General features: G+C 38.7%; 38 protein-coding genes and 1 tRNA gene. 9 read left to right on the top strand and 30 right to left on the bottom strand.

Annotated features, from left to right (window positions below; translation table 11 throughout):
• Positions 1-259: 259 nt before the first annotated feature.
• Complete coding sequence (locus H5087_RS18455) at positions 260-925, bottom strand: TetR/AcrR family transcriptional regulator (RefSeq protein WP_165744837.1); 666 nt, start codon at positions 923-925, stop codon at positions 260-262.
• A 198-nt stretch (positions 926-1,123) separates the two neighbouring features.
• Here H5087_RS18455 and coaD point away from each other — a divergent pair, with 198 nt between their 5' ends.
• Positions 1,124-1,615: a pantetheine-phosphate adenylyltransferase gene (gene coaD, locus H5087_RS18450; protein WP_024595945.1), complete on the top strand. Its 492-nt coding sequence runs from the start codon at positions 1,124-1,126 to the stop codon at positions 1,613-1,615.
• A gap of 35 nt (positions 1,616-1,650) precedes the next feature.
• Here the strand turns inward: coaD and H5087_RS18445 are convergent, their stop codons facing one another.
• From H5087_RS18445 to argC, 9 genes are all read right to left on the bottom strand, one after another.
• Positions 1,651-2,157 (bottom strand): hypothetical protein, encoded by a 507-nt coding sequence (locus H5087_RS18445; protein ID WP_002958759.1) that lies wholly within the window; start codon positions 2,155-2,157, stop codon positions 1,651-1,653.
• Positions 2,158-2,259: 102 nt separating this feature from the next.
• Positions 2,260-2,775, bottom strand: a complete 516-nt coding sequence (locus H5087_RS18440; RefSeq protein WP_182672979.1) for a hypothetical protein — start codon at positions 2,773-2,775, stop codon at positions 2,260-2,262.
• 961 nt (positions 2,776-3,736) lie between these two features.
• On the bottom strand, positions 3,737-4,270 hold the full coding sequence (locus tag H5087_RS18435) for a hypothetical protein (RefSeq protein WP_024596069.1): 534 nt from the start codon (positions 4,268-4,270) through the stop codon (positions 3,737-3,739).
• Positions 4,271-4,286: 16 nt separating this feature from the next.
• On the bottom strand, positions 4,287-4,487 hold the full coding sequence (locus H5087_RS18430; protein ID WP_024596070.1) for a hypothetical protein: 201 nt from the start codon (positions 4,485-4,487) through the stop codon (positions 4,287-4,289).
• Between the two features lie 260 nt (positions 4,488-4,747).
• Positions 4,748-6,613, bottom strand: coding sequence for an argininosuccinate lyase (argH, locus tag H5087_RS18425; protein WP_182672978.1), 1,866 nt, complete (start codon positions 6,611-6,613; stop codon positions 4,748-4,750).
• 51 nt (positions 6,614-6,664) lie between these two features.
• Positions 6,665-7,867: an argininosuccinate synthase gene (locus tag H5087_RS18420; RefSeq protein ID WP_007377844.1), complete on the bottom strand. Its 1,203-nt coding sequence runs from the start codon at positions 7,865-7,867 to the stop codon at positions 6,665-6,667.
• Positions 7,864-8,796, bottom strand: coding sequence for an ornithine carbamoyltransferase (locus tag H5087_RS18415; protein WP_002958764.1), 933 nt, complete (start codon positions 8,794-8,796; stop codon positions 7,864-7,866). Before H5087_RS18415 ends, H5087_RS18420 begins: the two co-directional genes overlap by 4 nt.
• A 7-nt stretch (positions 8,797-8,803) precedes the next feature.
• On the bottom strand, positions 8,804-9,571 hold the full coding sequence (gene argB / locus H5087_RS18410) for an acetylglutamate kinase (protein WP_002958765.1): 768 nt from the start codon (positions 9,569-9,571) through the stop codon (positions 8,804-8,806).
• Positions 9,572-10,582, bottom strand: coding sequence for an N-acetyl-gamma-glutamyl-phosphate reductase (gene argC, locus H5087_RS18405; protein ID WP_024596072.1), 1,011 nt, complete (start codon positions 10,580-10,582; stop codon positions 9,572-9,574).
• A gap of 224 nt (positions 10,583-10,806) precedes the next feature.
• Between argC and argE the strand changes: the two genes are divergently transcribed.
• Positions 10,807-11,955 (top strand): acetylornithine deacetylase, encoded by a 1,149-nt coding sequence (argE, locus tag H5087_RS18400; RefSeq protein ID WP_039484904.1) that lies wholly within the window; start codon positions 10,807-10,809, stop codon positions 11,953-11,955.
• A gap of 53 nt (positions 11,956-12,008) precedes the next feature.
• Here argE and H5087_RS18395 read toward each other — a convergent pair whose 3' ends face one another.
• Entirely contained in the window at positions 12,009-12,941 is a 933-nt protein-coding gene (locus tag H5087_RS18395) for a hypothetical protein (protein ID WP_182672977.1), read from the bottom strand.
• 75 nt (positions 12,942-13,016) lie between these two features.
• Entirely contained in the window at positions 13,017-14,402 is a 1,386-nt protein-coding gene (gene radA / locus H5087_RS18390) for a DNA repair protein RadA (RefSeq protein WP_182672976.1), read from the bottom strand.
• 363 nt (positions 14,403-14,765) lie between these two features.
• On the opposite strand from radA, the gene H5087_RS18385 reads away from it, so the two are divergent.
• Positions 14,766-17,243 carry a PilZ domain-containing protein gene (locus H5087_RS18385; RefSeq protein ID WP_182672975.1) on the top strand — a complete coding sequence of 826 codons (2,478 nt, stop codon included), beginning with the start codon at positions 14,766-14,768 and terminating at the stop codon, positions 17,241-17,243.
• A gap of 20 nt (positions 17,244-17,263) precedes the next feature.
• Here the strand turns inward: H5087_RS18385 and serB are convergent, their stop codons facing one another.
• Complete coding sequence (gene serB, locus H5087_RS18380) at positions 17,264-18,292, bottom strand: phosphoserine phosphatase SerB (protein WP_182672974.1); 1,029 nt, start codon at positions 18,290-18,292, stop codon at positions 17,264-17,266.
• A gap of 152 nt (positions 18,293-18,444) precedes the next feature.
• Here serB and H5087_RS18375 point away from each other — a divergent pair, with 152 nt between their 5' ends.
• Positions 18,445-19,065 (top strand): AhpA/YtjB family protein, encoded by a 621-nt coding sequence (locus H5087_RS18375; RefSeq protein ID WP_182672973.1) that lies wholly within the window; start codon positions 18,445-18,447, stop codon positions 19,063-19,065.
• Here H5087_RS18375 and H5087_RS18370 read toward each other — a convergent pair.
• The 5 genes from H5087_RS18370 to H5087_RS18350 all read right to left on the bottom strand — a co-directional run bounded on the left by H5087_RS18370 (position 19,032) and on the right by H5087_RS18350 (position 24,900).
• On the bottom strand, positions 19,032-19,799 hold the full coding sequence (locus H5087_RS18370) for a TatD family hydrolase (protein WP_182672972.1): 768 nt from the start codon (positions 19,797-19,799) through the stop codon (positions 19,032-19,034). The genes H5087_RS18375 and H5087_RS18370 overlap by 34 nt on opposite strands.
• Positions 19,800-19,820: 21 nt before the next feature.
• Complete coding sequence (gene pdxH, locus H5087_RS18365) at positions 19,821-20,459, bottom strand: pyridoxamine 5'-phosphate oxidase (RefSeq protein WP_182672971.1); 639 nt, start codon at positions 20,457-20,459, stop codon at positions 19,821-19,823.
• A gap of 552 nt (positions 20,460-21,011) precedes the next feature.
• Positions 21,012-22,754 carry an arginine--tRNA ligase gene (gene argS, locus H5087_RS18360; RefSeq protein ID WP_002958775.1) on the bottom strand — a complete coding sequence of 581 codons (1,743 nt, stop codon included), beginning with the start codon at positions 22,752-22,754 and terminating at the stop codon, positions 21,012-21,014.
• Positions 22,755-22,814: 60 nt separating this feature from the next.
• Positions 22,815-24,404 carry a peptide chain release factor 3 gene (gene prfC / locus H5087_RS18355; RefSeq protein WP_002958776.1) on the bottom strand — a complete coding sequence of 530 codons (1,590 nt, stop codon included), beginning with the start codon at positions 24,402-24,404 and terminating at the stop codon, positions 22,815-22,817.
• A 292-nt stretch (positions 24,405-24,696) separates the two neighbouring features.
• On the bottom strand, positions 24,697-24,900 hold the full coding sequence (locus H5087_RS18350; protein ID WP_310736473.1) for a multidrug transporter: 204 nt from the start codon (positions 24,898-24,900) through the stop codon (positions 24,697-24,699).
• 245 nt (positions 24,901-25,145) lie between these two features.
• On the opposite strand from H5087_RS18350, the gene H5087_RS18345 reads away from it, so the two are divergent.
• On the top strand, positions 25,146-27,812 hold the full coding sequence (locus tag H5087_RS18345; RefSeq protein ID WP_182672969.1) for an ATP-binding protein: 2,667 nt from the start codon (positions 25,146-25,148) through the stop codon (positions 27,810-27,812).
• Between the two features lie 73 nt (positions 27,813-27,885).
• Here the strand turns inward: H5087_RS18345 and rimI are convergent, their stop codons facing one another.
• The 5 genes from rimI to guaB all read right to left on the bottom strand — a co-directional run bounded on the left by rimI (position 27,886) and on the right by guaB (position 32,253).
• Complete coding sequence (gene rimI, locus H5087_RS18340) at positions 27,886-28,353, bottom strand: ribosomal protein S18-alanine N-acetyltransferase (RefSeq protein WP_002958780.1); 468 nt, start codon at positions 28,351-28,353, stop codon at positions 27,886-27,888.
• On the bottom strand, positions 28,340-28,645 hold the full coding sequence (locus H5087_RS18335; protein WP_182672968.1) for a hypothetical protein: 306 nt from the start codon (positions 28,643-28,645) through the stop codon (positions 28,340-28,342). The genes rimI and H5087_RS18335 overlap by 14 nt, the downstream gene beginning before the upstream one ends.
• Positions 28,646-28,709: 64 nt before the next feature.
• Positions 28,710-28,786, bottom strand: a tRNA-Trp gene (locus H5087_RS18330).
• 155 nt (positions 28,787-28,941) lie between these two features.
• Positions 28,942-30,519: a glutamine-hydrolyzing GMP synthase gene (gene guaA / locus H5087_RS18325; RefSeq protein ID WP_002958782.1), complete on the bottom strand. Its 1,578-nt coding sequence runs from the start codon at positions 30,517-30,519 to the stop codon at positions 28,942-28,944.
• Positions 30,520-30,783: 264 nt separating this feature from the next.
• A complete protein-coding gene (gene guaB, locus H5087_RS18320; protein WP_002958783.1) occupies positions 30,784-32,253 on the bottom strand; it encodes an IMP dehydrogenase in 1,470 nt (489 codons plus the stop codon).
• A gap of 401 nt (positions 32,254-32,654) precedes the next feature.
• On the opposite strand from guaB, the gene xseA reads away from it, so the two are divergent.
• Positions 32,655-33,986 carry an exodeoxyribonuclease VII large subunit gene (gene xseA, locus H5087_RS18315; RefSeq protein WP_149602214.1) on the top strand — a complete coding sequence of 444 codons (1,332 nt, stop codon included), beginning with the start codon at positions 32,655-32,657 and terminating at the stop codon, positions 33,984-33,986.
• Here the strand turns inward: xseA and H5087_RS18310 are convergent.
• From H5087_RS18310 to H5087_RS18300, 3 genes are all read right to left on the bottom strand, one after another.
• Positions 33,983-34,663 carry a hypothetical protein gene (locus H5087_RS18310; RefSeq protein WP_182672967.1) on the bottom strand — a complete coding sequence of 227 codons (681 nt, stop codon included), beginning with the start codon at positions 34,661-34,663 and terminating at the stop codon, positions 33,983-33,985. The genes xseA and H5087_RS18310 overlap by 4 nt on opposite strands.
• Before the next feature lie 36 nt (positions 34,664-34,699).
• Complete coding sequence (gene cysE / locus H5087_RS18305; RefSeq protein ID WP_182672966.1) at positions 34,700-35,518, bottom strand: serine O-acetyltransferase; 819 nt, start codon at positions 35,516-35,518, stop codon at positions 34,700-34,702.
• A gap of 197 nt (positions 35,519-35,715) precedes the next feature.
• Positions 35,716-38,598, bottom strand: a complete 2,883-nt coding sequence (locus H5087_RS18300; protein ID WP_182672965.1) for a pitrilysin family protein — start codon at positions 38,596-38,598, stop codon at positions 35,716-35,718.
• A gap of 250 nt (positions 38,599-38,848) precedes the next feature.
• Here H5087_RS18300 and H5087_RS18295 point away from each other — a divergent pair, with 250 nt between their 5' ends.
• Positions 38,849-39,805: a methylenetetrahydrofolate reductase gene (locus H5087_RS18295; RefSeq protein WP_182672964.1), complete on the top strand. Its 957-nt coding sequence runs from the start codon at positions 38,849-38,851 to the stop codon at positions 39,803-39,805.
• 259 nt (positions 39,806-40,064) lie between these two features.
• On the opposite strand, the gene H5087_RS18290 is transcribed toward H5087_RS18295, so the two are convergent.
• The 3 genes from H5087_RS18290 to H5087_RS18280 all read right to left on the bottom strand — a co-directional run bounded on the left by H5087_RS18290 (position 40,065) and on the right by H5087_RS18280 (position 43,230).
• Positions 40,065-41,045: a sensor domain-containing diguanylate cyclase gene (locus H5087_RS18290; protein WP_182672963.1), complete on the bottom strand. Its 981-nt coding sequence runs from the start codon at positions 41,043-41,045 to the stop codon at positions 40,065-40,067.
• A 59-nt stretch (positions 41,046-41,104) separates the two neighbouring features.
• On the bottom strand, positions 41,105-42,352 hold the full coding sequence (locus H5087_RS18285; protein WP_182672962.1) for a DEAD/DEAH box helicase: 1,248 nt from the start codon (positions 42,350-42,352) through the stop codon (positions 41,105-41,107).
• A 176-nt stretch (positions 42,353-42,528) separates the two neighbouring features.
• Positions 42,529-43,230 carry a DUF3581 domain-containing protein gene (locus H5087_RS18280; RefSeq protein ID WP_182672961.1) on the bottom strand — a complete coding sequence of 234 codons (702 nt, stop codon included), beginning with the start codon at positions 43,228-43,230 and terminating at the stop codon, positions 42,529-42,531.
• A 112-nt stretch (positions 43,231-43,342) separates the two neighbouring features.
• On the opposite strand from H5087_RS18280, the gene H5087_RS18275 reads away from it, so the two are divergent.
• Both H5087_RS18275 and H5087_RS18270 read left to right on the top strand, forming a co-directional pair.
• Positions 43,343-44,212: a CPBP family intramembrane glutamic endopeptidase gene (locus H5087_RS18275; protein ID WP_182672960.1), complete on the top strand. Its 870-nt coding sequence runs from the start codon at positions 43,343-43,345 to the stop codon at positions 44,210-44,212.
• 104 nt (positions 44,213-44,316) lie between these two features.
• Complete coding sequence (locus H5087_RS18270; RefSeq protein WP_182672959.1) at positions 44,317-44,709, top strand: hypothetical protein; 393 nt, start codon at positions 44,317-44,319, stop codon at positions 44,707-44,709.
• 4 nt (positions 44,710-44,713) lie between these two features.
• Here the strand turns inward: H5087_RS18270 and H5087_RS18265 are convergent, their stop codons facing one another.
• Positions 44,714-45,013, bottom strand: coding sequence for a hypothetical protein (locus H5087_RS18265; RefSeq protein WP_021032137.1), 300 nt, complete (start codon positions 45,011-45,013; stop codon positions 44,714-44,716).
• Between the last annotated feature and the right edge of the window lie 309 nt (positions 45,014-45,322).

Here is a 45,322-nt window from a genome sequence, read left to right as displayed (position 1 = left end):
AGCCAAGCAAGTCATAAAGCTATGTAAGAGACGTATTACACAAAGCTATATAGAAAAAAGTTTAAAAAACTTTATTTTGAATTACGAAAAAGAGGCCGCTGGATAAAATGGGGATCCCTCAGCCCGAAGGGTTCTGCCTTGGGGCAATTAACTCTTTGTTGCCTACATAGATTTAGTCAGTAAGGTAACGCAGGAGCAGTTACCCTACTGGCTTACAAATCTCGCATCGCGATTTAATCGCCCCTAGATTGAACAAATTTTAATCTTGAAGGGTCACAGCCCCTAAGGCTTGTTGTGCTAACTCGGTGTATTTTTCGCGTAGCAGGTTCATTTTATCAATGCTTTTATCGGTACTGTACGCTCTAAATAATGTAAGTACTTTTAAAATACCATGATATATATCTTGCTCAGCAAGGGTACCGCTTGGCCTACGAGCCTTAATATAAGGCGTCCAAAAACTAACAGTTAACTTTAGTGTATGGGCTAAATCAATGACATCTTGCTCATCAATAGCAATCATTTCACTATCACGAAGACCTAGAATAATTTTACGAACTTGCTCTAATAACTCTAACTGAAAATCAATGTAAGCTTGTTTTAGCTCAGTGTCTCTGGCGAGTATATCGCCAAGATTGTCGTAAAAAAAATGGTAACGCCACATCAATTCAAATAACGAATCTAAATAAGCCGTTAAATGATTAAATGCATCATCATCTTTATTAATAGGTTTAAAGTGAGTATTTAAATGATCGCGATACAACGCAAAAATATGACGGATAATGTCTTCTTTATTTTTAAAATGATAATAAAGATTACCCGGGCTCATCCCTAAGTTTGATGCAATATGATTTGTCGTTATTGCACGCTCACCATTTTCGTTAAACAACAAAATACTGGTGTGTATTATTTTATCCTTGGTATTCATATGCTAATACTCAAATTATCTATAGGCTACATTACACTCAAAAGAGGTAAACAGTATAAACAAATATGAATCATTAAAACACTCAAACCTTGGACTGACCTGTTCAAAGAAAGTAAGTGTTTATATGCTTTATTAGCTAGGCTGCTTTGTGGCATAAACACTGTTAAACTAGCGCTAAAATCATAAATAGTGAACATTATGAAAGTTATTGCAATTTACCCGGGCACCTTTGATCCACTAACCAATGGTCATACAGATCTTATTCAACGTGCAGCTAAAATGTTTGATACTGTATTAGTTGCGGTTGCGAACAACCCAAGTAAAAAACCCTGTTTTAACCTTGAAGAACGTGTTGAACTTGCAAACTCTATTTTAAGTCACTTAGATAATGTTAAGGTCATTGGTTTTTCTGGCTTATTGGCTGACCTTGCGCGCGATCACAATGCTAATGTGCTTATTCGTGGTATTAGAGCGGTATCTGATTTTGACTATGAATTTCAATTAGCTAACATGAACCGCCGCCTGAATCCTGATTTAGAAAGTGTATTTTTAACACCCGCAGAGCGAAATTCATTTATTTCATCAACGCTTGTTAAAGAAGTAGCACGTCACAATGGTGATGTAAGCGAGTTTGTAGACCCTGTAATTGTCAAAGCGCTAAAAACTAAATTGGGCTGTGGTGCCAGTTAATAATAAATAAGGCCTGTTAGCACTGAAATCCATTACTAATAGGCCCTTTTATTAAACACTTTATTTAGCTTTCCTTCTAACCAAGCAAGTTTTAAAACATCTTTACCTATAAAGAAAACTAAAACCATGGTCAAATCTGTAAAATTTATACCTACTATGTACACCCACCAGAACCACCAAAATTCATAATGGTGCATAACATCATTATCTATATACATTGCAAAAAATAATAAAGTGTTTATACCTAAACCAAATAATAAATAAATGTATACACCGCTAATTTTTATAAAAAAACCAGATAAAATAATAACAAATAGAGTAATACTATCGAATAAGAAAAAATCGAAGTAAGTTATCGAGTCCATATCAATAAAAATACTAGAAGAGTAAGAAAGTGCCATGATGAAAGATAGCCAAACAATGCTTTTATCTGCGTTATTTATAGAGCTTACTAAAGAATATAGAAAAGCCATCAAAAAGCCCCACTGTACAAATGCACCTATATAAAAAGAGATATTTGTATTTAAAAGTAGCTCAATCATCTCACCCCAACACTATATAAACCATTATTGTACCGCTTAACATATAACGGCAACATAAAAAATGCACAAAATCACTCTTCTTTTAAGTTGAGCTTTACTGCCTCAGCGATCTAAACTTAACCTTCTAACACACCTTAAAAGCTTGTTTAAGCCTAAAACATCCTTATTGATGATTAATACCAATGCCATTGTAAAGTCGACAAAATACATTCCAAAAATATAAACTGTCCAAAACCACCAATAGTAAAGAGTACCTGCAATTTCAATATCGTAATGCATACCTAAAAATAAGCATGCATTAATAAAAAGCCCTACAATTAAATAGTCAAAAGCAATTGGTACTAATTTTTTATATATAAATCGCCAAAGTATCAGGGCGCTAATAGTAGCAAGATCATAATAGAAGTAATTTAGGTGAGGATTTTCAATCAGTGGATCCATAAAAAGACTAGATATATATGAAACCATCATTATAAATGAAAGATGCGCTCTACTTTTATCATTTTTATTAATACTCGCTGATAGGTTATATAAAAATGCGATTAGGAAGAACCATGTAAATAGTATTGCTACGTTATATCCTAAATCTACCAGTGCCCAAAGTATGTCAGCTACCACTATTATTCCTTTTCATAATACTATTGTGGAACCATGTTTTAATTGCAGCTAAAGCTAAAAAATCTTTGTTTATAAAAAATATAGCTAGCATCATAAAGTCGGCTAAATTAATAACAATTGAATAAAAAAACCAAAACCACCAAGGTTCGTAATTTTTAAAAACTGACACATCTATATACATACCAAGAAACAATGATGAGTTTATAATCAACCCTAACAACAAGTAGATCGATATAAGATTTTCAATAATGAACAACCTTAAAATAATAATGGCGAAAATAGTTGTTATATCAAACAAAAAGAGCTGAAGATACGATATGTGTTGTATATCTATAAACAGGCTTGAGGAATAAGAAATTGACATAACAAATGATAACCATACAGCTTCTTTTCGAGGTTTGTTAATACTTATAACTAATGAGTACAAAAAAGCCATTAAAAAGCCCCACTGTACAAATGCACCTATGTAAAAAGAAATTGCTGGATTAACTAGAATATTATCCATTATTTTTGAGATTTTTGTTGAATACTAGTGACAGAATCATTAAAACATCGAACATATTTACACCAACAGAATAAACACTCCAATACCACCAAGGCTCATAGTTATACAAGACGTATAGATCGTAATGTAATATTAAGGTAAGCACAGCATTTATTATTAACGCAAAGATGATGAAGTGAAAAGCCATAGAGCGGTGAAGTACTTTAAAGTACTCTAAAATTAATAAAGCTAAAATAGTAACAAAATCGTAGAGCATCGAGTTTAAATATAAACCTTCTAATAAGTCTATATAACCACTAAAAACATATGAGCAGAGCATAAGCGCAGATAAATAAACAGGAGACTTATTTTCTTTATTTATCGTAGAGGTCAAACAATACAGAAAGGCCATTAAAAAGCCCCACTGAGTGAAGGCTTGTACATAAACCATTAGGGGTTCAGTAACGTACATTTAAGCTAAGTTACTTTGTGGGTATCGTTTGACTTGAAGTAATTAAGGAGTTTGCTTTTTAATTTATGAAAACCAAGTAAGTCTCTATCTACAATCAAAATAACAATCATTATAAGATCGATTATATTGACTGAAAATGTATACAAATCCCACAAGAACCAAGGTTCCCTGTTATTGTAAACATACATATCTAAGTACATACACAAACTCAATAATGAATTAACTATAAGGCCTATTAATAAATACATAAATGAGGGAGTTGTTTTTTTTAATAGTAAATAAACTGATAATAAGGCACCCACCGTAGCATAATCATAAAGTGCCCAATCAAGATAAAGTGAGCTTTCAACTGATAACCATGAGAAAAAATAGTCTGATGTAGAATAAGAAAACATCATAATGAAAGAACTGAGCAATAAGGTTGTATTTCTTTTTATATCTAATGAAAAAACAAAAATATTAAAAAAAAATGCCATCAAAAAACCCCACGAGGCAAAAGCTGATAGCGAAAAGAAACCAAAAAACTCAGTTAAAAACATTCATTACCTTCATTAATTATTTTGGTTTATTTGGGGGATAAAGTATCACACCACCACGCTGTAAATCAGTACTCGCAGCAGCCATAGCTTCTTGTGAGATGCTTACTGTATCAGATTGCAGGGTTTTAGGGCTAGCAGTTTGTTCCATTGCAGGCTTTAATTGTTGTGTTTTGTTGTATGCTTGCATTTGTAATTGGCTATTAGCTGAAACTTGCATGTGATTGATCCTTGTAAAAGTTTTAATTATATTCGGTGCAACTTTTAACCACATTATTATGTAGATAAATGCATTACCTGTTTTAAGCAGTGATAGCTATTTTGCTATCTATCTTATACTTAGCAACCAATGTGCCAACTTTTTTTGACGCATTAAAACTCACTCAAAAAAATATAATCAAACCAAACAACTCCGACCAGTTTACTGCAAATATAAAAAAACGCACAGGGATAACCGTACGTTTTTTGTATCCAGGGAGTTTAAGCTACGTATTTACACGGGATCTCCGCACGTGTACTTAGCTTCAAAATATATTCCATTGCTACTTCGTCACAATTTTCTTTACGAAGGCAAAGTTCACAATCTTTCATTACTTTTTCAGGCAAAGAGTCTTTGCTACAAAAAGTAAAACGTTGCTGTTCAAAAAAATCGGGGACACGGGTCAATACAATAACTCGGTTAAGTGCCAATTTTTTGGCTTTAGTAAGTAGGTGCTCTACAAGCTGTCTACCCTGCCCCGTCACTTTACTTTTTGGGTCTATACCCAATGAGCGTATTTCAGCAAGGCCGGTATCGTAAATGTATAACGATGCACAACCTGACACTTTTCCATTTATTTCAGTAACTGCAAACTCGTTAATAGAGTGCACCATATCGCTTTTTGCACGAGGTAGGTTTTCGCCTACCGTTGCCCAATGCTGTATAAGTGTTGCAATTGCCTCTACATCATCTAAATTTGCATCACGTACCGTTATTTGCTGTTTTTTTTTGGCTTCTTTAACAGCATTAGTTACTTGCTCAATAGACGTCCCACCAAGCGCTTGACGCGCTTTTATACACGCATCAATTTCAAGTACTGGGTAAACATCATCTTCAAATACAGTGTTTACTGATTTGTACTGCTCAAGTGATAGCTCCTCAAGCGTTTTACCTTCGCTAATCGCAAGCTGTACAAGTACACCCACAATGTGATGCCCTTCTCTAAATGGCACACCTTTAGCAACTAAGTAATCAGCAAGTTCGGTGGCATTAGCGTGGCCGCCTTTTGCCGCTGCTAACGTTTTATCACCATTTACTTTTACGCCTTTAATACACGCTTGCGCCATATGAATACATGCAAGCCATGTTGGCATAGCGTCAAACAGGCCTTCTTTGTCTTCTTGCATATCTTTATTGTATGCAAGTGGCAACGCTTTTAATGTCATCATCATAGCGCTAAATGCACCAAATACACGTCCGGTTTTACCGCGAATAAGCTCAAGTGCATCAGGATTTTTTTTCTGAGGCATGAGCGATGAGCCTGAAGTAACGTTATCAGCAAGCTCTATAAATCCGGCTTCACCCGAATTATAAAAAATCAGATCTTCAGACATACGAGATAAGTGAATCATCGAAATAGACGCACAACTTAAAAGATCTAACACGAAGTCACGATCAGATACGCCATCAAGGCTATTTTTTGTAGCCGCTGTAAAACCTAATCCTTGGGCTAATGCTTGGCGATCAATCGGATAAGCTGTACCTGCTAATGCACCACTGCCTAATGGGCAAAAATTCATGCGTGCTTTAGCATCTTGCAGGCGGCTTTCATCGCGTTCTAGCATTTCTACATACGCCATACACCAGTGGCTAAACAATACTGGTTGTGCGCGCTGTAAATGCGTGTAACCTGGTAATATTGTGCCAAGCTCTCGCTCTGCAAGCGCTACAAACTCGCCCTTTAGCTGTGCAATGGCATCTAGTAAATGATCGGCTGTATCACGGCACCATAGTCTAAAATCGGTGGCAACTTGGTCATTACGGCTTCGGCCTGTATGTAATTTTTTAGCTAAATCACCTACTTTTTCAATTAGAGCTGCTTCAACATGTGAATGAATGTCTTCTGCACCTGAAGTAGCAACTGATTGTGGATCAGCTTTAACTTCTTCAAGTAGCTCATTTAATGCAGCAACTAATTTTGTATGCTCATCACTTGAAAGTACATTTACCTGTTCAAGTGCACCAGCCCATGCCACAGAGCCAATAATATCTTGCTCTGCTAACTGGTAGTCAAAGGGAAGAGAGTCGTTAAATTGCTTAAACGCCTCATCTGGACCCGTAGAAAAACGTCCGCCCCATAATGCCATGAAATCTCTCCAAACCCTGTAGTGCCCCTTTTATAAGGGGCTATAAATAATTTACTTTTTAGCCAATGCTGAAATTCTGCTTGAAAGCGAGAATAAACGAATAAAGCCTTCAGCGTGTGACTGGTCATATACATCATCTTCGCCAAATGTAGCAAATGCTTCGCTGTATAAGCTATTTGGTGATTGCTTTTGAACCGCAGTTACTTGACCTTTATATAGCTTAAGTACCACTTCACCTGTTGCCACTTTAGAAAGTGCTTCTGCACCAGCTAAAATAGAATCTTTAAGTGGTGTAAACCAACGGCCGTCGTATACTAAATGTGAAAACTCACCACCTAGTACTTCTTTCCACTTACGGCTTGCTTTATCAAGCACTAGCTCGTCAATGGCTTGAAGCGCAGCCATAATTACTGTGCCACCTGGTGTTTCATAACAACCGCGTGACTTCATGCCAACTAAACGGTTTTCTACAATATCAACACGTCCAACGCCATGAGGTGATGCAATATCGTTTAATTTAACTAAACAGTCATATGGTTTAAGTTCTTCGCCATTTACAGCAACCACTTCGCCTTCAACAACTTTTAATGTTACTAGTTCTGATTTATCTGGTGCTTGCTCTGGAGAGTTAGTCCAAGTCCATACTTGCTCAGTTGGTTGGCACCATGGATCTTCAAGCTCACCGCCTTCGTGCGAAATATGCCAAGCGTTAGCATCACGGCTATAAATTTTTGTAGCAGATGCTGAACACGGAATGTCACGCTCTGCTAAGTAATCAAGTAATGATTCACGACTCGATAAGTCCCACTCACGCCATGGCGCAATTACTTTTAAATCTGGAGCAAGGGCTGCAAAACATGATTCAAAACGAACTTGGTCATTACCTTTACCAGTACAACCATGAGAAAGTGCATCAGCACCTACTTTACGTGCAATTTCAACTTGTGCTTTAGCAATAATAGGACGCGCCATAGACGTACCTAGTAAATAAGTACCTTCGTAAATCGAGCCCGTTTTAAGTGTTGGATAAATGTAATCACTTACCATTTCATCTTTTAAATCAACTACGTAACATTCTGAAGCACCTGAAGCGATTGCTTTAGCTTCTACGCCTTCAAGTTCTTCTGCGCCTTGACCTACATCCGCTACAAACGCAACAACTTCACAACCGTAGTTTTCTTTTAACCATGGCACGATAGCCGATGTATCAAGACCACCTGAATAGGCTAAAACGACTTTTTTAATTGAACTCATAGGTGTTCCTTAACAAAATTTGGATTTAGTAATGTAACTAGCAAAGCATTTTGCGCGTGCATGCGATTCTCTGCTTGTTGAATAATTTTCGATGCTGGACCATCCATTACCTCAGAGGTAATTTCAAATTCACGGTGTGCCGGTTGGCAATGTAATACCGTAGTTGCACCTGTTTGATCTAGCAATGCCTGATTTAATTGATAAGGCATATATTTTTCTTTAACTTGCTCAAGTGGTGTTGTATCACCCATTGATACCCATGTATCTGCATATACAACGTTTGCACCAACAGCCGCTTCAACACGGTCACTTACCATCACTGATGCGCCATTCATTGCCGCTATTTGCTCTGCCTTTTTAAGAATTTGCGAATCAGGCGAGCTGCCTTTTGGCGTTACAGCAACAAAATCAGTGCCAAGCGTTGCCGCTAAAAGCATTAATGAATGAGTTACATTGTTGCCCTCACCTAAGTAAGCCACTTTAAGCTCGCTCACATCGCCGTGAACTTCTTGAAGCGTTAAAAAATCAGCAAGAGCTTGGCATGGGTGGTATAAATCACACAAACTATTTACTACCGGTACTGATGCGTATTCACCTAATGTAGTTAATGTGCTGTGCTGATTTACGCGCGCAACAATACCATCGGCCCAAGTAGAAATATTAAGTGCGAAATCTTTAATTGATTCACGTGCACCCATAGCGCCATTTTGCTGATCTAAATAAACTGCATGGCCACCAAGGCGGTTAATACCTATATCAAACGATAAGCGAGTACGTAAACTTTGTTTTTCAAACAATGTTACGATTGATTTTCCCGCTAATACATTGCTGTATTTTTCTGGTTTTGCTTTTATATCTTGCGCTAACTTTAATAAATTAAGTGCGCCTTCTTGGTCTAACTCTAAACCCGTTAAAAAATTCTCAAACATAATAAACCTATGGTGTAATCTTTGTTCCGACATGCTCGCCTTGCAGCAGAGCAGTTAAATTTTCTGGCTTTTGCCAGCTGGAAATATACACACCGCGTCGTAAATGTTGGGCAGCGTGAAGGCTGGTCTTAACTTTGACCTCCATCCCGCCCACAATTACTCCATTTGTAATTAAAGTATCAATGTGTTTTGTGTCAAGTTGATGTAACGGCTGTTTATTTTCGTCAAGCACTGCTTCAACATCCGTCATAAAAATAAGCTCAGCATTTAAGTTACTAGCAATAGCCGCTGCTGCTTCATCTGCATTTACGTTGTACCAAAGCCCTTGCTCATCAAAGCCTATAGAGCTAACAATGGGTAGGCGACCGATTTTGAGTAAATCATTAACAATAGAATCGTCGTTGCTTTTACATTTACCCACTAAGCAAAGCGCTTTTAGCTTTTGAGTGGCAGTAACACCTGCCTCAAAAAGACTTAAGCCAACAGGCTTGTGCCCAGCACTAATAGCTTGAGTCATTAATTGTTTATTAGCGCAACCTGCGAGTGCTCCGACTATATAAGGCATTTGCTCTGCTGGGCTAATACGTAATCCTTGGTGTTTAGCACTGGCAAAACCCGCTTGTTTTAACCATGTATCAACTAAAGCGCCACCGCCATGTACAATGACAAATTCATCATTTGTTTGCTCATTTAATACATCAAACAACGCTTTTGCTGCATTTTCTGTATTAAGTACTGCACCACCTAGTTTAATTACCCACGTTTTTTTACTCATTTAAAACGCTCCTTTTAATCCAGTGGTATGATCTAAATTCATAGAAATATTAATACACTGCAAAGCTTGTCCAGCAGCGCCTTTTAATAAGTTATCAATAGCAGACATCACAATTAACTGCGTTCCTTGTTGCTGCCAGCCAATATCAACAAATGGCTGCTTAGCTACACCTTTAATTGAAGGTACTTTATCGCCTAATAAACGAATTAATGGCTCGCTCGAAAGTACTTGATAAGCCGATGCAACGTTTTCCTTGGTAACGCCTGGCTTAAGCTGTACATAAATAGTTTCTAAAATACCGCGCGGAAAATTACCTAAGTGCGGTGTAAACAACACTTTGTGGCCAAGGTGTTGTTCAATTTCAGGGCCGTGGCGATGGTTAAACAAACCATAAGGTGCAAGCGACACTTCACAAAAATGCGTTCCTACACTGGCTTTACGCCCTGCGCCTGTAACGCCCGAAACCGCATTAATAATAATACTTTCGCTGCTCAATAAGCCTGCTTGCTTAAGCGGTTTTAGCGCATTAAGCGCTGCTGTTGGGTAACAACCTGCAACAGCAATTAGCTTTGCATTAGCGATAGCATCATGGTTCCACTCAGCTAGACCGTAAGCCGCTTCATTTAAAAGCTCTGGATGTTGATGCTCAAAACCATAGTAAGTAACGTAGTCGTCATTGCTTGCTAAACGATAGCCACCAGATAAATCAAATACCTTTTTACCCATAGCTAAAAATTGCGGCGCTAGATCAACACTTACTTTGTGATCGGTACATAAGCATACGTAATCAGCATCACTTTGAATGTCATCAAAAGCTGATACGCTAAGAGGAAGTAAAGGGCAGTCTAGTAAGCCAAGGTGCTCCGGGTATAAATCACTTAGCAATTTATTTTTATCTAAGCTACCCTCTGATACATAACAGCCTGTTAAAGTTAAGTTTGGATGCTTAGCAACTAAACTTGCTAACTCTGCGCCGCTGTATCCGCTTGCGCCAATAATCACTACATTCATTTGTTACTCGTTATCTTAAAATTAATTACTACTTATCTATAATGTTCGCTTAAACTAGCTTAGACGCTAATTAAGTCTTTTTTATTAATGAATTTTGATTATCGTCGCATTATTTTCATGGCGTTACTTTTAATATATTTATGCTTAAAAAGTGAATTGATATTCATCATAAATACTTTTATATTGTTATGCAATTAAATTGAATAATAATTTTGGATTTTTTTATGCCTTTGCCTTCGTTTATTTCCATGTACCAACAATTGATTGCAGCCCCTTCTATTAGTGCTATTGAAGACAACCTGTGTATGAGCAATAAAAACGTAATCGAACTCCTAGCCAGTTGGTGCGAAACAATCGGTTTTACGTGTGAAATTATAGAATTAGAAGGAGGTAAAGGGCGCTATAATTTATTAGCAAAACGCGGAGAAGGTGATGGCGGATTAATGCTAGCTGGTCATACCGACACAGTGCCTTTTGATGACAGTCGTTGGAATCATAATCCATTTAAACTTACCGAACTCGATAACAAATTGTATGGGCTAGGAAGTATTGATATGAAAGGCTTTTTTGCTTTTGTATTACAAGCGATTAGTGAACTTGATGAAAAGCAGCAAACTCAGCCTATTTTAATCCTTGCCACCGCCGACGAAGAAACAACGATGGCTGGTGCACAACAAATATGTAAGCACCCGAATTTAAAACCTGCGCGTTGTATAATAGGCGAACCTACTGATATGACGCCAGTATTTATGCACAAAGGCCATATGAGTACAGCAATAAGAGTAGTTGGTCGCTCTGGGCATAGCTCCGATCCCGAACGTGGTCTTAACGCCATTGAAGTAATGCATAAAGTGATTACAAAATTGATGATCTTAAAAGAACAATTAAAGCATAAGTATTCAATAAACCACTTCGAAATCCCTTATCCAACATTAAACTTAGGTAATATTCATGGCGGCGATAACGCGAATAGAATTTGTGGTTGCTGTGAAATGCATATAGATATGCGCCCATTACCAGGTTTAAGTGTACAAGAACTACAAGCATTAGTACTCGATGCAACGAAAGAGATAAATCAGCAATACCCAAATGCGGTGAGCGTTATTGATTTACATGAACCAATACCGGCATTTAGTGGGAGCACCGACAGTGCTTTAGTAAAAATGGCTGAAAAAATAGCGGGGCAAAAAGCGGTCGCGGTAAATTACTGCACTGAAGCGCCGTTTATCCAGCAACTCGGTTGTGAAACGATTGTAATGGGCCCAGGCTCAATTAACCAAGCACACCAGCCTGATGAATTTTTAGCGATGGAAAAAATAAAACCATCACAACAAATAATCACTGATCTTATAAAAGCAAATTGCTTTAACTAATAAGATTACAATAAAGGCGCCAATTGGCGCCTTTATTAATACAGAACTAAGGCCTAATTACCTTTAACTTCTAAGTTAATAAACTTAACTAGTTCTTCAGGTTGCCCTACTAGCATCATAACTTGTTGGTTAATTTCCATCATAGTTTTACCTTCAGGTAGCTTTGCAGACATACTGAATGAATTTAAACCTTTCGCAAAGCTGGTTAAAGCCTCTGCAATATCTTCAGTTACAGGAGCTTGTTGTAACTGTTGCTCTAGCGTCATTTCCATTTGCTCAAGCGTCATACCTTGCTTTTCAAGCTCGCTTGATAGTAAATCTTTTAATTTACCTTGGTTATTTAAGGCAAAGCTAACATTACGCGGCTCTAATTTACTCATTGCTTGCATAACAAGTGTTTGCTGCTGTAATTCTTGTTCATACGTCAGCGGTTGATCACCCGCTTCTTGCTGCGCCTTGCTAATAGCTAATGAAGCATCCATTAACGCTTTTGAATTAGCTAAACCCATATCCATATTAAAACTAACAATGTCTTTTGCATCAAGCTTAACTACTACATCACTATTGCCAGACTCTTCATCGTAATCAAGTGATGAATGTAAATCGTAACTTGCCGACGCTAACATTTCGTTTGTATCAGCTGGTAATTTTGATACGAAGCTTTTATCAAACTGAAAGCTTTTTACATCAAATGATGTATGTGGTGATATTTTATCCGGCTCGTAGCCAGTTATTTCAATGCTTTGAATATTAGCAACATTGTCACCTTCAGGGCTTATTACTTCCATGTTTGTTATTTCTACACTCTTTGAAATAACACTTGCCGATAAACCAGCGTATTTAAATGTAGCGCCAGTTTGCTCGCTTACTAAAGCAAGTTGCTTATCTACTTCTGCACGCACTTCTTGAGTTGCTACGTAGTTTGCGTAACTAACACCACCCACGCCTGCGGCCACAAGAGCTGCAACTATAACTAATTTTTTCATGTCATTTCCTTATTTAATTCTTTCTATAAAGTGTCTCAACTTAAGAGTAACACTGAAGAACATCACCGATAAGTGTTAATTAATCAAACTAAGTAACTCATGTACGGTTTTTACAGGGGTAATTTTAGCGCCTAGCCCTTCCATCGATTTATGGTAATTGCGAAATGGAATATATATTTCTGTAAAACCATGTTGTGCAGCCTCTTTAACACGCGGTACACCACTGTCTATTGGGCGTACATCGCCGTTTAAGCTAAGTTCTCCCATAATACACGTGGTACGAGGTACAACAAATTCGTTTAAACTGCTAAGTAACGCGGTTACTAATGCTAAATCGATGCAGGTTTCTGTCTCATCAATTCTTAAACCACCCACAATATTAAAAAACGTATCGTGAAATATTTTAGTTTTAGTATGCTTACGTAATATACCGGTCAGCATTTTTATACGATTCATATTTAAACCAACACAAACACGCTGCGGAAATTCAGCTTCTGTTTCGGTAGTTAAACATTGAATCTCAAGCAATAAATTACGATTCCCTTTACGAATACAGGTAATAGTAGAGCCAGGTGAGTCGGTGGTTGAACCCGATAAAAATATTTCACTTGGATTATCAACGCTTAACATCCCACGTTCACACATTTTAAAAATGCCAACAGTATCAATATCACCAAAGCGGTTTTTATTTGCCCTAAGGGTTCGTATTTGCCCATCGTTGGTATCTATGTGTAAAAGCGCATCAACAATATGTACAAGTGTTTGAGGGCCTGCTATTTCGTTATTTTTATTTACGTGAGCAATAATGAACATAGTTACATCATTTTGCTTACAGTACTGAGTTAATGCTTGGGCGGCGCTTTTTACTTGCGAAGGCGAACCTGGGCTACCATTTGCCGTATCGGTTACAACAGCTTGAATAGAGTCAATAACAGCAAACTTAATTTTATTTTTCTCGAGCTCTTCGATGATGGTTTCAACGCTCGTTTCTGAAAGTAAATAAAGCTCTTCCGGGTTATAGTTTAACTTTAAACGATTTACCCTGTTTTTAAACTGCGATAAAGATTCTTCTGCCGTACAGTAAAGTGACGGCATCCGTTGTGACATTCTCGCCACTAAGTCAGATAGCAAAGTTGTCTTACCCGCCCCCGGATCGCCCGAAATTATATTAACAGAGCCAGTAGTCACCCCGCCGCTTAGTACGCGATCAAGCTCGCCGATTTCAGTTAGCTGCTTTTCAGCCTCTGATGTAGCAATATCATTGATTTTTTTAGAGCCACCACCAACACCACCAGCATAACCACCAACGTTCGCTCGTATTGATGCTTTTTTACTGTGCCCTGCTGAAGGCTTAAATTCCGCTAATGTGTTCCACGCACCGCAGCGACATTGACCCTGCCAACGTTGATAGTTCATGCCACATTCGGTACAAACAAATTCTACTTTTGCCGCTTTAGCCATTGATAACTTTACCTACTATTCTTTAATTAAAAAAATTCTTACTATGAAGCGCTTATTTTGCCATTTCAGGCATTTACTTAGCAACAAACTCTTGCCTGCTTAAAAATCTAGCGTCACAATCAATAAATACACATGGTGTTTCTTTTTAGCTATAATTTAGGGCATACTTTTTGCTTTGTAATAGTTTAAAGTAACTTGCCAATAAAATGGCAAATAACACATACATAACAAGAGCTAAACAGTAGTAACTCAAATAATCGTACCTATATTAATAACATAGCGCGATTTAACGTTTATTGAACTTCTAATAAATGGACTTAACAGTATACCTACTTTTTCAATTAGACGGTGATGGTTTTATAAATGGCTGATGACATAATGCTCAAACACGAAGACCTCGTGAATGAGTTAAAAACATATTTAGGCAACGCTAAATTTGATCTAATTTTCAAATCAAAAACCGCAGGGTTAACTAAACCTGAGCAATTTTTAATGAAAATGGAAATGTCGCGTTTATCTCAGCCAGTGGCACGTTTTGTTGATCTTCGTGGATTAGTGACAGGCCAAGTAAAACCATATGAGCATAACGGCAAGCAACACTTTATGGATGACACAGCCATTGAAGTGTTTGAAAAAGCGCTTAAACAACATGGTGAATACACCTTAGCTGTTTACGAAGCCGTAATGAATACAGAAAATAACCACCGCGTATTACAAAAACAAGCAGCCGAAAAATCAGAGTTACAAGAGTTAGAAAATAACTTAAACACTGAAGTAATTAAGTTTGCCTCTTACGAGAGCCGCCGTGAAGAACGGATGAATTACTCAATAAAAGTAACGATTGATTACAAAGATAAAAAGAACATTGCTGCTAGCACCTCAGATATATCTTTAAGCGGTTGTAAAGTTAAGCTTGCAACGCGCTACTCTATAAAAAAAGGTGAGCTCATCGCAATGCGCTTAGTAGGCCTTGAGCAAGACTTTGAACTTGGCCTAAAAAACGGTATTCAATACGAAGTTGTTGCAGTAGAAAATATCTCTCGTGAATTTAATCACATCCGCTTAAAGCGCACTTATATAGAAAACAACGATGCCTTTAATGACTTTTTAGAAAGTTTTATTCATGGTAATAAGCGTCGTTATAAAGTAAATCTAGATAATACGCTCGATGCTGTAGTATCAAAGGGGTATGAGCAGTACTACATTCCTCGCGTAACGTCTTTATATGTATTTTTAAGTAAAAAAGATGAGCAATATTACCCAAGCCTTAGCCTTACCACTGAAAATAATATTTTTATTCAGCGCTACTTTACCGATGAAAGAAAAATACCGTGTTTGTACAATATACTTAATCATCAGCGTATTACACAATTACTAACTCAAATTACCGCAGTAAAAGAGGATTACCTCTATACATTTACACATATATCATCAGGTAAAATTTATTACTACTCAGCGACGCGTACAGAGTTAAATAACAACCCTAAATTACGTGATCTATTTTTAGGTTTTGGTAGCCAAAAAGAGAGCTGGCAGTGCTTTAAAATACAAATAATGCCAAGTCATCCAGATGATTCTTTTATACCGCTTTCACTACCTAATAGTGCCGGTGAAAACATAGAAAAATTAAATAAGCCACCTTCACCTCGTGTAAAAGGCCTTATAAAGGATGTTAAGTATATTGTTGTACTTACAAATATTGGCAATAAAACTGAACAAGCAAATTATAAACAACTTACTTTTGATAAAGCATTAGTAAATCAACTTAAGCACTTTGGCCACGCAAAACACAAAACACCACCCCACTTAGATATTGTGCCACTTGAATACGTAAATTTACGCTCGCATAAGCGCTATCTTTATAAAACACCAGTTAGTGTTACTATTAATGATGAGGTATTTAACGGCTATACACGTGACTTTTCGGTAATGGGTTTACAGTTAGAGTGCGAACAAACTGCCACATTTAAAAAAGGCGATATAGTACTTTTAGCATTCCCTGAACTTCAAAAAATAACTAAAAAGCATAAGCTTAGTGAACTAAAGTACGAAGTAATGGCCATCAGTAAGTCATTTACTACTATTAACCTAAAAGCAAATCGTATTGCTGATTTACCCCATGCTGGCGTGACCTTTTTCACTCAGCTAATAGAAGGTAATAAAGACAAACTTAAAGTATCTGAAGAAGCACCTAAAGTAGAAGGCTTATCTACCGCACTTAGAAATATGGTAACAAAAAGCGTTTGCCAATTTCCGCTATATTTACACAAAAAAGCCGCACACTTTAAAACGGGTGCAATTGGATATGGGTTATACGCCAGCCCTATGCACGTAATTTTGCAAAACTTTGGTTTATTAAGTAACAAAACTGACTTTTCGAGCATTCTGACTGAAGAGCAAATTATTAATGTAATAACACCAAATATCAAAGATCGCAGCCGCCAAGATGCACCACTTGCTTTTACACTTGCTATTAACTTCGACCCTCGAAAAGGCAGTATTGAAGAGGCTATTGTTAGCCAATGCGCTTTAGGTGAAGACTACTCAAGCTTTTATAAACAAATTAGTAAAGGTATTACATCGCAACTTATATTCGTAATGCGTTTGTATATATCGCGCACAGGTCGCCCCGATACTGATTACCTTTCTAATGAGCTAAAATACGTAAGTCAGTACGCAATGCACAAAGCTAAAGATTTAGAAGAAGCCTTATGGGCCGTAGCTGGTGTGGGTGATGTAGTAGATATAACTGAAGAAGCGCTAAGCCATTTAGAACTTAAAAAAGAGCAAGTTGCACAAATGAGCCGCCGTAAGCTAATTTGGTTAAACCGCTTACGTTAAGCGGTTTAACTTAATTTATTTTAAAGTGTTGGTTGTTTTTCTAACGGAATAGCCAACATATACAACAATTGCAATAATGACCCTTCACAAATAGCCGCTTGTGCTTGCTCAACCACTTTAGGCTTACCATGGACGGCAACACCTAGGCCAGCTTTAGCCATCATTACTAAATCGTTTGCGCCATCCCCAATAGCTACAGTTTGTGCTTTTTTAAGCCCTAGCTTTTGCTGAAGTACCTCTAAAACGACCGCTTTTTGCTGCGCATCGACAATCGTACCCAGTACTTTACCTGTTAGCTTGTCGTCTTTAAATTCGAGCACATTAGCGTGCACTTCATCTAAATTAATCAGCTCTTGTACACGCTCTGCAAAAGGCACAAAACCACCTGAGGCAATCGCCAAATACCAGTTATGTTGCTTTAAAATTTGGCACAGTATTTTAATACCAGGCATCAATGGTAATGTACTTTTCAGTTCTTCAATTAAGCTTTTTTCAATACCTTCAAGCTTAGCTACACGCTGATATAAACTCTCACTAAAATCAAGTTTACCCGCCATTGCAAGTGCAGTTACAGAGGCAACTTCATCGTATACGTTCGCAAGGCGTGCTATTTCGTCTATGCACTCAATAGTTATTGCAGTTGAGTCCATATCCATAACCAATAAACCTGGCTCATATAAATTAGGCGGCGTAGCAACTTGCACTAATTGACAATCAAGCGTGTTTGAAAATTCTTGTAGTACTAACGGGTTTATAGTTTTATCTGCATTTTGCGCGTAAAAACACAGTGCTGGTGCAAGCCCTAAATCAGGTTGGTATTTGCATATAGCGGTGACGTTTTGGTTATGTGTCGCTAAAAAGTCAACAATACTGGCAATGTGTTTTTCTGCAAAATCACCTGCAAATGCGATGCTAAATAACCCTAATGCTTTGTTTGGAATATAATCGAGAGGTGTAGATACACCACCACTATAGCTAAACCATTTATTTAGAGTTAAGTGTTGTAATGGTTGCTCAGCAGCTTGCTGTGCCATGTTGATTTGCGACATGGGATCTCCGTGTTTATTTTTATTTTCCTGATAGTTGGCATCTCAAAACTGCTATTCTCAACACTAAATTCGCCATCAGGTGGGGTTTAAGGTTATAGTTAGTGTAGTTGTAACATCAAATCAAAATGCTGTCAGTAGCATAAACGGTGACTATGAAAAATAACCATATTAAAAACCCTATAAGCGCATCCCAAAGAAAGCGACTCGTTCGCTTAATTCTTGCGGCTGGCTGTTTTGTATTACTAAGCTGGGTGGGTGTTAATAGTAGTTTTCAGAGTCACCAGTTACTTTACGATAGCGCCGACAGCACCGCAAAAAGCCTCACTCAGTTTATGGCTTTAAATGTTAAAACACCTTTAATCGAAAAAAATAAACCCCAGCTCAATGCAATTTGTAACGATATAAGTAATGATGAGTTCGTACTTTCGGCCACTATTTACGATCAACAGGGTATTTTATTAGCCAGTAGCGACAATTGGCAGTCGCACCATGTTTATGGTCAACTTTCTGATTCTACCCCCGGAATAAGTAAGTTAAAAACACCTTTTATGGAACCTGTTATAAGCGATGATGACCGCCCTATAGGTTTTGTATCTATTACTTATTTAACTCGCGCTGCAATATCCGATAGCCATAATCATTTTCATGACTTAGGCAGGCAGGTTTTACTAATGCTAGTGATTGCTTGTATTTTTACGTGGCAGTTAGGCCGTGGATTAAAGCGCTGGCAGGTAAATCGTTATATGCAAAAAACATCTGAACAAGAATCATAAAGCTGCTTTGCAAACGTCTCTTTTTCGCTGTGTGGCTTTAAATCACATAGTGCGTCAAACACATCAGGTATATGCAATGGCGTGTTAACCTCCCCTTGGTAGCCACTTAACGGCATTGAAGGTGAATCCGTTTCAAGCACTAAGTGTTCGGGCTCAATAGCGGCAATAACAGCACGGGTTTTAGCTGCACGTTCATAGGTAATAACACCGCCTACGCCAAGCTTAAAGCCCTGTTTGATATAATACTTCGCTTGTTGGATTGAACCTGAAAATGCATGAATCACTCCCCCATTTTTTGGCTTACAACGTTTAAACGCTTGCGCAATTAAATCATGGCTTTGCCTGTGATGTACAATGAGCGGTAAGCTTAGCTCGTTAGAAAGCTTTATTTGCTGTTCAAATAAATAAGTTTGTTTAGAGAGGTTTTCAATGCTTCTATCAAGCCCACACTCACCAATGGCCACTAACTGATGCTTATTTGTAGTTGCAAACTCGAATAACGCTTCTATGTGCGATTCTTTATGTTGATCTAAGAAGTAAGGATGTAGCCCTGCCGCTATTTTTATACTTGGATAGGTTGCTTTGAGCTCTATAAGAGTATGCGATTGAGCAAGCGTAATACCCGGTACAACAAACTGATTAACTCCCTTTGCGACGCACTCGCCTATGAGCGATTCACGACTTGAATCAAACTCACTAAAATCGAGGTGGCAATGAGAGTCAATAAATTGCACGGTTACTTACTCATCGATTTATTAAGGGTTTAAGCGTGTAATTTGCCAGCTGTTATCTGCTTGGCGCTGATACATAAAACGGTCATGTAAACGATACGCCCCACCTTGCCAAAACTCAATTTTAGTGGGCACTACACAATAACCGCCCCAAAAATCAGGTAATGGAATTTCACCTTTAGCAAACTTGTTTTTCATATTAGCAAAGGTTTCCATGAGTACTTTACGTGATGACACCGGACGACTTTGCGCTGATGCCCACGCTGCTAATTGGCTTTCTTTAGGACGAGATAAAAAGTACTTTGCCACAGCAGAAGTTGGTAATGGTTTAGCCTCGCCATAAACAATAACTTGGCGTTCCATGTGATGCCACGGAAAGTGCAAGGAAATTTTGTTATTGCCTTTAAGCTCCTGCGCTTTACGCGAACCTGTATTGGTAAAAAATACAAAGCCGTTATGATCCAGATGCTTTAAAAGCACTATACGCTGTGAAGGCTGACCGGTTTCATCAACAGTTGCTACAACCATCGCTGTTGGATCGGGTAATTGGCTTGCTACAGCATGCTCAAGCCATGTTTCAAACTGCTTGAATGGGTCATCTTGCAAGTTATCTTCGCTTAACGCGTCTTGCAGGTATTCACGGCGGATATCTTCGAGTTTCATAACAAATCCTTTAAATAAAGACTTAGAAAAGAGCTTAGAGTAGCGAGCTTAAAACAATAGATGTTGAGTAGTAACAAATATTAAGATTCAGGTATATCAATAGCAATAAGTATAGAGTCTCAGATGTATCGTTGGGTTTCGTTTCTCTCAACCCAACCTACAATGTAAAACATTACATCTGCAAGTGTAGAAGTGCTAGCAAGGCGGTAAAGCTATTTATGCCAAGGAGCATACGGTTTGTATGTGACTTAGGCTAAATAGTTTTACCAACGCAGCTAAAGCGAATTACACAATTCAGATATCTGCAAGTGTAGAAGTGCTGACAAGACGGAGTGGTTCTTTATGCCAAGGAGCATACATTTAGTATGTGACTTAGACTAAAAAAGCACGACAACGCAGTCAAAGCGAATTACACGCAGCAGACGGTTCACCTAAGTAGTTTAGCCTAAGACAAGGCATCCAACCCAACTTATCCCTATGAGCATACGGTTTGTATGTGATTAGGGTAAGTCGGATTGGATAACGCAGTATTAGGTTAAAATACGACGGTGATTACATTTGCTCCATAACTTCAATACCTAGCAAATCTAATCCCGTTTCTAATGTTCTTGAAACCAAATTACACAATACTAAACGGCTATCGCGCACGCTTGGCTCTACGCCTTCTTTAAGTACTGGGCAGGCTTCGTAAAATGTCATGTATAAGCTTGCAAGCTCGTATAAGTAACCACATAGTACGTGCGGTGTTGCTTCGCTGATCATTAAATCAAGTACTTCTTCGAGCTGTAGTAGCTTAAGTGCAAGTGCTTTTTCTTGAGGCTCAACAATTGCAACGTCTGAATTTAATGTAGCAGCATCAACGCCTGACTTACGGAAAATACTGCGTACGCGTGTATAAGCATATTGTAAGTAAGGAGCTGTTGCGCCTTCAAAACTTAGCATGCTGTCCCAGTTAAAAATGTAATCACTGGTACGGTGCTTAGAAAGGTCGGCATATTTAACTGCGCCAATACCTACTTTACGGGCAATTTCGCTGCGATCGCTATCACTTAAATCAGACTCACGTTCAGCTAATTTTGCTGCTGCGCGGTTAATTGACTCTTCTAATAAATCAGCAAGTTTTACTGTGCCACCAGTACGTGTTTTAAATGGTTTATTATCGGCGCCCATCATGGTGCCAAACGGGCAAAACTCGTAGCTTGTTTCGTCTCTTAATAAACCAGCTTTACGCGCTGTTAGCTCTACTTGGTTAAAGTGTAGATTTTGACGTGCATCTACAAAAATTAAGATGCGATCAGCACCTAATTTATTTGAACGGTAGTCACATGCCGCTAAGTCTGTTGTTGCATATAAAAAACCACCGCCAGATTTTTGTACGATAAACGCTGATGGCTCGCCATCTTTATTAGCTAGCTCATCTAAAAACACCACTTGCGCGCCTTGCGACTCTACGGCAATGTTTTTATCTTTAAGTAAGCTAATAATATCGTTAAGCTCTGCATTGTATGCGCTTTCAGCCATAATATCGGCTTGGGTAAGCGTTACATTTAAACGCTTGTATACTTCTTCAGAGTGTTTAACTGAGGTGGCTATAAATAGTTTCCAAAGTTTTTCACAGTGCGCATCGCCGCCTTGTAATTTAACAACGTAGTCACGTGCTTTATCTGCAAAGCCTTCTTCGTCGTCAAAGCGTTTTTTAGCATCGCGGTAAAAAGTTTCTAAATCAGCAAGCGCAACAGTATCTAAGTCAACGCCTTGACTAATTTGATCTTCTAAATGCGCGATTAACATACCAAATTGCGTACCCCAATCACCCATATGATTTTGGCGCACAACCGTATCGCCTCTAAATTCAAGCGCACGTACAATTGAGTCACCAATAATAGTTGAACGTAAATGACCTACGTGCATTTCTTTAGCTAGGTTTGGTGATGAATAATCAACAACAACTTTTTGTGGCTTAGCGTGCTCGTTTACAGCTAGTTTTGCATCATTGTTAGCCGCTTTAACGCTTTGCGCTAAAAACTCAGGCTTTAAATGGATATTAATAAAACCAGGACCCGCAATTTCAGTCTTTTGTGCAATATCGCTTACATCAAGGTTATCAATAATTTTTTGTGCAAGCTCACGCGGGTTGCTTTTCATTTTTTTAGCTGCGCCCATGGCTGCATTAATTTGGTAATCACCAAATTGTGGACGCGTGCTTTGCGTTACTGCCGGGTTTGTGTCTTCAGGTAAGCCTGCACCGACCATAGCTGCAATGGCTTTTTCAATTAAAATAGTACGAATATTCATATTTTTTTACCTTTATAAACCCGCCAAAGCAGGTTTTCTTTTAATTCTTGTAAATGAGCTCTAGTTTTCGCGTGTATGGCTAAACGTTACTTCTGGGTAACGCTCTACCGATAAGTTAAGGTTTACACGGCTCGGTGCAATGTAAGTTAAGTTATCACCGCCATCGAGAGCTAAATTGCTTTCGCATTTACGTTTAAATTCTTCAAACTTTTTAACGTCATCACTGCTTACCCAGCGTGCCGTATTCACGTTTACGCCTTCATAAATAGCATCAACGTTATATTCTGCTTTTAAACGCGCTACAACCACATCAAACTGAAGTACGCCTACCGCGCCTACTATTAAGTCGTTATTAATAAGTGGTCTAAATACCTGTACAGCCCCTTCTTCAGAAAGCTGTACTAAACCTTTTAGCAATTGCTTTTGCTTAAGCGGATCGCGAAGGCGAATACGACGAAATAGTTCAGGGGCGAAGTTAGGAATACCACTAAATTTAAGTTTTTCGCCTTGCGTGAACGTATCACCAATTTGAATTGTACCGTGGTTATGCAAGCCAATAATGTCGCCAGCGAAAGCATCTGCGGCACGTTCACGATCGCCCGCCATAAAGGTTACCGCATCAGAAATGCTCACTTGCTTGCCAATTCGCACGTGATTCATTTTCATGCCTTGGCTGTACTTACCCGATACAATACGCATAAATGCAATACGGTCACGGTGTTTAGGGTCCATGTTGGCCTGAATTTTAAATACAAACCCGGTAAAGTTTTCTTCAGTTGCAACAATTAGTCTGTCTTCGGTTTCACGTGGTAATGGCGTTGGCGCCCACTTAGTTAAACCATCTAACACGTGATCAACACCAAAGTTACCAAGTGCGGTACCGTAATAAACTGGCGAAAGCTCACCGGCTAAAAACAGATCTAAATCAAATTCGTTTGATGCACCAATAACAAGCTCAAGCTCATCACGTAACTGCGCAGCTAAGTCTTCACCAATGGCTATATCTAACTCTGGATTATCAAGGCCTTTAATTGTGCGAACATCTTGAATTTTATGACCTTGGCCCGTTTTATATAAAACAGCTTCATCATTATGAATGTGATAAACACCTTTGAACTCTTTACCACAACCAATTGGCCAAGTAATGGGTGCACAGGCAATATTTAGCTCTGTTTCAACTTCGTCCAGCACTTCCATTGGGTCGCGAATATCACGGTCACATTTGTTCATAAATGTAACAATAGGTGTGGTACGCAGGCGTGTAACTTCCATTAGCTTACGGGTACGGTCTTCTACACCTTTAGCCGCATCAATAACCATTAAGCACGAATCTACTGCTGTTAATGTACGGTACGTATCTTCAGAGAAATCTTCGTGTCCTGGCGTATCAAGTAAATTAACAAGTGCGTCGTTATATGGAAATTGCATTACAGACGTAGTAACTGATATACCACGCTCTTTTTCCATTTCCATCCAGTCAGATTTAGCATGCTGGTTAGAGCCGCGACCTTTTACAGTACCAGCTCTTTGAATAGCTTGTCCGAATAACAATACTTTTTCGGTAATCGTTGTTTTACCAGCATCCGGGTGAGAGATGATAGCAAAGGTCCTTCGCTTGCTGATTTCATTGATAATAGTCTGGTCTGCCATTGATAAATTCTTTTAGTTTATATGCGGGGTTGAATGCATTTTAATAAGCGTCTGCGAGTAAACCCGTTATGTTGATCGTAATTAACTACTATTCTCGCTGATTTTCACGTTGCAAACAGCTGATAATAAAGCGTCAATAGTTGATTTTTTAATAATGGCAATTGTAACAGGAGTCGGTATAAAAGTGTGCTATCTACTTAAAAATATCTTAGCTTTTAAATAAATGTGTACAGCAAGCGATATTTAAACGACCTACAATTTGCTCGTAGATCGTTTAAATAAAAATGAGTAGTTACTTAACAACATCAATAGTAGGTACAACCGACATTCCAACACGTAGTTGACTAAGTAAAAGCTGCTTAGCATCTAAACTAATCTTTACCGGTAGGCGCTGCGCTATTTTAGTAAAGTTGCCTGTTGCATTATGCGCATCAATAGTGGAGTAACTTACACCACTTGCTGGACTTAGACTGTCAACGTGTCCTTTTAATGTCACGCCTGGCAATGCATCAACTTTAATTAGTAACTTTAAAAGATGTAAAACTATGTAAGTTTTTTAAACAGCGAATTAATATTATATCCATGTAACTTGTTAAATTTAAATAACTTAAACATAAAAAAAAGAGCTAAAGATCATGCAACTAATGATTGTAATTTAGCCACCAAGACCGCTATAAGCTTGTGTAATCAGGTCGTAACGCATATTATTGGCAGATTGCATGGAGGATAAGTCGTTTGGTCATGAAAACCAGTAAGTTAAGTATAAGATTATTATGGTATATAACACCTCTTGTTATTCTACCACTGCTATTTTTAGGTGGCTTTACGCTCACCAATGTCACTAATTCAACACAAAAACAAGCTGATTTAATAATGAGCCGTTTTGTTGAGCAACAACAGCAAAAAATATTCAACTATATCGACTCTTTTCACTCTACTGCAAAACTACTTTCAAATTCGCCAGTACTTAGTGACTTTTTAGCAAACGATATTAGTGCCAACGGTAATTACACCCGAAAACTTGGCGCGCTTATGGATGTATTTGCCAGTTACAGTGAAGCTTATCCAGATATAATTAGCATTAATTTAGTTTCAGCAAGTGGGAAAAGTGATGCCTACTACTCTAATAACCTAACAACAGCACCTAAAAGCTATCCATTTTTTAATCAAGTATTGCAAAGTAATTTAAGTACACAGCAATTTATGATTCAAAAGGACGATGGCACCACGAGCTTATATTTCATTCAACGAATTGACAGCGTTGATTACTACTTGAAACGTCCACAGCAGCTTGGTTTTATTGTAATACATATAGAGCCTTCAATACTCAACTCCAGTATTTTAGAAGCGCCATATAACAACACACTTAATTTAATGTTGACCAAAGACGGGAAAATTTTATTTAGCTCCGACTACAACATGCGCGGCCAATACATAAGCGAATATGAACTTAACCAAGTACACGATCTTGCCGATATAGGCATGCTTTCTACCATTGAACTCTCAAGCATAGATAAAATAGAGCGAATGATTTTTGCCGTACAAATGCCCGGTGGATATTATTACGTTTCAACCATTCCCAAAGGTGTGCTTTATCAATCTGGTAAAGCCATAAGCTTAATAACAGGCTTAATTGTTATTATTTCGATAATCACCCTGCCAATATTAATTTTTATAGTGGTACGTAATTTATTACTTAACCCAATTGAATTATTAGGTGCTGCAAGCCACCGTGTTGGTGATGGCGATTTGTCGGTGCACTTACCAGCTCATACAAATGACGAAGTGGGTGTTTTGTTTAACGACTTTAACCACATGGTTAATCAAATTAGACACTACCAGCAGCAGCTTGAAGAATATAAACACCACCTTGAAGATAAAGTAGAAAGTCGTACTAAAGCACTTGAAGCCATGAACAGCCAACTAGAGCTTGCAATTGGCCAAGCCGAGCAAGCTAATCAGCTTAAAAGTCGTTTTTTAGCTAATATGAGTCACGAAATACGAACGCCACTTACGGCTATTATGGGCTTTACAGAGCAATTACTCCACAACGACAAAGTAGCCAACGACAAGCAACATCTAAGCACTATTTTACGTAATTCAAAACACTTACTAGAATTAATAAATAATATACTCGACTTATCTAAAATTGAAGCTGAAAAGCTAGCTGTCGATTTGTCTGCGTTAAACGTAGTGCAGCTTGTGCATGATATTGAATCAATTATTCAACCACTGGCACAAGAAAAACAATTAACCCTTAATATTGATTACCAACTGCCGCTACCTCGCACCATTTATAGTGATGTGACCCGCTTAAAACAAATACTTATAAATATTGCAAATAACGCTGTTAAATTTACCGAAAATGGCAGTGTGTCTATTTGCGTACATTATTTACAAGCAAGTCAAAAGCTGGAATTTGTAATTAAAGATACCGGTATTGGTATGTCTGAGCATCAAATTGAGCGTGTGTTTAAACCGTTTGAGCAAGCCGATGCAACAACCACACGCCGTTTTGGTGGTACAGGCCTTGGGCTATGTATTTCTAAAAATTTAGCTCTGTTACTTGGTGGCGATGTAACGCTTGAAAGTGAAGTTGGTGTTGGTAGCCGCTTTACAATTAGGGTGTCGTGTCAGTTATCTGATGATCAACCAATGCTTGAGTTTTTAACGCAAGAAAGCCAGTTGATACCAGAGAAAGACCCTCTCTTATCGTTTGCGACCAATAACTTTGAGGCCAATATTTTAGTCGCTGAGGATAACCCTGATAACCAACTATTAATTAAATTATTACTGCAAACTTGGGGCCTTGAACCCGATATTGCTAGTAATGGCGCACAAGCTGTAGAAATGGCACTCGTTAACGACTATCAGCTTATTATAATGGATATGCAAATGCCTGTAATGGGCGGATTAGAAGCAACTAAAATGCTTCGTCATGCAGCGTACGATGGCCCTATTATTGCCCTTACTGCTAATGTAATGAACCACGATATAGGCACTTACCTAGAAGCAGGCTGCAACAAAGCACTCGCTAAACCCATTGATAAAGATGCTCTGGAAAATGTACTCGTAAGCTACCTACATCTTGAAAAGGATAATCAAAATAAGTGGGATAGCTTATTAAAAAGCGAAAAGTTTCAGCAAATTACTGATAACTATTTAGCCAACTTACCTACTTATTTAGAAGAAGTTAAAACTCTGCAACATTGCAATGACTGGGAAGCATTAAGAAGTATAGCGCACAGTATTAAGGGTAGTTCTGGGTGCTTTAATTTTGATGAAATTTATCACAGCGCTGCGGCACTTGAAGAAAACTTAAAAAGTAACAATAAAGTGCCAAGAGACGAGCTGGTAAATAAATTAATAGCAGCCATTGAGCAAGCAATTAGCGGCAAAGTAACCTAAAAGAAAACTTACAAAATAGTACAAGTTCGGTGCGTTAGCGCTCTATGCTTAAAACGCTAATCACCGACTTTAATTATGAAAAGTTTAAACCTAATGCCATGCCCATTAAAATAGCGTCTTCAAAGCCATTTTTGGCCGGATTATCACTTGGATAGTAGTTTTTACGCACTGACATCTCTGTAAAGCCAGCGTTCTCGTATAGCGCAATAGCCCGCGTATTAGATTCGCGTACTTCTAAAAAGAGGTTTTCAGCATTTTGCTGTTCACCATATTCAATAAACTGGGCTAACAACTGCCTTGCAATACCCTTACCCTGGTGGCTTGGTGTTACACAAATATCCATAAGCGTAAAATCAGGCCCTGCTTTTTCACCAATATAAAAACCAATCATGCTCACCTCATCAAATGCGGCAACATTAAAATAGCGCCCGCCTATACATGAACTCATTGTATTTAAAGTCCACGGATGGCTATGACATGCTGTTTCGATGGCCATTAATTGAGGTATTGCAGTTTCATCTACTGATTTAAAGTTTATCAAGGTGTTCACTCATTAAAGCCCATAAAGCGCGCTTCTCAGAGGCGTTGAGCTGTGGGGTTGGCAATGTAAGCTGATTGTCGTTTAATTGCATCTCACTACCCTGTACAACGCTATTTATAATAATAGGTTCTGCACTGAGTTTAATGTCTGCAAGTAGTTGCTCATTTATCGTTAAAGAACTAGCTGTCGTGCTTTGCGATAAAGTATTAGCTTGATCATTTGCTTGAGGGCAATAATGCTGATTGAGTTCAAGATTTTCTATATCAAAAATAGCTGCGTAACGTGGATGCATAACAACTCAGTAGATTAGACATTTGAACAATATAAGAAGTAATAAAAACGATGTAAAGAAGAAATGGCAGGGGCGGAGAGATTCGAACTCCCAACCATCGGTTTTGGAGACCGCTGTTCTACCAATTGGAACTACGCCCCTGCAATGACGACGAATTATAGAGAAGTTTCGCCAAAGGTAAAGAGAAAAATCACTCTTTTAGTTTAACTGCTTTTTAAATAAACAAAACGGCGAATTAGCATGCTAATTCGCCGTTTTTTAATCACTTAAAATTAGTTAATTAAAACTAAAATTAATTATTCCCATTCGATAGTTGCAGGTGGTTTACCTGAAATATCGTAAACAACACGAGAAATACCATCAATTTCGTTAATGATACGGTTTGAAACCACACCTAAAAATTCATATGGTAAATGTGACCAGCGTGCTGTCATAAAGTCGATTGTTTCTACACAACGAAGTGATACAACCCAATCGTACTTACGTGCATCGCCCATAACCCCTACCGATTTAACTGGTAAGAATACAGTAAACGCTTGGCTTACTTTATGGTAAAGCTCAGCTTTGTGTAGCTCTTCAATGAAAATCGCATCTGCGCGGCGTAGTAAATCACAGTACTCTTTTTTGATTTCGCCAAGTACACGCACACCTAAACCTGGTCCAGGGAAAGGATGACGGTAAAGCATGTCGTACGGTAAACCAAGCTCTAGGCCAATTTTACGTACTTCATCTTTGAATAATTCACGCAATGGCTCAACAAGGCCCATTTTCATGTCATCTGGTAATCCGCCCACATTGTGGTGAGATTTAATAACATGCGCTTTACCTGTGGCAGATGCCGCAGATTCAATAACGTCAGGGTAAATTGTACCTTGTGCTAACCATTTCGCATTTTTAAGCTTTTTGGCTTGCTCATCAAATACATTAATAAACGTGTGACCAATGGCTTTACGTTTATCTTCTGGGTCTGATTTACCAGCTAAATCATTTAAAAACTGCTCTTCAGCTTCAACTTTAACAATGTTTAAGCCAAATTTATTACCAAACATGTCCATCACTTGCTGACCTTCGTTTAAACGAAGTAAACCATTGTCAACAAATACACATGTTAGCTTTGCGCCAATTGCACGGTGAATAAGCATAGCCACAACTGATGAATCAACACCACCAGATAGACCTAAAATAACTTCGTCATCACCTACAGTTTCTTTAATACGCTCAATAGCATCATCAATGATTTTTGCAGGAGTCCATAATTTTTCACAGCCACAAATATCAATAGCGAAACGCTCAAGCAAACGTAACCCTTGATGAGTATGCGTTACTTCTGGGTGAAATTGTACGCCGTAAAAACGCTTTTCTTCGTTAGACATTGCAGCATGTGGACAAGTAGATGTTTTAGCTGTTGTTGTAAAATCAGCTGGAATGTCCATTACTTTATCGCCATGACTCATCCATACGTCAAGTATGCCGTTGCCGCCATCAGTAATATGGTCTTCAATTGCATCAAATAATGCACAGCTGCCTACTTTTTCAACTTGTGCGTAGCCAAACTCTTTTTTATCAGAGCTGTGTACACTTCCACCAAGTTGAGCTGCCATTGTTTGCATACCGTAGCAAATACCTAGCACAGGCACGCCTGCATTAAATACATACTCAGGAGCGCGCGGGCTGTTTTCAAGTGTTGTTGATTCTGGACCACCAGAAAGAATAATACCTTGTGGGTTGAACTCGCGGATTTGCTCTTCAGTCACATCCCATGCCCAAAGTTCACAGTAAACACCAATTTCACGCACACGACGGGCGATTAATTGAGTGTATTGTGAACCAAAGTCTAAAATGAGAATTCGTGAATCGTGAATATCTTTGCTCATGGAGTATCTCGTAAAGTCTGATGCTAAATGCCGCTTTGAATACCAATTTTATTAAACATTACTAATTCTTGCAGGCTAAATAACTCACTAACCACGTTAAAAATCTCTTATTTAGAAGAACTAAAAATCGAAATTTTTGCCTCGTTATTGAGCCATTTATCTGTCGCAATAATTGACCACTTTATTAATGCAATTGGTATTTATATAAACGACTAAAAAGAGGGCTTGCAAAGCAAGCCCAGTATATTAAATTAATTACGCTGCTTAACCTAAGCGGTAATTTGGTGCTTCTTTAGTGATTTGCACATCATGAACGTGCGACTCACCCATACCCGCTGAAGTAACACGTACAAATTGTGGTTTTGTATTAAGCTCTTCAATTGTTGCACAACCCGTTAAGCCCATAGCACTGCGTAAGCCACCTACTTGCTGATGAATAATCGTTGCAATAGGACCTTTGTAAGCTACGCGACCTTCAATACCTTCAGGTACTAACTTGTCTGCTTCGTTTGATTTTTGGAAGTAACGATCTGATGAACCTTCTTTTTGATCCATCGCGCCCAATGAGCCCATACCACGGTAAGATTTGTAATAACGGCCTTGGTACAATTCAACTTCACCTGGTGCTTCTTCTGTACCAGCAAGAAGAGAACCCACCATTACACACGATGCACCAGCAACAAGTGCTTTAACAATATCACCAGAAAAACGAATGCCACCATCAGCAATAACAGGAATGTCGCGACCTTTTAAGCCTTCAACAGCATCTGAAATAGCGGTAATTTGTGGAACGCCACAACCGGTAACAATACGTGTAGTACAGATAGAACCAGGGCCGATACCTACTTTAACTGCATCGGCACCAGCGTCTGCAAGTGCAATCGCACCTTCAGCCGTTGCAATGTTACCTGCAATAATTTGTAAGTCTGGGTACTCTTTGCGAGTTTTAGTAACACGGTCAATAACGCCTTGAGAGTGACCATGCGATGTATCGATAAGTAAAACATCAATACCCGCTTCTACTAATGCAGCAATACGCTCATCAGTACCTGCGCCAACACTTACAGCAGCACCTACACGTAAACGACCTTGGTCATCTTTACATGCGTCAGGTTTGTCTTGGGCTTTTTGGTAATCTTTTACTGTGATCATGCCTTTGAGTTTAAATTCATCATCAACAACAAGGATTTTTTCAATGCGGTGTTCGTGCATTAAGCCTAAAATTTCTTCGCGTGCTGCGCCCTCTTTAACGGTAACAAGCTTTTCTTTTTTGGTCATAACGGTAGAAACAGGCTGTTCAAGCTTAGTTTCAAAACGCATATCACGACTAGTAACAATGCCTACAAGCACATTATTGCTGTCGGTAACCGGAAAGCCTGAAAAACCTTTTTCGTGCGAAAGCTCAATTGCATCTGCAATTGTTAAATCGGCAGTGACCGTTACAGGGTATGAAACAATACCTGCTTCGTAGGTTTTAACTTTACGTACGTTTTTCGCTTGTTCTTCAATAGTCATGTTTTTATGAATAAAACCAAGACCACCTTCTTGCGCAAGGGCAATAGCTAAACGAGCTTCTGTAACAGTATCCATAGATGCTGAAATAAGCGGCAAGTTAAGTTTGATACCACGCGTTAAGCGAGTTGAAATATTTGCCGTGTGTGGCAAAACAGTAGAATGACCAGGTACTAAAAGTACGTCATCAAAGGTAAGAGCTTCTTTAGCGATTCTAAGCATTTTGGCAACTTCTCACATGTGGATCTAAGATAAGGAATTGCGGCCAAATTTTAACAGCGTTGTTGGCATGAGTAAATAATATTTCGCAAATATTTATGATAATATAGGGTCTCTTAGCCTTTCAAGGTTAAATTTGCAGCAGTTTGTTAGGTATTTAGGCAAGGCAGAGCCTATGCAGTGTGGTTATTCCCCATAAATAGGCGATAGCGTAGCATCAATTCCAAACAAGCGCTGCCCAAAGGGTTCAGCCTAGGGGCGATTAACTCTTTGTTACTCGGTTTTTACTTAGCCCACTAGGTTACAAACCTCGCGCCGCGATTAAACCGCCCCTAGTTTGAACAAATTTTAATCTACAAAGGTCAATAGACCCTTGCTTTATAAATAGTTTTAGGTTGTTTTTTATGTTTTCGAAGCCTTCGCAGGCGGTTTACACCGTTTCACGCCTTAATAGAGAAATTCGCACAATCCTTGAGCAAGGTTTTGCATCTTTAGTGCTCACGGGCGAAATTTCTAATTTTATTACCCCAGCATCCGGCCATTGGTACTTTTCGTTAAAAGACGATAAAGCACAAATTAAAGCCGCTATGTGGCGTGGGAATAATCGCAACCAAAGCTATCGCCCTGCAAATGGCGCGCAAGTTACAGTAAAAGCGCGTGTATCACTTTATGAACCTCGCGGTGACTACCAGCTTATTGTTGAGCATATGGAACCGGCCGGCGAAGGTCAGCTAAAACAAGAATTCGATGCACTTAAAATGCGTTTGGCCGCCGAAGGATTATTTAGCTCTGCGTATAAAAAACCACTTCCGCAAAACATTAATCGTATTGGTGTTATTACCTCTGCAACCGGCGCTGCTATAAAAGATATTTTAACGGTACTTAAACGCCGTGCGCCGCAGCTAGAGGTAATCATTTACCCTGCTATGGTACAAGGCAAAGAAGCACACCTACATTTAATTAATCAAATTGAATTAGCTAATGCTCGTGATGAAGTTGACGTACTTATTTTAGGACGAGGCGGCGGATCACTTGAAGATTTATGGTGTTTTAATCACGAACAGCTCGCTCGAGCTATTTTTGAAAGTGAATTACCGATAGTAAGTGCAGTAGGCCATGAAATAGATACAACCATTAGCGATTACGTTGCTGATGTTCGTGCAGCCACTCCATCAGCCGCAGCTGAGCTTGTAAGCCCAAATACGCAAGAGTTACACAACAAAGTAACACAATTAGTTAATCGTTTATCTAACGCGTTTAAGCACGGTATTGCCGATAAACGCGCATTAGCAACGCAGTTACAACACCGCCTTAATTTGTGTCATCCGCGTAATCAGCTTAGTCAAAAATCACAACGTTTGGATGAGCTAAGCATTGCGCTGCAACAAGCTATGCGTAATCGTTTATACCAACAAGAACGCACACTCAATAACTTAACGCCGCGTTTGATGCGCCAATCACCTGATAAAAAACTCGCTTCAGCAAGCCATCAACTCTCGCAATTACAAGCTAGGCTAAACCAAGCTATACAGCATCAGTTACAACAAGCGAATAATAGCTTAGCACTGCAAGCAAGCAGGTTAGACTCGGTAAGTCCGCTTAATGTTTTAGCGCGCGGTTATAGCATCACTAAAACACAGCAAGGAAAAGTAGTTAAATCTGTGGGGCAAATTAAAACAGGCGATGTTTTAGTTACAGAGTTAGTCGATGGCTCTATAGAATCACAAATTATTTAAAGCTCTGTACTTAGCAACATTTTAAGTTCGCTATCGCTCGATGTGGAGGTAGTGCTTTTAAATTGTTGCCAAAACTCTTGTTCCATCAACTTATCGTTTAGCTCTCGCCATTGAGCATTACCAAATGTGTCGTTATCAGTGGGAGCGGCAAGTTCAAATTCACATACTGTTTTTTTACATTTTGCACTAACAACGTCAGGAATAATTGATAAATCAGCTGTTAATAAAAAATCTTGTAATGCCATTTCAGTACGATAAGCCCATTCTTCATCGCGCGTTTGATTTTCAAATTTATCACGTAAAATCTGCTCAAAATCTGAAGGGTCCCTCATTTTCTTTAAAACACTTTTGAGCGCCGCTTTCTGTTCGGCGAGTTGCTGCTTAAGCTGAGTTACTTGCTCTTCTAAAGGGAGTTCATCAAGCTTTTGGGTTTCTGAATTGGTTGTAGGCGAGACTTCAGCGGGCTCTATACTAGCGACTTGCTCAGGTACTGCAGAGTCTGCATTACTCAACACCTCATTACTTTGTTGTTCAGTATGAAGCTTTTTCTGTTTTTCATAACTTGGCTGCGACTTAACAGATTCTGGATGACTTGAAGCTGCATTAAAGTAGCTCCAAGTTAAACCTACACCCGCAATAAACCCAATCCCTAGAGCCAATAAACTATTCTTGTTCATGTTAATTCCTTTTAAGTTTTATTATTTTTTAATTACCTATAGCATTGCACTCGTGTGCGATTCGTTTTCAGGCTCAGGATTTGATAAAAAGTTTTGGTTCATACTTTGCGCCGGACACTCACAATCCGGTCGACCAATAATTTTAGCGGGTACGCCAACAGCGGTTGTGTGTGGTGGAACATTGCTAAGCACAACTGAGCCCGCACCAATTCGTGCGCCCTCACCTACTTCAATATTACCCAGTACTTTAGCGCCGGCGCCAATTAATACGCCTGCTCTAATTTTAGGATGACGATCGCCCTGCTCATTACCTGTACCGCCAAGCGTTACAGATTGCAAAATTGATACGTTATCTTCAATTACCGCGGTTTCACCAATAACAATACCGGTTGCGTGGTCAAACATAATGCCTTTACCCACTTTACATGCTGGGTGAATATCGACCCCAAACACTTCAGAGTTACGGCTTTGAATAAAGCGCGCTAGCTCTTTGCGATTTTGTTGCCACAAACAATTAGCCAAACGGTGCGCCTGAATAGCATGAAAACCTTTTAGATTTAATATAACCGTAAGATAGGTTTCTGATGCAGGGTCGCGGTCTTTTACCGCTTTAATATCCTCAGCAACAAAAGATAGCATACGGTCACATTTTACAAATGCTTGGTCAAACAGCTCTCGGATAGTAAATGCAGATACCACCGCATCAGCCAACTTATTAGCAACAATAAAGCTCAATGCCGAACCTAAACAATCATGATTTAAAACACATGAATAAACATGACTTGCTAATAATGGTTCACGTTTTACTACATCGTTAGCTTCGTCGCGAAGCTGTTGCCAAATTGCATGACGCATAATACTGCACTGCCTTAAGTTGATATAAAATAGCCTTTTCCCAAGTCTAACGGATTTAGCCATCAAGGTGTTAATCCCTTAGTTATTTGTTCTGGTTATTAGGTATAACTGTTTATTAAGTTTCATTATTAAATAATAAAAATGCCTCGATGCTTATAGCACCGAGGCATTATTTTAACGCTTAAAAAACACTTAAATTATTGAAATACTTTATCGACTTTTATCACTTCAATATTTTTTGCAGGAATTGCCAGTTTATAATCAGCAATCACTTTATCTTCAGCCACTAATTCGGCAGGTTTATCGGTGTTGTAAATCATTGGCGATGTTTGCTGCGATGCTAAACGTTTTTGCATATCAGCGCCGTCACCAGTAATAAATACATAGTGAACATTGTCTGTTTGTAAGTTTTCTTTAATAACGCGATTAACATCAGCAAGCGTTAGCGTTTTAAGTTTATTAGTTACGTAACTTACAAAGCTATCAATGTTGTAAAATTCGCTATCAAGCGCGTAACCTAATTGGCGATTTTGACTTGCAACCATTTGCGGCACAAAGTTAATTAAAAAGTTACGCGTAGCTTCAAAGTCATTTTCGCTCATGCCATTTTTAATTAGCTTATCTAGTTCAAACAAGGCGGTACGTGTTGCAAAGTGCGCATCGTTATTAGAGCGAAGTGGGCGTAACCACACTTGAAATATTTGCTCTGAGCGCCCTAGGTTTGCATCTGGCTTGGTTTGAAACATACCACGTGGAAAGTATTCAATATATGCGTAATCGCCATAGTTCATGCCGCGAGTTTCACGAATGCGCTCATATAAAAAGCTGTTAGAACTACGGTGCTCACCAAAGTACGAACGCACAAGCCAAAGGGCTGTCCAGTCTTCGCTACTTCTTATTGTATCAATAGGGAAACCAAACGATACCGCTGTAGATTGCGCTGACTTTTCTACAATAGTTGCATGATGACCTTTAAGCGCTGGCGCATCAGGAATACTTAAACGGCTTTGCTCACCCTTTGGTAGCGTTGCAAAATCGCTCATCATTTTAGCTTTAAGGTTTGCAGGCACAGCCCCAATTAAGCCAACCGTGAGTTTAGATTGCGTAAGCTCGCTGTTATAAAACGCTTTAACATCATCTAGCGTCAACGCTTCTAAATCCGAAATATCACCGTAGTTGTAACTTTCGTAAGGGTGATTTTTGTAAAGTGCACTATATAGCACTTCTTTGCCTAGCTCTTCATCGTTAGATGCTTTTAAGCCTGATTTAATACCGTCGATTATTTCTTTTTTAAGGCGTTTAAAGTCGTCATCTCTAAAGCCTGGGTTTAATAATTGATCGCTCACAAGTGAATACCACTGCGCTGCATTGTCTTTATGAATACGCCCTTGGAACGACAGCATTTCTTTATCTATTTGATAACCAAAGCTACCTGCAAGCGGATAAAGTGCTTTTTGAATATCTTTATAGCTTGTCGCCTCTGAGCCACCTTGTGCAAGCATTGCCGCAGTGAGCGCTGCAACACCTTTTTTGCCTTGAGGGTCGGCAGCCGCGCCGGTATTGAATAAAAAGTTAACATCGATTAACGGCGAGCTATTGGTTTTATCAAGTACTTTAAATGCAGGTGCCGCAGGTGCTTGTTCAAGCTTTGCAGTAAGCGCATTTAAATCAACTTCTTGCTCAAAACCTGGGGCTTTATCAAGTGCCGACATTGTTAATGTGGTACGTGCGTTATCAGTAAAGTATTTATTAGCAACGGCTTTAATATCTGCGCTGGTGATGTTATCTGCCGATTTATACAGCTGGTTTATAACCTCAGGATCGCGCTCAAAATGCATGTAGCTGGCAAGGGTTGATGCAATCGCTTGCGAAGAATCTAAGCCATTAATAAAGCTGTATTTAAGATTCGATTTTAAATCACTTAGCTTTTGCTCATCAACAAGCTCAGTGCGTGCTTTTGCATAAGTTCGATTGATGGCATCGCGCGCAGTGGCTAAATCGTCTGCGTTTTCTACTTTAACAAATACGTGTAATAAACCCGGATCTTTAGTCTCTGGGTTATAGGTAAACATTTGGCTGGCAATTTGTTTGTCGACCACTAGCTCTTGATATAAATCTGAATTATTTGAAAAATAAAGCTGCGAGATTAAATCTAGTGCAGCTCTGTCTTTTTTAGCAGGCTCCCACGCAGCGCCTTTGTACGATACAAGTAACCAATGCCCTGGTAGCGCTTCATCTTGCTGGTGCAAATATTTTGGTGCTTGTTGAACAGGTTCTGCTTTAATGTCAGCAACATAGTTACCCTTTTCCCAGCTGCCCCAATGCTTTTTAACCATTGCCATTGTTGCTTGTGGGTCTACATCGCCCACGATGACAAGTGACACATACTCAGGCTTATAAAACTTAGCAAAAAACTCTTTACCATAGGCCATTTGATCAGGCATGGCTTCTATGTCTTTAAAAAAGCCCATAGTGGTGTGTTTATACGTGTGCTTATCAAACGCTTCTTCGCGTACAGCGCTTAATAATTTACGAATTGGGCTCGCGTTGTTTTTTAAGTACTCACCTTTTACCGTTTGTGCTTCTGTTCTAAATTGCTCTTCGGTGTAGGTTAAGTTTTGAAAAATATCAGCTTCAAGCTCAAGTACTTTATCAAGATGCTGCTTTGAAAAGTTTAAATGGTAATTTGTGTAATCGTTTGTTGTATAAGCGCGGTTATCAACACCTGAATTTTTTAATATGTCTGAGTACACATCTTCAGGGTATTTTTTTGAGCCTTTAAACATCATGTGTTCAAAAAAGTGAGCAAAGCCTGTTTTGCCCTCTTCAACTTCGTTACGCGATCCAACCGATACCGGAATTTGCAGCGACACGACATCAGGGTAATCGGTTTTAACAACCATGATACGCAAGCCGTTTTCTAGCTCTTCAATTAAGTAATCTTGTGAAAAAACACGGTCATCAGCTTTATTTACTTGTTCTTGTTGTGCTGTTGTTTGCGTGCTTTGATTTTGTTGCATGGTGCAACCTGTTAACGCCAGCGATACCGCTAAGCTGGTTGCTAATAATTTAAATTTCATTGTTGTCCCTTTTTAAATTGAGCAAATTTGTTGTCAGATTTAACTCTTTAATTATGCCCCAAAGCCAATAAATATAAGAGCCCCAAGGGAATTTATTATGTAAACAACTGTGTCAATTATAAATAATGGGAACAAGCACTATGAATAAACATCATGTTAATTGAAAAACTTTCATTAAATAAATCTATCTAGACGTCTAAATGGCTGCTATATTAAATCCATCAAAACAAACTTAGCTGGAATGAGGATTATGGCTTTATCACTAAAAGAGAAGATAGTGGACACCAATCAAGGTGTTTATCTTATTGGTACTACCCCGCCTAAAATTGGCACCGATAAAGCGCAATTAAAAACCATTGCAGAAAAGCTATTAGGTCGCTTACACGAAATTGAATACGACGGCGTGATAATTTACGACATTCAAGACGAAAGCAGCCGAACTAATCAAGACCGTCCATTTGCGTTTAAACAAACCGTTGATCCGCGTGAATACAGCCATTTACTTCGTAATTTATCTGCACAAGATGTAATTACTTATAAAAGTGTGGCGCAGCGTGGCGTAGGCGAATTTAAAGATTGGCTAAGTGAAACTAAAAACGACTACGATTTACAAAATGTTGTTTTAGTAGGTAGCCCATCATCGATAGGCGATATAAAGCTAAGCCTGCCAGATGCTTATAAAGCATTGGCTGAGCAATCAGATGATTTCTTTTTAGGTGGCGTTACTATTGCCGAGCGCCATTCAAGTAAACGAAATGAGCACGAACGATTAACAGAAAAAACAGCACAAGGTTGTCAGTTTTTTATATCGCAAGCTGTTTACGATGCACAAGCGACTATAGAGCTAATCACTAGCTACGCACGTACATGTAAAGCGCAGGGTATTACACCACAACGTATTATATTAACGTTTACCCCGTGCGGCGGCGAAAAAACCTTAGAATTTATGCAATGGTTGGGTATCTCAGTGCCAGAGGCAACTAAATGGCGCATGCTTGATGCAGACAATACATTAAGCGAATCGGTCCGTATTTGCCGAGAAAACCTCGACTTAATACTTAAAAGCTGTGCACACCTAGACGTGCCACTGGGCTTAAATATTGAAAGCTTAACAAACCGTAAAGAAGAAATTGATGCATCAATTAACTTATACCGTTTATTAAAAGCTATTATGGAATTAAACCTTGCTGAAAAGCTAATAGCTTAAAGGCTAGATAAGAGCTAATTAACACCCTTCTTGGCAAGCCTCATGGCTTGCTTTTTTATGTCCGTACTTTGAAAAATAAATTAAGAAGTACAAGTAAAAATTTGCAGCTTAAGCTATTCATTGAAGCTATTTTTGGTTATTACTCTCAAGCCTTTTTAAGGCAAACCCCATAGAGGAGCACATAACACCTAAAATAAAACCTATCGCAGAAAAAACTAGCCAAGTTTTTGTGGCATGAGTCATGACGAACTTACTTTTATTATTGTGCTTTTTTAGCGAGTCTATACGCTTGTTTATTTTTATACATTGCGTGGTCTGCATCATTTAATAGCGCTTCAAATGGCTGCTTTTGTTTATTAGTAAAACTATAACCTATGCTGAGCGATAAATCGCAAACGTCTTCTTTGAGTAAAGCTTTTGAATACTCAGAGGATATTTTATCTATGATGTAGCTAATTTTACTTTTATCGCTTAATTGCATTACTGCAACAAACTCATCACCACCTAAACGCCCTACTATGTCGGCATCTCTTAAATGGTTTTTTAACGTATCCGCCAAAATAATTAAGGCTTTGTCACCTACTTCATGTCCAAAGGTGTCGTTTAATTTTTTAAAGTCGTTTATATCAATAAACAAGCAACATACGTCGAAGCCCAAACGCAGTGCTAAATTAAGCTTTTGCTGAGCTAGTAAGTTAAGTGCTCGGCGATTATAAATATCTGTTAATGAGTCTAACATGGCTATTTCGCGCATTTGTTCATAGCTGTAAACAAGCGCTAGGTCGTCTTCAATTAAATCGCGTAGTTGCTCTATGAGCTCAAAGTATTCATCGGTATAGCTAGTTATTTTAGTGTCTTTTAAGCATAGCGTGCCAAATACTTCACCTTCTGGCCAATGAATAGGTAAACCTAGGTAGGATTCAACACCATCCTCAACTACTTCTGGTAGTGTGTTCCATGCATCGTTATTGCTTGCATCATTAACATATAAAATATTATTGGTTTCAGCGACGTGCCGACAAAAAAGAGGTGTTTGAGGAGGAAGTATCGGATTGGTTTCAAAGCTTGAGCCACCTTCGTTACTTCTAATAACAACGCGATAGCCTTTGCTTGTTGCCTGAACTATATAACCAGACGGGGCAGAAAAAAGCCCCGTGATAAGGTCGATTGTTTTTTGCCATTTATGCAAAGATATTTGGCCATCAACACCAGAGAATGCCCATTTATCAGTTTCAAACATTAACTTTACCTCGGCTATTTAATAGCTCCAGTATAGGCAAAAAAGCAAAGTAAAAGCTATTATTTACGACGCCTACTTGGCTCTCTTTTACCTGTTATGCGTTTTTTATCGCGATCTTTTCGCGACTTGTTAGTATTTTTACGATTATCTTTTGGCTTTTTATTAGGATCTGGCTCGTAACCTTCTAACCACTGCGGCGTTAAACGCGTATCGAGTAGTACTTCAATTTCTTCTAGCAGCCATTGCTCATCAAGACTTACCAGCGACATAGCAAGTCCTTGTTCACCAGCACGACCTGTACGGCCAATACGGTGCACGTAATCTTCGGCAATGTAAGGTAGTTCAAAGTTAATTACGTATCTAAGTGTAGAAATATCTAAACCACGCGCAGCGACATCGGTTGCAACAAGTACGCGTGTAATACCTTCTTTAAAGTTTTGCAATGCACGGTCACGTGCGCCTTGCGATTTATCGCCATGGATTGATTCGGTTTTTAACCCATCTTTACACATTTCTTTAGCGAGCTTATCAGCCATTTGTTTTGTGCGAGTAAAAATAAGCACTTGGCGCCAGTTTTTCATGCCAATCATGTGCGATACAAGTTCGCGCTTACGGTCTTCATCTACAGCGTAAATAACTTGCTCTACTTCAACCGCAGCTGAGTTACGTTTATCAACTTCAATTAGTTCTGGGTTTTTTAGTAGTTTTTTACTGAGTTCAAACACGCTGTCATCAAACGTAGCCGAAAAGAGTAAAGTTTGGCGATCGCCTGGTATATGGCGCAATATACGTTTAATTTCGTCAATAAAGCCCATATCAAGCATGCGGTCAGCTTCGTCAAACACTAAAGAGTCTACGCTTGAAAGTACCACGCTGCCTTTAACTATATGATCAAGCAAACGCCCTGGTGTCGCCACTATAACTTGTGCTGTTTTAAGTGCTTTTATTTGAGGGCCAATACTTGCACCACCATAGGCTAAAGCGCCATTAATGTTAGTGCCTTGTGCATACTTTTCAAAGCTGGCAAATACTTGCTGAGCAAGCTCTCGTGTTGGCGTTAAAATTACAACGCGGGCAAGGCCTTGCTCATCTTTTTTAGGGGTATTTAAAAGCTTATGTAATAGAGGTAAAACAAAGGCGGCGGTTTTACCCGTACCTGTTTGCGCGCTGCCCATTACATCACTTCCGGCTAAAATAGGCGGAATAGTTTTAATCTGAATTGCGGTAGGTTGAGTGTAATTATTTTGCTCAATCGCTGTTAATAATAACGGGTCGAGATTAAGTGATGAGAACGTAGTGGCAGACATAGGCTTAGCTTTAAAATAACAAAGAGCGCTATTGTACGCATATTACTGTACTGCGTAAATTAACCAGTCCAGAAAAGTATTTAATCGCGGTTGATCTCTTTCGCCTTAGCGCTAAAACAATAAAAAAGGCGCTAAATAACCTTTGTATTTAGCGCCTTTTATAATTTTCTGTAGCTTTAGGCTGGCTTTAGTGTTGCTTTACGTTCGTTGTAAAACGCGATTAAATCGTCAACTGTTGCTTGGCAGTATTCGCGAATACCCGAAACCACCATGTGCTTTTCACCACTGCCCACTTTAACGCCGTTTTCTAACAGGTTAAAACGTAGTGTAATTTTTCCGCGCTTACCAGTGTACTCAAAGCTTGGCTCTGCAAATTCAAGTATTGGCGTTGTTATATCAAGGTTATCAAGGTTAATGAGCATTGATTCGTAAATTACCATCGGACGAGCAGGGTTTATCATTACCTCTTGCTTGCCCATTAATGGGATAATTACATGCGGAAAGGTAGTACCAGAAAACTCAACATAATTTTTTATTAGACTATTAGTTAGTGCTGGGCATTGGCTGGTTTTACCGCTGCGCTTTACCTTTAAAATTACTTTTTCGCCATTGGTAACATCAAACTCATCGGCTCCCTCAGGGAAATGTAGTTTGGTGTTTTCATCAACCATACCGGCAAAAGTAAATTCCATTTGTTCACTAATACCGTAGCGGTCTAGTACCAATGAAAAAAGTAAGTCTCCTGGCGCGCAAAACTTTTTGGCATCTTTGTCATGAAGTGGATTGTAATCGTCAGCAACGCATTTAGCGAAGCGACAACCCTGCTCACGAGAGATAGAAACATAATCAGCATGCTGCTGAAAAAAAGGACTTAACATAGTTTGTTCACTGCTTAAACTGCTTATAACCTATCTATATTACCAGAAAAAAAATATTGAGAGGTCGAATCTGTTAGATTAATGGCTAAATAAAACAGAGTAATAAAAAACAATGACCTTTTATTTATTAGCACTATCAATTATATGTGTTTTTCCGTACTGCAAAATATCAATAATGCGGCAACCCCTTTGGCACTACTTAATAGCTTTAAGTGTTCTAAGTGGGTATTTTCAAGGTTATATAAATTTGTATGCTCTGCTCAGCACTGGGCTTTACGTTGTTTTATACTACTGTGCGCTAAATACAAAGCGGGCAATAATACGCGCTATTTTAGGTACTGTTTTTATAATTTCCTCACTGGCATTAGCACTTCATTGGGTGCCTGGTTTTAATAATCTCCCTATTGTTATAGATGAGCGTATTACAAGCGATGCGATTGCTTTTACCCTTTATGCTAATTTTGATAAAGCTATGGCTGGGTTATTCCTTTGTGCTTACTTTTATTCGAATAAAAAAGCTTTAAAAGCAGACTCTAATAAAGCAGGCCCATTAAACGTTAAACAACCTATTTTTATAATTATTGCTACTGTTTTAGCTTCGCTCACTGCGGCTTTAACACTTGGACTTGTAAGCTTTAACCCTAAGGTTCCTGACTTTTGGATAGCCTTTATTGCTATTAATCTTTTATTTACCTGTGTAGCTGAGGAAGCTTTGTTTAGAGGTTTATTACAAACCAAACTTAGCCAAATAATCACATCTACTCGCCTAGCGCTACTTGCTCCAATAATGACAGCAGCAGTGTTTGCTTTGGCGCATTTTGCTGGAGGATTTAACTATGTATTGGTTTCATTTATTGCAGGCTTAGGATATAGCTATATTTTTTATAAAACGCAGCGCTTAGCGTGGGCTATTTTATGCCATTGGTTAGTTAATGTTTGCCACTTCTTTTTGTTTACTTATCCTATGCTCAGTAAAATCTAAATACATTTACAAATGCTAACAATTTACTTAGTAGTAAACATTGCCCGCATTTGATTTTGTTAGTAATTTACTATTTCAAATAATAAATTAAGGGACTAATAAATATGCTACGTTTTATAATGGCAATAACAGTGCTGGCCACAATAACTGGTTGTGCAGGTATGACTTATCATACAGATATAGACAACGGTGTTTTATCTCAAGAAATTGGCACCTACGTTAATAAAAGAGATTTACAGCAATTTTATAGCGACCAAGAAGCACACGAAAGTGGCGCAACACTTTTAGGCCGAATAGAAGGTGAAAGCTGTGATGGCGACGGCATGGGCAGCAATAATGTAAGTTACAATCGCTCTAAATCAAACGCGATTGATTTACTTAAAGCTGATGCTATGCGCAGAGGCGGGAATGCTTTTACTATCAATTCCTGTAGTGAAACCTCTGTATCGTACTGCGACTTATCTGTTTTATGCACCGGACAGGCCTACGACTATTAATAAATTATATATTAAGCGCAAAGCTCAGTAGCACACGCTTTCCAGACTCGATTTTAGATACGCTGTGTTCGTACTTATCGGGTCTGAACAAATACACGCGATTAAATAAATTTATAATGCATTTAGAGCATTTAAATACCCCACCCGCTTTAGGTTTCTCTAATACAAAATTGAGCTTGTAATAGCGCCCTTGCTGCACAGGGTCAATATGGTTCATTACGCTATGATTGGTTGGGTAAGTAACAAGGTTTATCGAAAATGTATTACTGCTAAAAATGGCTTTGTTTTTAACGGTTGCAATCATACTGCCTCCTATGAGTTTATATTCCCTATTGTATCATTGGGCTAAGTACTAGGGTCTGTTGATCTTTCAAGGTTAAATTTGCAGCAGTCTGTTTGGTATTTAGGCAAGGCAAAGCCTATGTAGTGTGGTTATTCCCCATAAATGGGCGATAACGTAGCATTAATGCCAAACAGGCGCTGCCCAAAGGGCTGAGGGATCCCCATTTTATCCAGCGGCCTCTTTTTCGTAATTCAAAATAAAGTTTTTTAAACTTTTTTCTATATAGCTTTGTGTAATACGTCTCTTACATAGCTTTATGACTTGCTTGGC

The sequence above is a fragment of the Pseudoalteromonas sp. SR43-7 genome (assembly GCF_014163785.1).
Lineage (GTDB): Bacteria > Pseudomonadota > Gammaproteobacteria > Enterobacterales > Alteromonadaceae > Pseudoalteromonas > Pseudoalteromonas distincta.
Note: the sequence above shows the minus strand (reverse complement) of the source record. Positions and strands in the feature narration are given on the sequence as shown.

Excerpts from the sequence above, each read along its gene's own strand:
- H5087_RS18455 (WP_165744837.1), bottom strand. The coding sequence starts at position 925 with ATGAATACCAAGGATAAAATAATACACACCAGTATTTTGTTGTTTAAC.
- coaD (WP_024595945.1), top strand. The coding sequence starts at position 1,124 with ATGAAAGTTATTGCAATTTACCCGGGCACCTTTGATCCACTAACCAAT.
- H5087_RS18445 (WP_002958759.1), bottom strand. The coding sequence starts at position 2,157 with ATGATTGAGCTACTTTTAAATACAAATATCTCTTTTTATATAGGTGCA.
- H5087_RS18435 (WP_024596069.1), bottom strand. The coding sequence starts at position 4,270 with ATGTTTTTAACTGAGTTTTTTGGTTTCTTTTCGCTATCAGCTTTTGCC.
- H5087_RS18430 (WP_024596070.1), bottom strand. The coding sequence starts at position 4,487 with ATGCAAGTTTCAGCTAATAGCCAATTACAAATGCAAGCATACAACAAA.
- argH (WP_182672978.1), bottom strand. The coding sequence starts at position 6,613 with ATGGCATTATGGGGCGGACGTTTTTCTACGGGTCCAGATGAGGCGTTT.
- H5087_RS18420 (WP_007377844.1), bottom strand. The coding sequence starts at position 7,867 with ATGAGTTCAATTAAAAAAGTCGTTTTAGCCTATTCAGGTGGTCTTGAT.
- H5087_RS18415 (WP_002958764.1), bottom strand. The coding sequence starts at position 8,796 with ATGTTTGAGAATTTTTTAACGGGTTTAGAGTTAGACCAAGAAGGCGCA.
- argB (WP_002958765.1), bottom strand. The coding sequence starts at position 9,571 with ATGAGTAAAAAAACGTGGGTAATTAAACTAGGTGGTGCAGTACTTAAT.
- argC (WP_024596072.1), bottom strand. The coding sequence starts at position 10,582 with ATGAATGTAGTGATTATTGGCGCAAGCGGATACAGCGGCGCAGAGTTA.
- argE (WP_039484904.1), top strand. The coding sequence starts at position 10,807 with ATGCCTTTGCCTTCGTTTATTTCCATGTACCAACAATTGATTGCAGCC.
- H5087_RS18395 (WP_182672977.1), bottom strand. The coding sequence starts at position 12,941 with ATGAAAAAATTAGTTATAGTTGCAGCTCTTGTGGCCGCAGGCGTGGGT.
- radA (WP_182672976.1), bottom strand. The coding sequence starts at position 14,402 with ATGGCTAAAGCGGCAAAAGTAGAATTTGTTTGTACCGAATGTGGCATG.
- H5087_RS18385 (WP_182672975.1), top strand. The coding sequence starts at position 14,766 with ATGGCTGATGACATAATGCTCAAACACGAAGACCTCGTGAATGAGTTA.
- serB (WP_182672974.1), bottom strand. The coding sequence starts at position 18,292 with ATGTCGCAAATCAACATGGCACAGCAAGCTGCTGAGCAACCATTACAA.
- H5087_RS18375 (WP_182672973.1), top strand. The coding sequence starts at position 18,445 with ATGAAAAATAACCATATTAAAAACCCTATAAGCGCATCCCAAAGAAAG.
- pdxH (WP_182672971.1), bottom strand. The coding sequence starts at position 20,459 with ATGAAACTCGAAGATATCCGCCGTGAATACCTGCAAGACGCGTTAAGC.
- argS (WP_002958775.1), bottom strand. The coding sequence starts at position 22,754 with ATGAATATTCGTACTATTTTAATTGAAAAAGCCATTGCAGCTATGGTC.
- prfC (WP_002958776.1), bottom strand. The coding sequence starts at position 24,404 with ATGGCAGACCAGACTATTATCAATGAAATCAGCAAGCGAAGGACCTTT.
- H5087_RS18345 (WP_182672969.1), top strand. The coding sequence starts at position 25,146 with ATGAAAACCAGTAAGTTAAGTATAAGATTATTATGGTATATAACACCT.
- H5087_RS18335 (WP_182672968.1), bottom strand. The coding sequence starts at position 28,645 with ATGCATCCACGTTACGCAGCTATTTTTGATATAGAAAATCTTGAACTC.
- guaA (WP_002958782.1), bottom strand. The coding sequence starts at position 30,519 with ATGAGCAAAGATATTCACGATTCACGAATTCTCATTTTAGACTTTGGT.
- guaB (WP_002958783.1), bottom strand. The coding sequence starts at position 32,253 with ATGCTTAGAATCGCTAAAGAAGCTCTTACCTTTGATGACGTACTTTTA.
- xseA (WP_149602214.1), top strand. The coding sequence starts at position 32,655 with ATGTTTTCGAAGCCTTCGCAGGCGGTTTACACCGTTTCACGCCTTAAT.
- H5087_RS18310 (WP_182672967.1), bottom strand. The coding sequence starts at position 34,663 with ATGAACAAGAATAGTTTATTGGCTCTAGGGATTGGGTTTATTGCGGGT.
- cysE (WP_182672966.1), bottom strand. The coding sequence starts at position 35,518 with ATGCGTCATGCAATTTGGCAACAGCTTCGCGACGAAGCTAACGATGTA.
- H5087_RS18300 (WP_182672965.1), bottom strand. The coding sequence starts at position 38,598 with ATGAAATTTAAATTATTAGCAACCAGCTTAGCGGTATCGCTGGCGTTA.
- H5087_RS18295 (WP_182672964.1), top strand. The coding sequence starts at position 38,849 with ATGGCTTTATCACTAAAAGAGAAGATAGTGGACACCAATCAAGGTGTT.
- H5087_RS18290 (WP_182672963.1), bottom strand. The coding sequence starts at position 41,045 with ATGTTTGAAACTGATAAATGGGCATTCTCTGGTGTTGATGGCCAAATA.
- H5087_RS18285 (WP_182672962.1), bottom strand. The coding sequence starts at position 42,352 with ATGTCTGCCACTACGTTCTCATCACTTAATCTCGACCCGTTATTATTA.
- H5087_RS18280 (WP_182672961.1), bottom strand. The coding sequence starts at position 43,230 with ATGTTAAGTCCTTTTTTTCAGCAGCATGCTGATTATGTTTCTATCTCT.
- H5087_RS18275 (WP_182672960.1), top strand. The coding sequence starts at position 43,343 with ATGACCTTTTATTTATTAGCACTATCAATTATATGTGTTTTTCCGTAC.
- H5087_RS18270 (WP_182672959.1), top strand. The coding sequence starts at position 44,317 with ATGCTACGTTTTATAATGGCAATAACAGTGCTGGCCACAATAACTGGT.
- H5087_RS18265 (WP_021032137.1), bottom strand. The coding sequence starts at position 45,013 with ATGATTGCAACCGTTAAAAACAAAGCCATTTTTAGCAGTAATACATTT.